56 protein-coding genes (2 of these 56 cut by a window edge) are annotated in these 57,135 nt (G+C 54.6%); 31 read left to right on the top strand and 25 right to left on the bottom strand.

Annotation, left to right across the window (positions count from 1 at the left end; all coding sequences use genetic code 11):
• Positions 1-1,347, top strand: the 3' portion of a protein-coding gene (locus tag BT114_RS02680) for an aminotransferase-like domain-containing protein (RefSeq protein ID WP_084661801.1). It extends 129 nt beyond the left edge of the window; the window shows 1,347 of its 1,476 coding nt (coding positions 130-1,476); its start codon lies off the left edge, out of view; its stop codon occupies positions 1,345-1,347.
• Positions 1,348-1,354: 7 nt separating this feature from the next.
• Here the strand turns inward: BT114_RS02680 and BT114_RS02685 are convergent, their stop codons facing one another.
• The 8 genes from BT114_RS02685 to rsxA form a co-directional block, all read right to left on the bottom strand.
• Entirely contained in the window at positions 1,355-2,056 is a 702-nt protein-coding gene (locus BT114_RS02685) for a DUF3334 family protein (RefSeq protein ID WP_218163438.1), read from the bottom strand.
• A gap of 61 nt (positions 2,057-2,117) precedes the next feature.
• Positions 2,118-2,750: an endonuclease III gene (gene nth, locus BT114_RS02690; protein ID WP_072324743.1), complete on the bottom strand. Its 633-nt coding sequence runs from the start codon at positions 2,748-2,750 to the stop codon at positions 2,118-2,120.
• Between the two features lie 38 nt (positions 2,751-2,788).
• Positions 2,789-3,592 carry an electron transport complex subunit E gene (locus tag BT114_RS02695; RefSeq protein ID WP_084661802.1) on the bottom strand — a complete coding sequence of 268 codons (804 nt, stop codon included), beginning with the start codon at positions 3,590-3,592 and terminating at the stop codon, positions 2,789-2,791.
• Positions 3,589-4,257 (bottom strand): electron transport complex subunit RsxG, encoded by a 669-nt coding sequence (gene rsxG, locus BT114_RS02700; RefSeq protein WP_084661803.1) that lies wholly within the window; start codon positions 4,255-4,257, stop codon positions 3,589-3,591. Before rsxG ends, BT114_RS02695 begins: the two co-directional genes overlap by 4 nt.
• Entirely contained in the window at positions 4,254-5,273 is a 1,020-nt protein-coding gene (locus tag BT114_RS02705) for an RnfABCDGE type electron transport complex subunit D (protein WP_072324744.1), read from the bottom strand. The genes rsxG and BT114_RS02705 overlap by 4 nt, the downstream gene beginning before the upstream one ends.
• Positions 5,273-7,117 carry an electron transport complex subunit RsxC gene (gene rsxC, locus BT114_RS02710; RefSeq protein ID WP_072324745.1) on the bottom strand — a complete coding sequence of 615 codons (1,845 nt, stop codon included), beginning with the start codon at positions 7,115-7,117 and terminating at the stop codon, positions 5,273-5,275. Before rsxC ends, BT114_RS02705 begins: the two co-directional genes overlap by 1 nt.
• A 1-nt stretch (position 7,118) precedes the next feature.
• Positions 7,119-7,742, bottom strand: a complete 624-nt coding sequence (gene rsxB / locus BT114_RS02715) for an electron transport complex subunit RsxB (RefSeq protein ID WP_072324746.1) — start codon at positions 7,740-7,742, stop codon at positions 7,119-7,121.
• Entirely contained in the window at positions 7,739-8,320 is a 582-nt protein-coding gene (gene rsxA, locus BT114_RS02720) for an electron transport complex subunit RsxA (protein ID WP_072324747.1), read from the bottom strand. Before rsxA ends, rsxB begins: the two co-directional genes overlap by 4 nt.
• Positions 8,321-8,551: 231 nt before the next feature.
• On the opposite strand from rsxA, the gene BT114_RS15230 reads away from it, so the two are divergent.
• The 13 genes from BT114_RS15230 (at position 8,552) to cheD (BT114_RS02785) (ending at position 22,150) form a co-directional block, all read left to right on the top strand.
• Positions 8,552-10,285 carry a methyl-accepting chemotaxis protein gene (locus BT114_RS15230; RefSeq protein WP_072324748.1) on the top strand — a complete coding sequence of 578 codons (1,734 nt, stop codon included), beginning with the start codon at positions 8,552-8,554 and terminating at the stop codon, positions 10,283-10,285.
• Complete coding sequence (locus BT114_RS02730; protein ID WP_072324749.1) at positions 10,270-10,806, top strand: DUF3299 domain-containing protein; 537 nt, start codon at positions 10,270-10,272, stop codon at positions 10,804-10,806. Before BT114_RS15230 ends, BT114_RS02730 begins: the two co-directional genes overlap by 16 nt.
• Positions 10,807-10,861: 55 nt before the next feature.
• Positions 10,862-11,227 carry a response regulator gene (locus BT114_RS02735; protein WP_072324750.1) on the top strand — a complete coding sequence of 122 codons (366 nt, stop codon included), beginning with the start codon at positions 10,862-10,864 and terminating at the stop codon, positions 11,225-11,227.
• Between the two features lie 33 nt (positions 11,228-11,260).
• Positions 11,261-13,519 (top strand): chemotaxis protein CheW, encoded by a 2,259-nt coding sequence (locus BT114_RS02740; protein ID WP_072324751.1) that lies wholly within the window; start codon positions 11,261-11,263, stop codon positions 13,517-13,519.
• Positions 13,512-14,009: a chemotaxis protein CheW gene (locus tag BT114_RS02745; protein ID WP_072324894.1), complete on the top strand. Its 498-nt coding sequence runs from the start codon at positions 13,512-13,514 to the stop codon at positions 14,007-14,009. Before BT114_RS02740 ends, BT114_RS02745 begins: the two co-directional genes overlap by 8 nt.
• 15 nt (positions 14,010-14,024) lie before the next feature.
• Positions 14,025-15,785, top strand: coding sequence for a methyl-accepting chemotaxis protein (locus BT114_RS15235; protein WP_072324752.1), 1,761 nt, complete (start codon positions 14,025-14,027; stop codon positions 15,783-15,785).
• A gap of 3 nt (positions 15,786-15,788) precedes the next feature.
• Positions 15,789-16,637 (top strand): CheR family methyltransferase, encoded by an 849-nt coding sequence (locus BT114_RS02755; RefSeq protein WP_072324753.1) that lies wholly within the window; start codon positions 15,789-15,791, stop codon positions 16,635-16,637.
• A gap of 3 nt (positions 16,638-16,640) precedes the next feature.
• On the top strand, positions 16,641-17,273 hold the full coding sequence (cheD, locus tag BT114_RS02760; protein ID WP_072324754.1) for a chemoreceptor glutamine deamidase CheD: 633 nt from the start codon (positions 16,641-16,643) through the stop codon (positions 17,271-17,273).
• Positions 17,273-18,358, top strand: a complete 1,086-nt coding sequence (locus tag BT114_RS02765; protein ID WP_072324755.1) for a protein-glutamate methylesterase/protein-glutamine glutaminase — start codon at positions 17,273-17,275, stop codon at positions 18,356-18,358. The genes cheD (BT114_RS02760) and BT114_RS02765 overlap by 1 nt, the downstream gene beginning before the upstream one ends.
• A 518-nt stretch (positions 18,359-18,876) precedes the next feature.
• Positions 18,877-19,536 carry a methyl-accepting chemotaxis protein gene (locus BT114_RS15325; RefSeq protein ID WP_425434763.1) on the top strand — a complete coding sequence of 220 codons (660 nt, stop codon included), beginning with the start codon at positions 18,877-18,879 and terminating at the stop codon, positions 19,534-19,536.
• A 20-nt stretch (positions 19,537-19,556) separates the two neighbouring features.
• A complete protein-coding gene (locus BT114_RS02775) occupies positions 19,557-19,841 on the top strand; it encodes an STAS domain-containing protein (protein WP_072324757.1) in 285 nt (94 codons plus the stop codon).
• Complete coding sequence (locus tag BT114_RS02780) at positions 19,841-21,535, top strand: ATP-binding SpoIIE family protein phosphatase (RefSeq protein ID WP_177247027.1); 1,695 nt, start codon at positions 19,841-19,843, stop codon at positions 21,533-21,535. The genes BT114_RS02775 and BT114_RS02780 overlap by 1 nt, the downstream gene beginning before the upstream one ends.
• 6 nt (positions 21,536-21,541) lie before the next feature.
• Positions 21,542-22,150 (top strand): chemoreceptor glutamine deamidase CheD, encoded by a 609-nt coding sequence (cheD, locus tag BT114_RS02785; RefSeq protein ID WP_072324759.1) that lies wholly within the window; start codon positions 21,542-21,544, stop codon positions 22,148-22,150.
• Between the two features lie 6 nt (positions 22,151-22,156).
• Here the strand turns inward: cheD (BT114_RS02785) and BT114_RS02790 are convergent, their stop codons facing one another.
• Both BT114_RS02790 and BT114_RS02795 read right to left on the bottom strand, forming a co-directional pair.
• Complete coding sequence (locus BT114_RS02790) at positions 22,157-24,373, bottom strand: PP2C family protein-serine/threonine phosphatase (RefSeq protein ID WP_072324760.1); 2,217 nt, start codon at positions 24,371-24,373, stop codon at positions 22,157-22,159.
• 233 nt (positions 24,374-24,606) lie between these two features.
• Entirely contained in the window at positions 24,607-24,921 is a 315-nt protein-coding gene (locus BT114_RS02795) for an SCP2 sterol-binding domain-containing protein (protein WP_072324761.1), read from the bottom strand.
• 80 nt (positions 24,922-25,001) lie between these two features.
• Here BT114_RS02795 and sohB point away from each other — a divergent pair, with 80 nt between their 5' ends.
• On the top strand, positions 25,002-26,024 hold the full coding sequence (gene sohB / locus BT114_RS02800; RefSeq protein ID WP_218163439.1) for a protease SohB: 1,023 nt from the start codon (positions 25,002-25,004) through the stop codon (positions 26,022-26,024).
• A 13-nt stretch (positions 26,025-26,037) separates the two neighbouring features.
• Here the strand turns inward: sohB and BT114_RS02805 are convergent, their stop codons facing one another.
• Positions 26,038-26,361: an ArsR/SmtB family transcription factor gene (locus BT114_RS02805; RefSeq protein WP_072324762.1), complete on the bottom strand. Its 324-nt coding sequence runs from the start codon at positions 26,359-26,361 to the stop codon at positions 26,038-26,040.
• Positions 26,362-26,682: 321 nt separating this feature from the next.
• Here BT114_RS02805 and BT114_RS02810 point away from each other — a divergent pair, with 321 nt between their 5' ends.
• From BT114_RS02810 to BT114_RS02845, 8 genes are all read left to right on the top strand, one after another.
• Positions 26,683-28,572, top strand: a complete 1,890-nt coding sequence (locus BT114_RS02810) for a propionyl-CoA synthetase (RefSeq protein WP_072324763.1) — start codon at positions 26,683-26,685, stop codon at positions 28,570-28,572.
• Positions 28,573-28,723: 151 nt separating this feature from the next.
• Positions 28,724-29,389, top strand: coding sequence for a 7-cyano-7-deazaguanine/7-aminomethyl-7-deazaguanine transporter (locus BT114_RS02815; RefSeq protein WP_072324764.1), 666 nt, complete (start codon positions 28,724-28,726; stop codon positions 29,387-29,389).
• Between the two features lie 96 nt (positions 29,390-29,485).
• Complete coding sequence (locus BT114_RS02820) at positions 29,486-30,262, top strand: alpha/beta fold hydrolase (RefSeq protein WP_072324765.1); 777 nt, start codon at positions 29,486-29,488, stop codon at positions 30,260-30,262.
• Between the two features lie 28 nt (positions 30,263-30,290).
• On the top strand, positions 30,291-30,962 hold the full coding sequence (locus tag BT114_RS02825; protein ID WP_072324766.1) for a bifunctional 4-hydroxy-2-oxoglutarate aldolase/2-dehydro-3-deoxy-phosphogluconate aldolase: 672 nt from the start codon (positions 30,291-30,293) through the stop codon (positions 30,960-30,962).
• Between the two features lie 16 nt (positions 30,963-30,978).
• Complete coding sequence (locus tag BT114_RS02830) at positions 30,979-31,905, top strand: eIF2B alpha/beta/delta subunit family protein (RefSeq protein ID WP_084661804.1); 927 nt, start codon at positions 30,979-30,981, stop codon at positions 31,903-31,905.
• Between the two features lie 247 nt (positions 31,906-32,152).
• The gene (locus tag BT114_RS02835) at positions 32,153-33,061 is read left to right on the top strand and encodes a MurR/RpiR family transcriptional regulator (protein WP_177247028.1); all 909 of its coding nucleotides are present in this window, start codon (positions 32,153-32,155) and stop codon (positions 33,059-33,061) included.
• On the top strand, positions 33,051-33,857 hold the full coding sequence (locus BT114_RS02840) for an enoyl-CoA hydratase/isomerase family protein (RefSeq protein WP_072324768.1): 807 nt from the start codon (positions 33,051-33,053) through the stop codon (positions 33,855-33,857). Before BT114_RS02835 ends, BT114_RS02840 begins: the two co-directional genes overlap by 11 nt.
• Positions 33,858-33,866: 9 nt before the next feature.
• Positions 33,867-36,083 (top strand): acetate--CoA ligase family protein, encoded by a 2,217-nt coding sequence (locus tag BT114_RS02845; RefSeq protein WP_084661811.1) that lies wholly within the window; start codon positions 33,867-33,869, stop codon positions 36,081-36,083.
• A 21-nt stretch (positions 36,084-36,104) separates the two neighbouring features.
• Here the strand turns inward: BT114_RS02845 and BT114_RS02850 are convergent, their stop codons facing one another.
• On the bottom strand, positions 36,105-36,965 hold the full coding sequence (locus BT114_RS02850; RefSeq protein WP_177247029.1) for a peptidoglycan DD-metalloendopeptidase family protein: 861 nt from the start codon (positions 36,963-36,965) through the stop codon (positions 36,105-36,107).
• Between the two features lie 172 nt (positions 36,966-37,137).
• Between BT114_RS02850 and BT114_RS02855 the strand changes: the two genes are divergently transcribed.
• Together BT114_RS02855 and BT114_RS02860 are read left to right on the top strand one after the other, a co-directional pair.
• Entirely contained in the window at positions 37,138-37,620 is a 483-nt protein-coding gene (locus BT114_RS02855; RefSeq protein WP_072324771.1) for an FKBP-type peptidyl-prolyl cis-trans isomerase, read from the top strand.
• A 124-nt stretch (positions 37,621-37,744) separates the two neighbouring features.
• The gene (locus BT114_RS02860; RefSeq protein ID WP_072324772.1) at positions 37,745-38,203 is read left to right on the top strand and encodes a hypothetical protein; all 459 of its coding nucleotides are present in this window, start codon (positions 37,745-37,747) and stop codon (positions 38,201-38,203) included.
• 63 nt (positions 38,204-38,266) lie between these two features.
• Here the strand turns inward: BT114_RS02860 and mnmH are convergent, their stop codons facing one another.
• From mnmH to BT114_RS02880, 4 genes are read right to left on the bottom strand one after another with little or no spacing between them, the layout of a single operon-like run.
• Entirely contained in the window at positions 38,267-39,376 is a 1,110-nt protein-coding gene (gene mnmH, locus BT114_RS02865) for a tRNA 2-selenouridine(34) synthase MnmH (protein WP_072324773.1), read from the bottom strand.
• Positions 39,377-39,382: 6 nt separating this feature from the next.
• Entirely contained in the window at positions 39,383-40,429 is a 1,047-nt protein-coding gene (selD, locus tag BT114_RS02870; protein WP_072324774.1) for a selenide, water dikinase SelD, read from the bottom strand.
• A 2-nt stretch (positions 40,430-40,431) separates the two neighbouring features.
• Positions 40,432-41,358 (bottom strand): ornithine carbamoyltransferase, encoded by a 927-nt coding sequence (gene argF / locus BT114_RS02875; RefSeq protein WP_072324775.1) that lies wholly within the window; start codon positions 41,356-41,358, stop codon positions 40,432-40,434.
• A complete protein-coding gene (locus BT114_RS02880; protein ID WP_072324776.1) occupies positions 41,355-42,545 on the bottom strand; it encodes an aspartate aminotransferase family protein in 1,191 nt (396 codons plus the stop codon). The genes argF and BT114_RS02880 overlap by 4 nt, the downstream gene beginning before the upstream one ends.
• Positions 42,546-42,747: 202 nt before the next feature.
• On the opposite strand from BT114_RS02880, the gene grxD reads away from it, so the two are divergent.
• Complete coding sequence (grxD, locus tag BT114_RS02885; RefSeq protein WP_072324777.1) at positions 42,748-43,074, top strand: Grx4 family monothiol glutaredoxin; 327 nt, start codon at positions 42,748-42,750, stop codon at positions 43,072-43,074.
• Here grxD and rnt read toward each other — a convergent pair whose 3' ends face one another.
• Positions 43,075-43,710: a ribonuclease T gene (gene rnt / locus BT114_RS02890; protein ID WP_084661815.1), complete on the bottom strand. Its 636-nt coding sequence runs from the start codon at positions 43,708-43,710 to the stop codon at positions 43,075-43,077.
• 178 nt (positions 43,711-43,888) lie between these two features.
• On the opposite strand from rnt, the gene BT114_RS02895 reads away from it, so the two are divergent.
• From BT114_RS02895 to BT114_RS02910, 4 genes are all read left to right on the top strand, one after another.
• Complete coding sequence (locus tag BT114_RS02895) at positions 43,889-44,824, top strand: MotY family protein (RefSeq protein ID WP_177247030.1); 936 nt, start codon at positions 43,889-43,891, stop codon at positions 44,822-44,824.
• Between the two features lie 152 nt (positions 44,825-44,976).
• A complete protein-coding gene (locus BT114_RS02900) occupies positions 44,977-46,197 on the top strand; it encodes an argininosuccinate synthase (RefSeq protein WP_072324780.1) in 1,221 nt (406 codons plus the stop codon).
• A gap of 111 nt (positions 46,198-46,308) precedes the next feature.
• The gene (locus BT114_RS02905) at positions 46,309-46,584 is read left to right on the top strand and encodes an HlyU family transcriptional regulator (protein WP_072324781.1); all 276 of its coding nucleotides are present in this window, start codon (positions 46,309-46,311) and stop codon (positions 46,582-46,584) included.
• A gap of 22 nt (positions 46,585-46,606) precedes the next feature.
• Positions 46,607-47,752: a DUF294 nucleotidyltransferase-like domain-containing protein gene (locus BT114_RS02910; RefSeq protein WP_072324782.1), complete on the top strand. Its 1,146-nt coding sequence runs from the start codon at positions 46,607-46,609 to the stop codon at positions 47,750-47,752.
• A gap of 1 nt (position 47,753) precedes the next feature.
• Here BT114_RS02910 and BT114_RS02915 read toward each other — a convergent pair whose 3' ends face one another.
• The 8 genes from BT114_RS02915 to BT114_RS02950 form a co-directional block, all read right to left on the bottom strand.
• Positions 47,754-48,206, bottom strand: a complete 453-nt coding sequence (locus BT114_RS02915; protein WP_072324783.1) for a copper chaperone PCu(A)C — start codon at positions 48,204-48,206, stop codon at positions 47,754-47,756.
• Positions 48,207-48,228: 22 nt separating this feature from the next.
• On the bottom strand, positions 48,229-48,834 hold the full coding sequence (locus BT114_RS02920) for an SCO family protein (RefSeq protein WP_072324784.1): 606 nt from the start codon (positions 48,832-48,834) through the stop codon (positions 48,229-48,231).
• 55 nt (positions 48,835-48,889) lie between these two features.
• Positions 48,890-49,264, bottom strand: coding sequence for a DUF2946 family protein (locus BT114_RS02925; protein ID WP_072324785.1), 375 nt, complete (start codon positions 49,262-49,264; stop codon positions 48,890-48,892).
• A 97-nt stretch (positions 49,265-49,361) separates the two neighbouring features.
• On the bottom strand, positions 49,362-51,029 hold the full coding sequence (locus tag BT114_RS02930) for a methyl-accepting chemotaxis protein (protein ID WP_072324786.1): 1,668 nt from the start codon (positions 51,027-51,029) through the stop codon (positions 49,362-49,364).
• A gap of 153 nt (positions 51,030-51,182) precedes the next feature.
• The gene (locus tag BT114_RS02935) at positions 51,183-53,936 is read right to left on the bottom strand and encodes an ATP-binding protein (RefSeq protein WP_072324787.1); all 2,754 of its coding nucleotides are present in this window, start codon (positions 53,934-53,936) and stop codon (positions 51,183-51,185) included.
• Positions 53,926-54,123, bottom strand: coding sequence for a hypothetical protein (locus tag BT114_RS02940; RefSeq protein ID WP_072324897.1), 198 nt, complete (start codon positions 54,121-54,123; stop codon positions 53,926-53,928). The genes BT114_RS02935 and BT114_RS02940 overlap by 11 nt, the downstream gene beginning before the upstream one ends.
• Positions 54,124-54,175: 52 nt before the next feature.
• Complete coding sequence (locus tag BT114_RS02945; protein ID WP_072324788.1) at positions 54,176-56,206, bottom strand: 3'-5' exonuclease; 2,031 nt, start codon at positions 56,204-56,206, stop codon at positions 54,176-54,178.
• A gap of 3 nt (positions 56,207-56,209) precedes the next feature.
• Complete coding sequence (locus tag BT114_RS02950; protein WP_072324789.1) at positions 56,210-56,596, bottom strand: response regulator transcription factor; 387 nt, start codon at positions 56,594-56,596, stop codon at positions 56,210-56,212.
• A gap of 117 nt (positions 56,597-56,713) precedes the next feature.
• Between BT114_RS02950 and BT114_RS02955 the strand changes: the two genes are divergently transcribed.
• Positions 56,714-57,135, top strand: the start of a protein-coding gene (locus BT114_RS02955) for a calcium/sodium antiporter (RefSeq protein ID WP_072324790.1). Its footprint extends 529 nt past the window's final position; only the first 422 of its 951 coding nucleotides appear in the window; the start codon lies at positions 56,714-56,716; the stop codon falls past the right edge of the window.

A 57,135-nucleotide genomic window follows, 5' to 3' on the forward strand; every position in this document is an offset into this window, starting at 1 on the left:
GCGTTGGCTGATGCCTTGGCTGCAGCCATTCAGCAGGGTGAGTTGCAGCCGGATACCCGCTTGCCACCTCAGCGACTGCTGGCTGATGCACTGGAAGTCACCACCGGCACCGTGACCCGCGCTTATGCCGAGGCTGAGCGGCGGGGTCTGGTTGAAGCGCGTGTTGGCAGTGGTACCTATGTGCGAGTGGTGCAGGCCGATGATCGCCCGGATTTTTACCACCTGATGGCTGAGGGCGGTGATGGCAGCATTGATCTGTCGCTGAGCCTGATGGTGCCTTGTCCGTTGCGCTTGCAGAGTCTGCATCAGGCCATGCAACAGGTGGCAGCCGATCCGCAGCAACTGGCTGCGGCACTGGCCTATCAGTCGGAACGGGGACAGCCCCGGCAGCTGCAGGTGTTTGCTGACTGGTTGCAACGCCTGGGTGTCAAGGTCAATCCCGAACAGATGATCATTACGGATGGTGGTCAGCATGGCATTTTCCTGAGTCTGCAGGCCTTGCTGGCACCCGGTGAACTGCTGGTGAGTGATGCCCTGACCTATCCGGGTGTGATTGCGGCGGCAAGGGAGTTGCACCTGCGCCATCAGGGTTTGCCGCTGGATGAAGAAGGACTGGATACCCATGCTCTGGAGCGCCTGTGTCAGCAGCAGCGCCCCAGAGCGGTGTACCTGATGCCGGATCAGAACAATCCGACCGGTCGGGTGCTGTCACCGGCACGTCGGCAGCATCTGGCTGAGCTGGCCGAGCGTTATGACTTCTGGATCATTGAAGATGCGGTGCAGTTTCTGCCGCCGGAATTTCGGCTGCAACGGCTGGCTGATCTGGCACCGCAGCGAACGCTTTATCTGTTCAGCAGTTCAAAAATTCTGGCGGGCGGGTTACGGGTTGGTTTGATTGCGGCACCTGCCGGTATTTTGCCACGCCTGATGGCGGCATTAAGGGCGCACTGCTGGATGGCTCCACCCTTGATGGTGGCCCTGACCTGTGCCTGGATTGAATCAGGTGAAACTGATCGTTTATTGCGTTGGCAGTGGCAGGAGGTGCAGGCCCGTCAGCAGTTGCTGGGTGAGGTGTTGGCTGGGCAGGTGTATTCCCGTCATCCGGCTGGTTTTGTGGTGTGGCTGAGCTTACCCGGTGACTGGCGGGCCGGTGAATTTGTTCGGGCGGCGGCGGATGCGGGTGTCAGGGTGTTGGCAGCGGAACCCTTTTGTGTCGGTAATCAGGCCGTGCCCAGGGCTGTGCGTCTGTGTGTCAGTCCACCGGCAGAACGTGAACTGCTGAAAGAGGGGTTGTTGCGACTGAAACATCTGCTGGAGAGCCCGCCGCAAGGGCGGGCTGTGTTCTGAGAGAGGGTTAAATGCCTAGATCCTTCATCAGATCATCATGATCATCCCCCTGGCCACCACCGGAGTTGTCGTTACCGGAGTAAGCGTCGTTGCCGGATTCAGCCAGGATGTCATCGGGATCTTCCAGTTCGGATTCATCAAAGTCGTGCAGCTTGATGAACTCGGTCTTGTCCATCGACAGTTCCAGATAAAAGATGTTGTGCTTTTCGGTGCTGAAGGTGACCCGGCGAGACTGGGGCTGATCCAGTGCAGTGTTGACGGAGATCTGCACCTGCTTGTTGATGGCCATCATCTTCGGCTGGCTTTGGGTGATGGAGGTTTTCAGCTGGTGGCGAACCTTGTTGGTAAAGTCACCAACAATCTGGTTCATGATTTCACCCATCACGTTGCCGACTTCATCAGAGGTGTGAAACTGGGCCAGTTCATTTTCCGGCATGCCCATGCTGAGCAGGTATTTGCGGTAAATTTCCATGGCGGATTCAGCGGTGAAGTTGATGATCACCAGGCCAGAAAAACCACCGTCAAACAGGACAAAACAGCCGATGTCCGGGCGCAGACAGGTTTTATTGATCTTCTGCACCATGGGCGAATAAGTGATCTTGTCATTACCGGCGTTGCCGAGTACTTCACATACGGAATGGCAGAGAATCAGCAGGACTTCTTCGGTGGTGATGGCGCGGGAGCGTTTGGCGGTGGCAATCTGTGTCACGATGGACCTCTTGTATTGGATGTGAATTCCCGTTTTTCTGATGAGGCTTTACAGCTGCATCTTACTCAGTTTTATCCTTGAATTCACATAAATCTTCAATGATGCAGCTCAGGCAACGTGGCTTGCGAGCCACACAAGTGTAGCGGCCATGCAGGATCAGCCAGTGATGGGCGTCCTGCCTGAACTCGCCTGGTACATGGCGAAGCAGTTTCTGTTCCACTTCATCGACGTTTTTACCCGGTGCAATGCCGGTGCGGTTGCTGACCCGGAAAATATGGGTGTCCACGGCAATGGTGGGCTGACCAAAAGCGGTATTCAGGACTACATTGGCGGTTTTGCGACCAACACCGGGCAGGGCTTCCAGTGCCTTGCGGGTGGCAGGTACTTCACCGCCATGCTGTTCCAGCAGGATGCGACAGGTTTTCAGCAGGTTTTCGGCCTTGGTGTTGTAGAGGCCGATGGTCTTGATGTATTCCTTCAGGCCATCCAGGCCCAGATCCAGAATCGCCTGGGGGGTGTTGGCTACCGGAAACAGCCGTGCGGTGGCCTTGTTGACCCCGACATCGGTGGCCTGGGCGGACAGCAGTACGGCAGTGAGCAGCTCAAAGGGGGTGCTCCAGTTGAGTTCAGTGGTTGGCTGGGGGTTGGCTTCCCGCAGTCGACTGAAAATCTGCTGGCGTTTTTCCTTGTTCATGGCGATTCATTCATGGCTGCTGTCATTGGAGCGTTTTTTCAGGCGCTGGGTGTCAGGCGTACACGGCGGCTGGCTTTTTCTGTGGCAACCGGCTGAGGTTTGGCGCGCTGTTTCAGTTGCTGGTCGATCAGGTTTTTCAGCGCAATGATCAATCCCATGCCAAAAAAGGCACCGGGTGGCAGCAGCAGGATCAATACCTGAAAGTCACTGAAGAAGGTGATTTGCCACTGGGCTGCAGCAGGGCCAAACAGCAGTTCCATGCCGCTGAACAGGGTGCCCTGGCCCAGTATTTCCCGGAAGGCTCCCAGCAATACCAGCACAGCTGCAAACCCCAGGCCGACCATTAGTGCATCAACCAGTGCCGGTAACGGCGGATTTTTGGATGCAAAGGCATCGGCCCGGCCGAGAATGGCACAGTTGGTGACAATCAGGGGAATAAAAATTCCGAGTATCTGGTAGAGCTCGTAGGTGAAGGCCTGCATCAGCAGTTCGGCACAGGTCACAAAGGAGGCAATGATCATCACAAAGGCAGGCAGTCGCACGCTGCTGGCCACATGGTTGCGGATGATCGAAACCGACAGGCTGGAGCCCAGTAAAACCAGCAGTGTGGCGGCTGCCAGCCCAAGGGAATTGACCACTGTGCCGGTCACCGCCAGCAGGGGACAGAGCCCCAGCAGCTGAACCAGTGCAGGGTTGTTGTGCCACAGGCCATCGGCCGAAATCTTGCCATAATTCGCCTGCGATACTGCCGAACTGGCTGGCGGAGATGATGCCAGAGCGGGGGCTGTCTGGCTGACAGTCGTCTGGCTGGGGGCCGTTTGGCTGGGAGCAGTTGTGCTCATGGTGTGGGCTCCTCAACGGGCAAGGCAGCTGCGTACTCATTCAGCAGTGCCAACAGTTCGGTATCGTCCTGCAGCCATTCCAGACTGCGCCGCACCGCATGCACCACGGCGCGCGGGGTGATGGTGGCACCGGTGAACTGGTCAAACTCACCGCCATCACGGCGTACGGTCCACCCTGCGATATCCGGGTTATTCAGGCTGCGTCCATTAAAGCTGAAAATCCAGTCGGATTTGGCGGCTTCGATCTTGTCACCCAGGCCGGGTGTTTCTCGGTGCTCAATCACACGCACCCCCTGCACCTGGCCATCCAGGCGCAGTGCCACCAGCAATTCAATGCGGCCGGTGTAACCATCCGGAGCCACCACCGGCAGCAGGACCATGGCCGGTTGTCCATTCTGAAAGGCCACTTGCAGGGCAACCGGGCGGGTATGACCCAATGCTGCCACGGGAGGCAACAACAGTGGCTGCTGCAGGTTCATCCGGTATTGATCCGGTGGGGCCAGCTCATGCAGCAAGCGGGCAGCGGCCAGTTGGCGGTTTTCTTCGATGCGTTCGGCTGTCAGCAGGCGAGTCAGACTGACAGCACCGGCAGTGATCAGGGCAAACAGCACCAGCCCGGTGACACTGCGCAGGATGCTTTGTTTCAAGCTGGGCAGGTCACTCATTTGTGCTGGCCTCCCGATTTCATACCGCTGTGTGCCTTGTCATGACCATAGACTCTGGGGCGGGTGTAATAGTCGATGGCCGGTGCGGCAAAGTTCATCAACAACACTGAAAAGGCCACTCCATCCGGGTAGCTGCCCCAGGTGCGAATGCTGATCACCAGAATGCCCGCGCCCAGGGCAAATACCATTTTGCCTTTCAGGCTGGTGGCACCACTGACTGGGTCAGTGAGAATGAAAAAGGCCGCAAATACCGCCGAACCTGCAGCCAGATGCAACCAGGGTGGAATGTGGTGGCTGGTATCCAATCCCCAGACCAGTGCGCCAAATACCAGCAAGGTCAGCAGGAAGGTCAGTGGCAGTTGCCATTGAATGATGCGTCGTGCAATCAGATACAGTCCACCGAGCAGCCAGGCCAGTGCCACGCTGGTGGTGGCCTGCAGCATGGCCGGTTGCAGACGGTCGGATTGCCAGAATTCATCCGCCATCAACAGGCCCTTGTTGCGCCAGGCGTCCAGTGCGGTGGCTCCGGTCAGGGCATCTGTGCCCGGCAGGGTATGCAGCCAGTGAGTGCCTTCAACCGCCTGGGGCAATGGCCAGATGCTCATTTGCACCGGAAAACTGATCAATAAAAAGGCATAAGCAGCCATGGCCGGGTTAAAGGGATTTTGCCCCAGGCCGCCAAACAGGTGCTTGCCACACAGCAACGCAAACAGGCCACCAATCACCGGTATCCACCAGGGAGCCGTGGCTGGCAGGCAAACACCGAGCAACACCCCGGTGACCAGTGCTGAATAATCCTGGAGCTGAGCCAGTGAGCGGCGGCGCAGGCGACAAACCAGCGCTTCTGCCAGCAGGGCGCTGCTGCAGGTCAGCAGCAGATTGATCAGAATGCCGGGGCCAAAATGCCAGCTCAGCAGCAGGATACCGGGCAGGCAGGCCAGCAGTACCTGCTGCATGATCCAGCGGGTGCTGGTCTGACTGTGGGCATGCGGTGAGGAGAGTTTCAGCAGTGGCATCAGCGGTCAGGCTCCTGTGAAGTGGCTGCGTCAGCCTGCTCTGCATCCTGCAGGCGTTGTTCCGCACGCGCCAGTTGCTGTTGCGCAGCTTCCACTCGCTGCTGTTGTTCCTGAATTTGTTCAGGGGTGGCATCCGGCGTGGTGTGTAGGTTGGCCAGGGTTTTTTCTGCTTTTTTCACCGCCACCGCGGCGGCTGCCCTGGCAATTTTTAATTGTTTCAGCTGCTTGTCATCAAGTGATCCTGAGGCGGCAGCGGCAGTTGGTGGTGCAGAAGCAGTGTTTTCAGCTGCTGGAGCTGGTGTTGCTGTTGTTGTGGCTGCGGCTGTAGCTGGTGCTGGTGTAGGGTTTTCAGCCGTTTCACTGGCAGCACGTTTGGCAGCTGCCATTTTGGCGGCTGCTTCAGCTCTGGCCCGGCGTTTGGTTTCTTTTTCCTGTTCTTCGCGTTCCAGGCGTGCCTTGCGTGCTTCAAAACGCAGTTTGGCCAGATCCGCTTTACGGGCATCAGCACGTTTGCGGATCAACTGGTCCTTGGCGTGGCGATAATACTGCACCAGCGGGATTTCACTGGGGCAAACCCAGGCGCAGGCACCACATTCAATGCAATCCGCCAGCTGTTGTTGTTCAGCCTTGTCAAAAGCACCACCGGCAGCATAAAAATACAGTTGCTGTGGCAGTAACCGGACCGGGCAGGCATCCTCACAGCGCCCGCAGCGGATGCAGGGTTGCTCAGGGCCAGGCAGTGGCAGTTCTTCAGCGGTGGTCAGCAGCAGGCAGTTCATGCCCTTGGTGACGTGGTACTGATCAGAGTCGAGGTTAAACCCCATCATCGGGCCACCCACAATCAGGCGCTCTGCCTGCTCGGGATCGGCTTCAGCCAGTTGCAGCAGTTGGCTGATCGGGGTGCCAAGGCGCACCAGCCAGTTGCCGGGGTTTCTGACCGCCTGCCCGGTAAGGGTCACGACTCTTTCTATCAGTGGCTGGCCGAGTACCACGGCATCCCTCAGGGCAACCAGCGTACCGACGTTCTGGCAGAGGATGCCCAGATCAATGGGTAGTTTGCCACTGGGCACCTCCTGCCCGGTGAGTAGCTGGATCAGCTGTTTTTCACCACCGGAAGGATAACGGGTGGGCAGTACACAGGCTTTTAACCGGCTTTCCAGGGCATGGCCTGCTATTGCCTGCGCGATGGCTTGCAGTGCTTCAGGTTTGTTGTCTTCAATGCCCAGTAACAGCTGTTCGGGTTGCAGCAGTCTTTCCAGCAGTGCAATGCCTTCCAGCAAGGCCTCCGGACGACTGCGCATCAACAGATCATCAGCAGTGATGTAGGGTTCACACTCGGCCGCATTGATGATCAGTGTTCTGATGCCATGTTTACGGGCACCTTCCAGCTTGATCCAGGTCGGGAAGGTGGCACCGCCCAGGCCCACCAGTCCGGCATGTTCCAGTTGGGCAAGCAGTTGCTGGTCACTGGCCTGTTGCCAATCCGGCAGCGTCGGCCAGGGCCAGCGGCTGTCCTGACCATCACTGCGAATCACAATGCTCGGTGCTGTGAGCCCGGAAGGATGTGCCATGGGACGTGGTTCGATGGCAATCACTTCACCACTGATGCTGGCATGAATGCAGGCACCGGTACCGGATTGGCAGCCAGCCAGCAATTGCCCGGTCTGTACCCGGTCACCCACTTGCACGATGGGTTCGGCAATGCGTCCGGCATGCTGCACCAGTGACAACACCACTTCTTCTGGTAAAGGGGCGGTGCGTAGCGGTGCCTGATTGGACAGGTGTTTGTGTTCCGGTGGATGAATGCCACCGTGGAAGGGTCGGCTGATGGTTTGCTGGATCACGTCAAACCGACTCCCTGACAGTGGAAGGATTTGCAGCCATTGGTGTAATGCGGTCTGTGGCGATGATACGGGTTGTTGCTGGTGTGCCTGGCCCGGCAGGTTGTGGCCATTGCCAGTGTTGCAGGTCACTTCTCACCGGCAGCATGTCAATGCAGTCCACCGGGCAGGGTTCCACACACAGGTCGCAGCCGGTGCATTCACTGATGATGACGGTATGCATGAGTTTGGCGGCACCAAGAATGGCATCCACCGGGCAGGCCTGAATGCATTTGGTACAGCCGATGCACTCATCTTCACGAATATAGGCGACCTTCTTTTCACTGGTTACACCGGCTTCGGCATCCAGTGGCAGGGGTTCGCGGCCCAGCAGGTCGGCCAGCGCCTGAATGGTAGTTTCACCGCCGGGTGGGCAGAGATTGATGGCGTCACCAGCAGCGATGGCTTCGGCATAAGGGCGGCAGCCGGGATGGCCACACTGTCCGCACTGGGTCTGGGGCAAGAGCTGGTCAATTTTCTCGACCAGTGGGTCACCCTCAACATGGAAACGGACTTGCGCATAACCCAGCAACAGGCCGATGATCAGGGCCAGCAGGCTGAGGGCAAACAGGGCGCTTAACAGGCTCACAGTTGCACCATGCCGGTAAAGCCCATAAAGGCAAGCGACATCAGGCCCGCAGTGATCATGGCCACTGCAGCACCTTTAAAGGGTAGGGGGACATCGGCCAGTGCCAGGCGTTCGCGCATGGCAGCAAAACAGACCAGCACCAGAGCAAAGCCCAAGCCGGCACCCAGGCCGTAAAGGATGGCTTCAACAAAGGTTTGTTCACGATTGATGGATAGCAGGGCAACACCCAGCACGGCGCAGTTGGTGGTGATCAGCGGCAGGAAAATGCCCAGCACCTGATACAGCAGTGGTGAGGTTTTGTGGACTACCATTTCAGTGAACTGAACCACTGCTGCAATCATGATGATAAAGCTGATGGTGCGCAGGTAATCCAGCTCCAACGGCAATAGCAGGCCGTGATACACCAGATGGCTGAGGGCAGAAGAAAGGGTCAGTACAAAGGTGGTGGCCAGGGCCATGCCCAGCGCAGAATCCAGCTTGTTGGACACGCCCATGAAAGGGCAGAGGCCAAGAAACTGCACCAGTACGAAGTTGTTGACCAGGATGGTGCTGATCAGCAATAGAAAGTATTCAGTCATGGTTCTGCCGGGATGCCTGAAATCAGGGGATTCTATCAAGAGGCGCATTTTAGCCTAGATGGCAGACTGACGCAGACTTGTAACTATAATTTTTAGTGATATGAGCTGCGCAGATGGCGATTTACAACAAATTGCCTATACTGGCGATCAGAATGCACTGCACAAAAGTGTGGAAAATAGGCATAATAGTTTGATTCTAAATATGGAATACAAAGCCTGGGTGGACTGAATATGTTGCTTCGAAAGCTGAAAATCAATCACCGTATCTGGATCATCAATCTGCTGGCGGTGGCCGGAATGCTGGCGATTTTGCTGGTTGCCTTGAATCGCCAGTACAACGACATGGAAAGCCTGAAGCTGCAGGAAATACAGCATCAGGTGGACTCTGCAGAAGGTGTGGTGCGAGCCTATCAGCAGATGGTTGCCAATGGTCTGCTGACGACTCAGGAAGCCCAACGCCAGGCCATTAATATGGTGATGGCCATGGTTTATGGGCAGGATAAGGATTACTTCTTTATTCTGACCCTTGATGGTGTGGTGCTGGCCCATCCCAGTGCGGATGTGCGTAACCGCAACATGTTGCACGTGCAGGATGTTCACGGTGTACCACTGTTCCGGCAAATGATCTCTGGTGCCAGCCGTGATGGTTCGGTTGTAGTGCCTTATCATTGGCCGCGCCCGGGCAGTGATGTTCCCCTGCAGAAAATCTCTTATGCCCGTCTGAATAGCGAGTGGAACTGGATTATTGCCACGGGTGTTTATGTGGATGACATCGATCAGATGTTCAAAAACAGCCTGATGGCCCTGGGTGGTATTGCCGTGGTGATTCTGCTGATCATGCTGCTGGCCGGGTTACTGATCGGGCGTTCCATCATTCGCCCAATCAAGGAAACTGCTGAGGCCATGCGTGAAATCAGCAGTGGTGATGGCGATTTGACGGTACGACTGAATACTCAGGGCAAGGATGAAATCACCGAGCTGACCTCCCACTTCAACGTGTTTGTGACCAAAATTGAAGACCTGGTGGCAGACATCAAGCTGGCAGTCGGTGCCATCAATACTGCAGCACAGGAAATTGCTGCCGGTAACTCTGACTTGTCCCAGCGTACTGAAGAACAAGCCTCCAGCCTGGAAGAAACTGCTTCAAGCCTGGAAGAACTGACTTCTACTGTGCGCCAGAATGCCGATAACGCGCGTCAGGCCAATCAGTTGTCACAGGATGCCAGCCGCATTGCAGCAGAAGGTGGTGGCCGTGCCCGTCAGGTGGTGGCCACCATGGAAGAGATCAGCGAAAGCTCCAACAAGATTGCTGATATCACCACCCTGATCGACAGCATTGCCTTTCAGACCAATATTCTGGCATTGAACGCAGCCGTAGAAGCCGCTCGTGCAGGTGAGCAGGGTCGAGGTTTTGCGGTGGTTGCCGGTGAGGTCCGGGTGCTGGCTCAGCGCTCTGCTGCAGCTGCCAAAGAAATCAAAGAGCTGATTACCGCTTCAGTGGAAACGGTGCGCCAGGGTGGTTCGCTGGTGCGTGAAACCGGTGAAACCATTGAGCAGATTGTGGCTTCCGTTAAACGGGTCACGGACCTGATGGGTGAAATCTCTGCTGCCTCCGATGAGCAGAGCCAGGGCATTGAACAGGTCAACCAGGCCGTCATCCAGATGGATGATGTCACTCAGCAGAATGCTGCATTGGTTGAAGAAGCGGCCGCTGCTGCTGAATCGCTGGAAGAGCAGTCCCAGGCCTTGAGTGAAGCTGTTTCTGTCTTCCGTATCAGTGCTGACAGTGAAACCAGAAAGGTGGCGCCCAGCGGTAGCAGAACGGTTGCTGCCCCTGGCCAGGCTCCGACACGGTCACGCCCTGCTGCACCGGCAGCAAAAGGTACCGCACGTACTGCCGCGCCGGCACGCAAACTGACTCCACCACCCAAGCGTCAGGATGATGATGAGTGGGAAGAGTTCTGAAGCTGATTCCCTGGCTGTTGCTGCTGTTAACCAGTTGGGTTGCAGCAGCACAACCGTTGGAGTGGGATGACCTGCTGCCGGAAGGTTTTGAACTGGATAAGCAGCAGGTGTTTGAAGGGCAGGATATCAGTGGGTTGAGTGATTTCAGTCCGGAAGCCCAGCGTTTGATGGATCGTTTGCAGCAGGTATTGAATGCTGCACCGCCAGTACCGGCGCTGGATGGCCAGCGGGTGAGTTTAAGTGGCTTTATGGTGCCGCTGCAGCGGGAAGGGCGTCAGGTGACTCACTTTTTTCTGGTGCCCTGGTTTGGCAGCTGCATCCACACACCACCACCACCGGCCAATCAGATGGTGCAGGTGGTCATTCGGCAGGATCATCCCTTTAACAGGTTGTTTGGTACGGTCAAGGTACACGGCGTGTTAAAGCTGGATTACACCGAACACCGCCTGGGTACTTCTGCCTATACCTTGATTGCGGACAAGATAGAGTCAACTGAGTTCATCTTTGAAAGACGCTGGTGATAAGCCATGCTAGGCTTGTATCAGCTTTGACTGATTGATTATAGAAGGAAAGGTTATGGCAAAAACAATTCTGACCGTTGATGACTCTGCATCCATTCGCCAGATGGTGTCTTTCACCTTGAAAGGTGCTGGTTACAATGTGGTGGAAGCAGTGGATGGCAAGCAGGGTCTGGACAAGGCTAGGGCTGGACGCTTTGATCTGGTGTTAACGGATCAGAACATGCCGAATATGGATGGCCTGACGCTGATCAAGAGTCTGCGTGCTCTGCCAACCTATGCACGCACTCCAATCCTGGTGTTGACCACTGAAGCGGGTGATGCCATGAAACAACAGGGTAAGGCTGCCGGAGCCACCGGCTGGCTGGTTAAACCCTTTGATCCCCAGAAGCTGATCGACGTGGTCAAAAAAGTCATTGGTTAACCACCTGCTGGTTGAAAGGGAGAGGCCCGGCTCATGAGTGTTGATCTCAGCCAGTTCCACCAGGTGTTCATCGATGAAGCGTATGAACATCTGTCCACCATGGAAAGCCTGCTGCTGGCGCTGGATTTGACCGCGCCCAGTCTGGACGATCTGAATGCCATCTTTCGTGCTGCCCACTCCATCAAGGGTGGTGCAGGTACTTTTGGGTTTACCGACATTGCTGAGTTAACGCATGCACTGGAAACCCTGCTGGATCGGCTGCGCAAAGAAGAGCTGGACCCCACCGATGCCATGATTGAGGCTTTTCTGCAGTGTTGTGACCTGTTGGGCAACATGCTGGATGTTCATCAGAATGGTGGTGAAGTGGATCAACAGCGGCTGGAAAGCATCAGGGGCGAACTGATGCAACTGGCCAGTGGTGAAGCATCAGCTGCTGCGGTTGTTGAAGCGGCTCATCCACCTGCTACCGCAACACCTGTAGAACCGGGTGGGCATAGCTGGCTGATTCATCTGCATCCCGGCAAGGATATTTTTGCTGAGGGCGCTTCATTTGAAGCCATCAATGAAGACCTGAGTGCCCTGGGGCAGCTTGAAGTCCTGCAGCAACCTGAAGCCGGGCATGTCCGTTGGCGGTTATATGCTGATGTAAGCCTGGAGGTGTTGCAGGAAACCTTTGCTTTTGTCTGCCAGGCCGATGAAGTCAGTTTTACGGAAGAAACCAGTATCACGGCCAGTGATGATCAGGGATATGGTTTTTTTGTCGATGAAAGTGAACTGGCTGCTGAGCGTGAAGCTGCAGATGGTTTTGGCTTTTTTATTGATGAAGATGAGTTGCCCTCCCAACAGGCACAGCGCCAGGCTGAACAGGAAGCTGAACAGGGCTTTGGCTTTTTTGTGGATGAAAGTGATTTGCCGGCTGCCCAGCCAGATGCAGCTGAATCAGTAGCCGTTGAACCGGGTAAAGCCACTGGTGCGGCTGCAAACCCGCAAGCCGGAAGTTCACCATCAAGTTCCCAGACAGTTGGAGCCAAGCCTGCCACCACTGCTTCCAGATCACCAGCCAAAGCACCGGCTAAACCTGCTGCCCAGGCTGAAACCTCCATCCGTGTGGGTGTTGAGAAGGTTGATCAACTGATCAATCTGGTCGGAGAGCTGGTCATCACCCGTTCGATGCTGGCGCAATCTGCTGCTGCACTGGATCCCATGGTCTATGAGGCAATCCACAACGGTCTGGCGGCGCTGGAGCGTAATTCCCGCGATCTGCAAGAGTCGGTGATGTCCATTCGCATGCTGCCGATCAACTTTGTGTTTGGTCGTTTCCCGCGTGTGGTGCGTGATCTGGCCAACAAGATGAATAAAAAAGTGGCCCTGAAACTGATTGGTGAAGAAACCGAGCTGGACAAGGGACTGATTGAAAAGCTGGCTGATCCACTGACTCACCTGGTACGCAACTCCATTGATCACGGTATTGAAACACCGGAGCAACGCCTGGCTGCCGGAAAATCCGAGCAGGGCACCATTACCCTCAGTGCCAGTCACCAGGGTGGCAGTATTCTGGTTGAGGTGACGGATGATGGTGCAGGCTTGAATCGTGAGAAGCTGTTGGCCAAAGCCCAGGAAAAAGGCATCCCGCTTAGTGATAACCCCTCTGATCGTGAAGTCTGGCAATTGATTTTTGCGGCCGGTTTTTCCACCGCCAAGGAAGTCACTGATGTATCCGGTCGAGGCGTAGGGATGGATGTGGTGATGCGCAACATCACCGAGATGAAAGGTCAGATCGAAATCGACTCTGCCGAAGGGCGTGGAACCCGTATCGGGCTGCGTCTGCCACTGACTCTGGCCATTCTGGATGGCATGTCACTGCGTGTGGGTGAAGAAGTCTTCATCCTGCCGCTGACCCGCATCATTGAATCCCTGCAGCCGGAGCCAGGCCAGTTGAAAACTGTGTCGGGCAAGGGGCGGGTGGTTCATATTCGTGGTGAATACCTACCCTTATTACCGCTTTATAAAGCCTTTAACCTTGAACCACGTGTCAAGAAGCCTGAAGAAGGCATATTGGTGGTGGTGGAGAGTAATGAAGGCAAGCTGGCCCTGTTTGTTGATGAGCTGATTGCTCAACACCAGGTCGTCATCAAGAGCCTGGAAGCCCACTACCGTAAGGTTCAAGGGGTATCCGGTGCAACGATCATGGGTGATGGACGGGTTGCCTTGATCATCGACATCGAACAGCTGGCAAAATTGAATCAACCTGAAGATGTAATGAATATTTCCGGAGGCCGCGATGATGAGTGAAGTAGCAGAAGAGCATGCGCTGGTAATGGCAGGGCATCAGGAGTTTCTGACCTTCACCCTGGGTGAGGAGGAGTATGCCATTGATATCCTCAAGGTACAGGAAATCCGTGGTTATGATGCGGTGACCCGGATCGCCAATACCCCGGATTACATCAAGGGTGTGATCAATATGCGTGGTGTGATCGTGCCGGTGGTCGATATGCGGTTGAAGTTTCATGTTGGCCAGGCAGTTTATGATCAGTTTACCGTGATGATCATTCTGAACCTCGGTGAACGGGTGGTGGGCATGGTGGTGGATGGTGTATCCGATGTAGTGGCGTTGGCACCGGAGCAGATTCGACCTGCACCGGAGTTTGGTGCAGCGATGGATACCCAGTACATCCAGGGCCTGGCCAGCATCGACAAGCGCATGGCCATCGTAGTGGATATCGAAAAGCTCATGACCAGCAGCGAGATGGGGCTGGTTGATCGTGTGGTTGCGGGCAACTGATCCGAGGGAAACACCATGTTGAAAAAAGTCACCGTTAAAGCACGTTTAATCTTTGTCATTGGTTTTTTGTCCCTGCTGCTGGTGGGTATCGGCTTTATGGGGCTGAACGGCATGTACAATGTGGACAAGCGCCTGCAAAGTGTTTATGAAGATCGCCTGATTCCCTCGCATCAGCTGGCTGAAATTGAATACCTGATGATGCAGAACATCATTCAGTTGCAACTGGCAGGCATGCATGATCCACGTCTGGAGGAGCATGTGCTGCACGACCATCCCATTACCCTGCATACCGATCAGGTGCGAGCCAATATCCAGAAGATCACCGAAATCTGGGATGCTTACATGCAGACCTACCTGACGGACCGTGAAGCCCGGCTGGCAGAAAATTTTGCCCGTCTTCGTACAGAGTTTGTGCAGCAGGGCCTGCTGCCTTCCATCCGTTATTTTGAAGCAGGTGAGTTCATGGATGGCAACATGCACATGGTGCGGGTGACCAATCCAGCCTTTAACCGGGCTTTTGCCGTAGCCAGTGAATTGATGGACCTGCAGGAAGAAGTGGCAGCTCAAGAGTATGCTGATGCAGTGGCTGAGTATCAGCGCACTCGTAATATTGCCATTCTGGCCATTCTTCTGGGTGTAGGTCTGGCGTCGCTGGTGGGCTGGCTGCTGATTCGTGCCATTGTTAATCCGCTGAATCGTGCAGTCGGTTACTTCAACGAAATTTCAGCCGGTAATCTGAATAACCGCATCCAGATCGATAATGACGATGAAATCGGCAAGGTGATGCAGGCTTTGCAAGCCATGCAGGACAAGTTGCGTGAGTTGGTGACAGACATCAAGGCTTCAGTGGATGCCATCAATACGGCCTCACAGGAAATTGCTGCGGGTAATACCGATCTGTCCCAGCGTACCGAAGAACAGGCGTCCAGCCTGGAAGAAACGGCCTCCAGCCTGGAAGAGCTGACCTCCACGGTGAAGCAGAACGCTGATAATGCACGTCAGGCCAACCAGCTGGCTCAGTCTGCCAGTCAAACGGCCTCCGAAGGTGGTGAGCGTTCACGTCAGGTAGTCAGCACCATGGAGCAGATCAGTGAAAGCTCCAACAAGATTGCCGACATCACCACCCTGATTGATGGCATCGCTTTCCAGACCAATATTCTGGCGCTGAATGCTGCCGTGGAAGCTGCACGTGCCGGTGAGCAGGGTCGTGGTTTTGCAGTGGTGGCCGGTGAGGTGCGCTCCCTGGCGCAACGTTCCGCAGCCGCTGCCAAGGAAATCAAAGAGCTGATCACTGAGTCGGTCGAAACTGTCACTCATGGCACCAAGCTGGTTCGTGACACCGGTAATACCATTGAAGAAATTGTCAGTTCCGTGAAGCGGGTCACTGACATTATGGGTGAAATTTCTGCCGCCTCTGATGAACAAAGCCAGGGTATTGAACAGGTGAACCAGGCGGTCATTCAGATGGATGATGTGACTCAGCAGAATGCCGCGCTGGTGGAAGAGGCTGCCGCAGCGGCTGAGTCCTTGCAGGAGCAAGCGCAGGCACTGAGTGAAGCAGTTGCTATTTTCCGCATTGAAGAAAATACCAGTAAACCCCACAAAGCAGCTGCTGCCCTGGCTGCACCGCGTGCTGTTAGCGCCCCGGCTGCCCCAGCCAGAAAACCAGCGGCTAGAACAGCAGCTGCTGCCCGGCCTGCTCCTGCTGCAGCCAAGCGCACCAGCCCGCTGCCACCACCCAAAAAGCAGGATAATGACGAGTGGGAGGAGTTCTGATCTGTGACTGCCAAAGAGCGCGAATTTGATTTCACGGACAGGGACTTCGAGCGGATTCGTGATCTTGCTCATGAGCGGGCCGGTATTTTTCTCAGTCCCAAGAAGCGCGATATGGTTTATAGCCGTATCGCGCGGCGTTTGCGCGCGCTTGGGCTGATGACCTTTGAACAATACCTGCATCATCTGGAAGACAATGACGATGAGGCTCAGGATTTTGTTAATGCCCTGACCACCAATCTGACGTCCTTTTTCCGTGAGTCCCACCATTTTGACCTGCTGGCAGAGCAGATGCTGGCGATTGCGGCAAAACGCCGCGATCCGATCAAAATCTGGTCCAGCGCCTGCTCCACAGGGGAAGAAGCCTACTCGCTGGCGATGACAGCCATTGAAACCTTTGGCAGTTGGACGCCCCCGGTTCGCATTCTGGCCACGGATGTTGACACCAATGTCCTGCAGCAAGCCAAACGTGGCGTTTATGCATCGGATCGGGTGAGCAAGCTGGATGAGCAGCGAGTGAAGAACTTTTTTGTGAAGGGGAAGGGTAGCCATGCGGGCATGGTTAAAATCCGCTCTCAGGTACAGGACCTCATTCACTTCAACTCACTGAACCTGTTGGCCCCTAACTGGCCGGTAAAAGGTCCCTTTGATGCTATTTTCTGTCGTAACGTCATGATTTATTTTGATAAACCGACTCAGTACAAGGTGCTTTCACGCTTTCATCCAATGTTAAGGGAAGATGGACTGCTTTATGCGGGTCATTCCGAAAGTTTTCAGCATGCGGCAGATCTGTTTCGGTTGCGTGGAAAAACAGTTTTTGCACCGACCAGTAAGGCTGAACGGAGCAAGGGTTAAATCGTGTATCAGGAACAGCTTGAGCAAGAGGGGCAGCCCGATGCTGAAGCCTGGGCACCAAGCAGTTATCACGATGCCTACTTTGATCTGGAGGCTGTAAAGGTGTTGCCGGGCGAGTATTACGTGACCCGGCAAGACAAATTGCTTGTAACTGTGTTGGGTAGTTGTGTTGCGGCATGTATTCGTGACAAAGTACAGGGTATCGGCGGCATCAGTCACTTCATGTTGCCTTTTGGTTTTAACGAAGAAGAGCTGATTGACAGTTCAATTCGTTACGGCAGCCACGCCATGGAAGTATTGATCAACCAGTTGCTCAAGCTGGGTGCAGTGCGCGAGCAACTGGAAGCCAAGGTATTTGGTGGTGGCAATGTGCTGGCGGCAGAAGGCAGTCAACTGATTGGTGAACGCAATGCCGAGTTTCTGCTGAGTTATCTGAATGCAGAGCAGATACCGATTGTGAGCCAGAGCTTGTTGGGGCCCTGGCCACAGAAAGTGTATTTTTTTCCTACCAGTGGCAGGGTTCTGGTGAAAAAGCTGAAGCGACTGAACAATACAACCATTTTTGATCGGGAAGCACGCTACTTCGAGAAGTTGCTGAATATCGAAGTGGCCGGAAACGTAGAGTTGTTTGGCTGATGAAAAACCAGAAAATCGGTGTTTTGGTAGTGGATGACTCGGCGCTGATTCGCAAGCTGCTGACTGAGATTATTGATGCCCAGCCGGATATGAAGGTGTTGGCGGTGGCTCCCGATCCACTGGTCGCCCGTGAGCTGATCAAATTACATAACCCGGATGTGTTGACTTTGGATGTTGAAATGCCACGCATGGATGGTCTGGATTTTCTGGAGCGCTTGATGCGCTTGCGGCCGATGCCGGTATTAATGGTGTCTTCGCTGACTGATAAGGGCTCAGAGGTGACACTGAGAGCTCTGGAGCTGGGTGCAGTGGATTACATTGCCAAGCCCAAGGTGGATATTGCCAGTGGCCTGCAGGCTTATGCCGAGCTGATCGCAGAAAAGATTCGTGCCTGTGCCCAGGCCAGGGTTGGTTCCACTGCAGGCAGTCATGCCGCTGATGATGCGCGCAGGCGTGCTCAGGCGGTTAATGCCTCCAGGCAAAAGGCAGGTTACAGCTCGACCGAGAAGATTATTTTTGTGGGTGCATCCACCGGTGGAACGGAAGCGATCAAGGATTTTCTGATTGATCTGCCCGCTGATATGCCGGCCATCATGATCACTCAGCATATGCCGGAAAACTTTACCCGTACCTTTGCTGAGCGCCTGGACAAGCTCTGTGTGCTGAAGGTGCGTGAAGCGGTACATAACGAGCGGGTGCTGCCAGGGCATGTCTACATTGCACCGGGTAATCAACACCTTGAAGTCACTCGCAGTGGCGCCAATTACATGACCCGGTTGCATGAAGGTCCACCCGTTAACCGGCATCGTCCATCAGTGGATGTCTTGTTCCATTCCGCAGCTCAGGTGGCTGGTGCCAATGCCGTGGGTGTGATTCTGACCGGCATGGGCCGTGATGGTGCAGCAGGTTTGCTGGAAATGAAGCGAGCCGGTGCTTATACCCTGGCTCAGGATGAAAAAAGCTGCATTGTTTTTGGCATGCCAAAAGAAGCCATAGCCTTGGGTGCTGCTGATGAAGTGCTGCCGCTGACAGACATGCCTGCCAGGGTGATTGAGCGCCTTGGGCAACGAATCAATCGAGTTTAAGGAATCCACGTGTGATGAACAGAAACCTGTTATGGATCTTGTTGCTGGCTGCTGCAGTGGCATTAAGTTTCTGGTTGCCGGGTTGGTTAACGGCCTTACTGGCGGTGTTAAGCGGTTATGCATTAACACGCCTGGCCGAAAGCACTGAGCGTAAAAAAACCAGGAATTCCCGTAAAACGGCCGAGGTATATGTCGAAGGAATTTCCGAGGTGGATTTGCAACAGGATTACCGCCAGGTTGGAGAAAGCATTTCCGATGTGGTGGGTGAGTCACTGAATGATCTGGAGGCCTTGCGCAGTATGCAGGCCGATGCCTTGAGTACACTCAGTGATGCATTTAATCGTTTAAAAACAGACCTGGATCATCAACAGGATCTGGTGCGCACGCTGTTACATGGTGATCAGCAGGGAGCAACTGCCAGCTCGCAGGCCACTATGGGCAGCTTTGCTGAAGAAACCCTGAAAACCCTGAACAACTTCGTCGAAACCTCGGTACAGACCAGTGCGGACCTGATGGAAATGCTGGAGCGGGTCTCTGAACTGTCGGAAGGGATGCCAGAATTGATGCGGGCGCTCAGTGACATCGACAATATTGCAGATCAAACCAACCTGCTGGCATTAAATGCTGCGATTGAGGCGGCGCGTGCTGGAGATCATGGCCGAGGTTTTGCCGTGGTGGCTGACGAAGTACGTGCCTTGTCGGCGCGCTCTGCAGAGTTCAGTCGTACTATCCAGTATAACCTGAATGCCATGAATCGGCGCATTGAAAAGCTGGTGGCTGATGTCAGCAAGATTGCTTCTCAGGACATGAGTTATGTGCTTCGAGCTAAAAAGGAAGTGGAAAAAGCCATTCAACTGCTGATGGACAAGTCTGCCAGTGACCTGTTGGTGACGGAAGAGCTGGAAACCTTGTCGGTTGATTTGTCGGCAGCCCTTTATGATGCGATGCGTGCCATGCAGTTTGAGGACATGAGCAGTCAGACCATTCAGCACACTGTATCTGAACAGAACCATCTGCTGTTGTTGGTGGATGCACTCAAAGCTGGTGCAGACGACCCCCATGCATTTCATGAAGCCCTGCGTGCCCAGGTGGAAACCTTCCGAAAGGCACGATCCGAGCGCAAGTCCAACCCTGTGTCGAGTGATTCGATGACCAGTGGTGATATTGACCTGTTCTGAACCCTTTTGAGGATTGACTGATGTCTGATGTAACGCTGATTCGTATTCCTGAGCGTTTTGATTTTGCCTGTCATAAAAAATTTAATGAGGATACGGACCAGGCTCTCAAAGCCAGCGGGGCGAGCCTGATCAATCTGGATTTTTCCCAGGTGAACTATCTGGATAGTGCGGCGCTGGGCATGGTGGTTTACCTGCACAAAAAGGCGTCTGCAGTGAACAAGAAAGTGCAGATTTCCAATGCCCATGGTATCGCTTTGGAGATTCTGGAAGTTGCCAATATCAGCAAGATCATACCGGTGAAATGATGCTGGCTCAGGCTGCTGCCGACACCTCACCAGTCCAGGTTCTATTGGTGGCAGAGCCTTCTTTGGCCAGTGAATTGGCTGACATGCTGGCGTCTTTTGATTTCAGGCTGACGTTGCGGCATGAGCCGATCAGTCTGCAGCAGTTGGCTGATCAGAGCCATTTTGATCTGGCAATCATCGATCTGTCATTGGTTGTAGCTTCTTTATCCGGCCCTGCCTGTGATGCTCAGTTGCCAGTGATTCTGTTGGGAACAGAAGCTGAGCAGCAATCGCTTCAGGACAGGTTTACCACGCTGGAACCGGTGATTGAAGATTTTCTACTCAAACCGGTACAAGCCTTAAGTCTACGATTAAAAATCCGTGCCCTGATCAAGGAGGTGCGTCTCAGTCGCCAGTTGGAGCAGCAAAATACCCGGCTGCTGGAGCATATGGCCAATACCCGTGCTGAAGCGGAAATGGCCTCCTACCTTTTTTACAACAACCTGATGGATCAGGTATCCGACAGTATTCGTGGTTATAACCGTTTTCTGAAATCCAGCTCGGATTTTTGTGGTGACCTGACGCTGGCGCGTTATTCTCCTTCTGGCAGCATTTTTATCATGCACGTTGATGCAACCGGTCATGGGTTGTCTGCTACGGTGACACTGATGCCGGTCGTGGATACCTTCCACAGTATGGTGGCGCGAGGTTATGCACTACCAATGATTGTGCGGGAGATGAACCGCAAACTGAGCTACAAGTTGCCACCTGATCGTTTTGTGGCTGCTTCACTGGTTGAAGTGGATCTGCTGCATGAACAAGTCAGTATCTGGAATGGCGGTATGCCACCGGTATTGCTGCTGAATGCCCAGGGGCAAAAACTGGCTGCTTTTCCATCCAGGCATATGGCGCTGGGTATTCTGGATAATGCCAGCTTTGATTCCGGTGTCGAGCGTATTGAGCTGCCTGCCGGTGGTGGGTTGTTCAGTTGCAGTGATGGTTTTATTGATCAATCCAATGCAGCGGGTCAGGCATACGGGGCTGAGCGCTTGTTGCATCAGCTCGCCACAGTGCCACGCGATAGCTTGATGAGTAGCCTGGTGGCCTCATTAAAAGAGTTTTCCGGATTACCAGCCTTTGATGATGATGTATCGCTTTATTATCTGTACTTTCCGGAGTTAAGGCTGTTTCTGGACCAGCAGCATTCACTGGAAAGCAGTCGTCGGCTGCATGAGATTCATCCGTTTAACTGGTCAATGAATCTGTTTGGTCAGCAGATTGCCAGGCAGGAAGTAGCGTCAACCTGTAATGATCTGCTGCAAGGATTGGGCTTTCCCCAATCTTTTTGTCAGCGGGCATTTACGGTGATTTCCGAGCTGTCCAACAATGCCATTGACCATGGTTTGTTAGGCCTTTCATCGGGCCTTAAAACGGTCAGTGATGGTTTTGCCGAGTATTATGTGCAGCGGGACATGCGTTTGCAGACCTTGGCAGAGAAAGATCATTTACGGATTCAGCTGGACTGGAGGGTTCGTGATGGAGCACCGGCCCTTTGTATTGAAGTGCAGCACAGTGGTGAAGGTTTTGATGCAGAAGCAGTGCTGGCCAAGCCTCGTGAGGAGTTGTCTGGTCGAGGCCTGTTACTGATTCGGCGTCTGTCATCTTCGCTGGCCTTTGCAGATGCAGGTCGCCTGGCTCAGGCTATTCTGGAGTAGTGGCATATGGATTTTGAAGTCGACAAGCACTTTTCACTTTCACACTACTATGATCGCCATTTTGATACCCAGGCGGTGAAGGTATTGCCGGGTGAGTATTATGCGACTGACGGTGAAGAAATGATCTGCACCGTGCTGGGTTCCTGTGTTTCTGTCTGCTTGCGCGATAACTACTCGGGAATAGGTGGTTTGAATCATTTTCTGCTGCCGCATGATCGCTCTGGAGAAACGTCGCTGCTGACCGAGTCTGCACGTTATGGCACCTATGCCATGGAGTTGTTGATCAACCATTTGTTAAAGCTGGGCGGGCAACGGCGGCGTTTTGAAGCCAAGGTCTTTGGTGGCGGGCAGGTGATTCGGGATTTTACTTTTGCCAATGTGGGTGAGCGCAATGTCTCGTTTGTGATGAAACACCTGGCCAATGAAGGCATTCCAGTGGTTGCCAGGGATGTGCTGAAAACCTATCCGCGCAAGGTGCATTTTTTTCCCCGCACCGGGCGTGTGATGCTGAAAAAAATCAATAGCCTGCATAACAATACACTGATCGAGCGCGAAAAGTCCTATCTGCGCCAGGTGGACCACAAGCCGGAAACTGGCGAGATCGATCTGTTCTGAGGTTTGTTATCCAAGCTGGACACGGATACGGTGTCCGGCTTCCAGGCACTCAACCTTGTCTGCCAGTGCACACAGGGTTGGCAGTGCCGTTGGGCTGGCCAGTGGGCTGGTTTGTTTGCCGCTATCCGCCACTTCAATCACCAGTGCCGGTGCGCCGGCTTGTTGCAGATCCGCCACCAGACTCAATTTTAGATAATCTGCCGCTGACAAGCGCTGCAGTGCATCCCGCTTGAGTTGGTAATAACGGGTCAAACCGGCTTCTTCTTCCAGTAATTCCTGTTGATCCGGCAGTTCCAGCAGGTTGGTATCCAGCAGTTTCTGGGTGAGTTCATGGATGATGGCAAAAACCCTGCGTCGCAACTGCATGTTGAGTCCAAGGGTCTGCATGAAGTCATGGCAGAGTGCCGGCAGGGCCTGACGCGTTAACTGTTCTCCATAAATCTGCACCTGCCACTGGAAAGGATAAAGCAGATTGCGCTTGAGGTGCTCCAGGGTTGTTTCCTGAACCGGGTGGCGTTGTAACTGGGCAAAATCAATCTGGCAAAGTGATACATCATCAGCCGGATGAGCCTTGCCGCTATGCTGTTCAACTGCTGTGATCAGCTCAGGAATAAAGTTTGCCGGCTCAATTTGGCCGAGTAGTTCCAACATGCGCTCACGGCTGAATAATTGCCCATTTCGATCAGGTTGCTCTGGCAGGCCATCACTGTACATCAGCAGGTGGCCGCTATCCGGCAAGGGAAGGCGCTCTGGTGTGCCATCAAACAGGGTTTCATCCAGAATGCCCAGCGCCATGTGCCGGGAGTTGAAGCTTTTTTGCAGTTGTCCTTGATCATCGAGCTGAAGGGCAGGCGGCATGCCGCCATTCCAGATGCTGACCTCGGAATGGATCGGATCAACTTCAATCAACAAGGCGGCAACAAAACGGTCATCGGGCAGGTCTTTCAGCAGGCGTTTATTCATTTCGCTAAGAATAAATGGCAGTTGATGGCCTTTTTGTACCATGGCCTCAAAGACACTGATGACCGGCATGATGGTGATGGTGGCCGAGAGTCCATGCCCTGTTGCATCGGCAAGCAGAATAAAGGTGCTGCCGGAAGGTGAGCGTTTAACCAGAACAATATCACCGCTGAAATTACCGGAAGAGCGAATCTGCTGATAAATGCCGGGCAAACGATCGGCATTGTTGACCAGCAGATGCCCGTAAAGGACATCAGCAGCCATGGCATTTTCCTGCTCGGCCTGGCTGATGGCTTGTTCCAGCTGATGGGTATAACCACTGATGGCACGAGAAGCCCCCAGCAGGTTCAGCAGAACCGTCAGGATGCTCTGCATGCTCAACTGCAAGGTCGGATCTTGCAAAACCGGGGAATGAATCAGCAGCCCGGTGATGCCCCCAACTCTGGGCTGATCCAGTCGCAGTTGTGCGGTTAATCCCGGTTGCAGGTCAAAGGAGTGTTCGTTGCTGTCATTCAGCAGGTAGTGGCAGAGCCTGGGTGTGGAAACCAGTCGTCCTTCCACCAGGCTGATGGCTTGCTGCTCGGTCTGGTGATCTGGTTGACCCTGCCAGAAGATGTTCATTTCAGGGTGTCCATCGGTTTCAAAAACCACTGCCACCAGATCAAAAGGCAGTGTCTGCTGGATATCCTGAAAAACTTCCTGCACATATTCGTTCCAGTCATGCACCCCTGAGTTCTTGATGATCAGTTTGCTCAGCAGGTCTGCCTTGATTTCCAGTGCGCTTTTATCAACAAGAACCGCCTCGAGCTGACGAGCCAGGCTGTTGACACTGGTGAAGGCCTGATTCAGCTCTGTGAAAACAAAGTTAAGCCCGGCGGCATCAAAACGTTTTAGATCGCGGCTGGACTGAATCAGGCGGACCTGCTCATTAAACTGACCGATAGACTGGTTAATGCGACGGATGGCAAAGTGGGAAAAAACAATCGCAGCCAGCAGAAAAAAGGCTGAAAAGAAAATAAAGGTCAGAATGTAGGTGATGCGTACTTCTGTGGTGATGCTGGGTAATTCAAGTTCAGCAAGCGTGCCGGGTGGCTGGTCACTTAATTGTTCGGCCAGATAACGGGCCTGATCTGCCATCAGGTTTTCATAAAGCAAGGATGAAATGCCGCTGACACCAATGAACACAATCAGCGAGCTGAGAAACACTGCCAGCAGGATAAACCAGTGGAGGGAACGGATTTTCCGGGTGAGGAGTCGAATCAATGCTGGCCTCGGATATTGCTGCCTGTTGCGCGATGTAGACTTATGTATTAGTCATTGCAGAAGGGCATTATCCATGGCGCTGCCGGGCTTGTCCAACGGATCAGGGGCTGAGAGTGGATCTGCGGCAACCGGACGCACTGAATTGCGGTAATAAAGATAAAAAAGGGCAGCTTCGAGGGGGGCTGCCCAAGGGGATCATGCAAGGATTACAGGAGGTGATTCACTGTCGGTGATCAGACTGGGAACAGGGCTGACAGTTTGGTGGCCAGCATCATGTCGCCTTCTGCGCGCAGTTTGCCCGCCATGAAGGCTTGCATGCCGTCTTCTTCGCCGGTCAGCACACCTTTCAGGGTTTCTTTGTTCATGATCAGGGTGACGGATGGATCCTGGTGGTCGCCTTGGGCAATTTCACACTGACCATCCTTGATGGCGACATAGTAGTTGTCACCGTCTTCAATGCTGAACTGAAACACGTCTTCCATGCCTGCTGCGGCACCGGCATTAAACTTGTCCTTCAGCCCTTCAATAATTGCGTTAATATCAGCCATGGTCTTGTCCTCTTGTTCACAGGTCGATGAATCAAGCTTATTTCAAACGTATGTTTTAATCAAGCCCTCTGGAGAAAGTGATGATGGAGCTGTTGGGTGAATATCTGGTGTTCCTGTTAAAAACCCTGACATTGCTGGCTGGACTGGGTTTGCTGGTGGTGATTCTGGTCTCTGTGCAGCGCAGTCGGATGCAGCAGGAGCAGCTGGAGGTTGAGTCTCTGAATGAGCATCATGAGGCCATGCAGGATGCCTTGCAGGAGCAATGGCTGGATGCAAAAGCCTTCAAGCAGATGTTGAAGGCAAAACACAAGAAGGACAAACAACAGCAGCAGGAACGTGCTGAGCGTCCGCGTGTTTTTGTGCTGGATTTCAAGGGAGATCTTGATGCCGGGCGTGCTCCCTTGCTGGGCCGGGAGATCAGTCTGCTGCTGGCACTGTTGCGCCCGCAGGATGAGGTGGTGGTCCGGTTGGAGAGTGCCGGTGGTTTTGTGCACAGTTATGGACATGCCGCAGCCCAGCTGCAGCGGTTGCGTGAGCGGGATATCCGCCTGACGGTTTGTGTCGATCGGGTAGCGGCTTCCGGTGGTTACATGATGGCTTGCACGGCACACACCCTGCTGGCAACGCCTTTTGCAGTCATCGGCTCAATTGGTGTGGTGGCCGAGCTACCCAATTTTCACCGCCTGCTGAAAAGCCATGAGGTGGATTATGAGGTGCTGACAGCCGGTGAATACAAACGCACGCTGACTCTGTTTGGAGAGAACACCGAGGAGGGGCGCAGCAAGTTTTTGCAGGATCTGGAGCAGGCGCACCAGTTGTTCAAGTCCTGGGTACAGGGTTGTCGTCCACAGCTCAATATTGATCAGGTGGCAAAAGGTGAGGTCTGGTACGGTGAGCAGGCGCTGGCGCTGCAGTTGGTTGATCGTTTGTGTACCAGTGAAGCCTATTTGCTGGAGCGCATGCAGGAAGCGGAAGTATTCAAGGTGCAACTGAAGAAACGCGAGCCTCTGGCCGAGCGCATTGCCGGTCAGGCGGCAGCAGTGTTGGAAAAGCGTCTGCTGGCCTGGTGGCCAAAGCTGCAGGCGCCCTTCACACGTCGCTGAAACCTTCGGGTGATCAGGACTTGCAGTACATATTGTGCAAGGTGCTGATCACCTGTTTGGCCTCTTCACCATTTAATGAATAGTAGATGGTTTGAGACTCTCGACGGGTTTTGACCAGGTTATCACGACGCAAGACTGCCAGATGTTGCGATAAGGCTGACTGGCTGAGATCCAGGCAGTTATTCAACTCGCTGACGGACAGTTCACGACCATCCAGATAACAAAGAATCATCAGACGATTCTCATTGGCCATGGCCTTCAGCAGGTTGGTGGCTTGTTTGGCATTGCTGCGCAATTCTTCCAGTGCAGAGGTCTCTGTGCTTGTTGCCGTGCTCATGTTGTTATATCCATTCATTGTTATAGCCAGCGATATATTACCTGTTTTTGTTTTTGTTGACACCTGTGGGTGAATTGAGCCTTCAGCCAGCAGGCTAAGACGCGGATTGTCAGCAATTTTGTTGACAGCCTGCTAAGGGGTTGAGGTTGGTTTTTCTGATTAGTTTCAGGTTTTGCGCCTTTTGTATTAGTTTCAAAGCGGCCTGCATGCTTTAGAGTTGGCTCTGCGAAATATGAAAGTGTCGACACTCACCGCACTGCGGCCAGTCAGACCGATAAATAACAGCAATCAGTCAATCGAGACCCACAGAGGCGCCAAGTGATGAGCTACAAAACAGAATATCAACGTTCGATCAGTCAGCCGGAAGATTTCTGGCGCGAGCAGGCCGAGCACCTGCCCTGGTACAAAAAGCCGACCCGGATTCTCGGTAAGGACGAGCAGGGAGCCTGGCGCTGGTTTCTGGATGGTGAGCTGAACACCAGTTACTGTGCACTGGATTACCATGTTGAAAATGGCCGTGCTGATCAGGTGGCAGTGATTTATGACTCCCCGGTGACCGATACCAAATCCCGTCTGACCTATCGTCAGATGCGTGATCAGGTGGCACTGTTTGCCGGTGGTCTGCGTAAGCTGGGTGTGGAAAAGGGTGATCGTGTTGTTATCTATATGCCCATGGTGCCGGAAGCACTGATTGCCATGTATGCCTGTGCTCGTCTGGGTGCTGTGCATTCAGTGGTGTTTGGTGGTTTTGCGCCGCATGAGCTGGCCGTGCGCATTGATGATGCCCAGCCGAAGGTGATTGTATCGGCCTCCTGCGGCATCGAAGTGAGCAAGGTGATTCCTTACAAGGGGCTGCTGGACGATGCCATCAGCCAGGCAGAACACAAGCCGGATCATTGTGTGATCCTGCAGCGTCCGCAGCAGCCTTGTGAACTGACCAGCAGCCGTGATGTGGACTGGGAAAGCCTGATGAAGTCGGCTGAACCGGCTGATCCGGTTCCGGTCAAGGCCACTGATCCGCTGTACATTCTTTACACCTCCGGCACCACCGGCAAACCCAAGGGTGTCGTGCGTGACAATGGTGGCCATGCAGTGGCACTGAAGTACAGCATGAAAACCGTATACGGTGTGGACCCCGGTGAAGTGTTCATGGCCGCTTCTGATGTTGGCTGGGTTGTGGGCCACTCCTACATCGTTTATGCCCCGCTGCTGGCCGGTTGCACCACCATCGTTTATGAAGGCAAACCGGTGAAAACCCCGGATGCCGGTGCCTTCTGGCGCCTGATTGATGAATACAAAATCAAGGCCTTCTTCACTGCGCCAACCGCTTTCCGTGCGGTGAAGAAAGAAGATCCTGAAGGCAAACTGCTGGCCGAGTACGACATCGGCAGCCTGAAAACCCTGTTCCTGGCCGGTGAGCGTCTGGATCCACCCACCTACCACTGGCTGAACGAAATGCTGCCGGTGCCGGTGATTGATCACTGGTGGCAGACAGAAACCGGCTGGGCCATTGCCGGTAATATGATGGGTCTGGACCCGGCAAAACCCAAGGCAGGCTCTGCAACCTTCCCGACCCCCGGTTTTGATGTGCAGATTCTGGACACCCAGGGTAATCAGGCACCGGCTGAAGAAGAGGGCAGTGTCTGCATCAAGCTGCCGATGCCGCCGGGCTGTCTGACCACTGTGTGGGGTGATCACAAGCGTTACAACTCCTCCTACATGGATGCCTTCCCTGGTTATTACCTGACCGGTGACGGCGGCAAATTTGATGAAGAGGGTTATCTGTTCATCATGGGGCGTACCGATGACGTCATCAACGTGGCAGGTCACCGCCTGTCCACCGGTGAAATGGAAGAGATTGTTGCTTCCCACCCGGGCGTTGCCGAGTGTGCGGTGATTGGTGTGGCTGACGAGCTGAAAGGTCAGTTGCCGGTTGGTCTGGTCATCACCAAAGACGGCTGGAAGGGTGAACCCGCTGAACTGGAAGCAGAGCTGGCTGCACTGGTGCGTAAGGAAATCGGTGCCATTGCCTGTTACCGCCAGACGCTGGTGGTGGATCGTCTGCCGAAAACACGTTCCGGCAAGATCCTGCGCAAGATCCTGCGCAGCATTGCGGATGGCAAGGAGTATCAGGTGCCATCCACCATTGATGATCCAGCCAGCCTGGTTGAAATCGAGCAGGTGATGAAAGGGCAGGGCCTGGTCAAGTAATGACTGGCTTGCCAATCTGGTGAAGTCATTAAAAAAAGCCCCGACAGCCATGGCTGCCGGGGCTTTTTATTCAGCAACTGCTCGATTATAATCCGCGCTCCCATTCATACAGGGTTCCCTCGCCCCCTGCTAAAAAAAAAGGATACAACCCATGTTGTCTCTCTCTGCTGCGCAATTCCGTAAAGCCTTGATCTGGTTATCACTGATTCACATTGTGATCATTGCCGCCAGCAATTACCTGGTTCAGTTTCCCTTCGAGTTTTTCGGGCTTCATAACACCTGGGGTGCTTTCACCTTTCCCTTCATCTTTCTGGCCACTGATCTGACCGTTCGTATTTTCGGCAAGCAACTGGCGCGTCGCATCATTTTTTCGGTGATGTTCCCGGCACTGCTGTTGTCTTACCTGATCTCGGTGATTTTTGCTGATGGGCGCTTTTCCGGTCTGGAAGGTCTGGGTGAGTTCAACCTGTTTGTTGCCCGCATTGCCCTGGCCAGTTTCATGGCCTACATGCTGGGTCAACTGCTGGATATCCGGGTTTTTGATCGCCTGCGTGAAGTGAAGGCCTGGTGGGTGGCTCCTGCCGCTTCAACCCTGCTGGGTAATGCGCTGGATACCCTGGTGTTCTTCTCGGCTGCCTTTTATGCCAGTCCGGATGCCTTTATGGCTGCTCACTGGCCGGAGATTGCACTGGTGGATTATGGCTTCAAGCTGACCATCAGCCTGTTGTTCTTCCTGCCTGCTTATGGTTTGGTGCTGGCCTGGTTGCAGCAGCGTCTGCTACGTAGCTCCGGCAGTTGGAAAGGACAGCAGATCTAATCACCGATCAGGCGCTATCACGGCTTTTTCATTGGCTTTCCCTGACCGATTGTTGGCATAATTCCGGAAACTTTTTCAGTTTCGAGGAGTGATGGCATGGCAATTCTGGCGCATCAGCGCAATGGTCAGGGTGAGCCGCTGGTGGTGATGCACGGCCTGTTCGGCAGTGCTGATAACTGGCGTGGTCTGGCTCGTCGCTGGAGTGATGAGTATGGTGTCTGGAGTCTTGACCTGCGAAACCACGGTCGCAGTTTTCATTGTGAAGGCATGAATTACACCAGCCAGGCAGAAGACCTGCTCTACTGGCTGGACAATGAAAACCTGGAGCGTGTTCATCTGCTGGGGCATTCCATGGGTGGCAAACTGGCCATGGAGTTCGCCCTGCGTTATCCCTCTCGGGTGGCAAAACTGATTGTGGCTGATATTGCCCCGGTCCGTTATGAACACACCCATGCTGCCATCATTCAAGGCTTGAAAGCTCTCAAAGCTCAGGAACCCTGGCATGAGCGGCGTGAAGCCGACCATCTGCTGGCGGAGTATGTGAAGGATGTACAGACACGCCTGTTCCTGCTGACCAATCTGGTTCGCACCGATGAAGGCCTGTGTTTGCGGGTTGCCATTGAAGAAATTGCCCGTGATTACCAGGCCATTATTGATGCACCACCAGCCATGACTGAAAACCGGGTGTTTGAAGGTGCTACACTGGCTATCAGGGGTGGACGGTCAGACTATGTGACTGAGGGCCACCTGCCGGAATTTCGTCGTGCTTTTCCGCAGTTGCAACTGGAAACCCTGGATGCCGGACACTGGTTGCACGCCGAGCAGGCTGATGCCTTTTCAGAAGCGGTTTTGCGGTTTCTGAAGCAGGCTTGATGCCGCATTCACTGCAAGGAGGTGTTGCATGTCCCATGTTTCTCCCTTTGATTGGTCATCATTGCTGAAAGAGCAGCCGCTGGTTCCTGTATGGGCGTCAGTGGTTCCAGAAGCAGCTGCACAGGTGGCACAAACCCTGCTGAAGGCAGGTTATGGTGTGCTGGAAGTGACCCTGCGGGAAGAGGGTGCCTGGTGGGTGCTGGAAACCCTGCGTGCCACTGAACTGACTCTGGTGGCAGGCAGTCTGCGCCATCCTGAACAATTAAAACGCCTGCAGGAGTGTGGTATTTCCATGGCCGTAACGCCCGGCTGGTGCCCGGAATTGTGTGAGGCCGCCAAACAGCTGGGCATACGTTTGTTGCCGGGGGTGAGTACACCCGGTGAAGCCATGCAGGCCAGCCTGATGGGCTACCGTCAGGTCAAACTCTTCCCGGCCATGGCGCTGGGTGGCCCTGCTTATCTGCGGGCCATGCGTGCCCCTTTGCCGGAGCTGGAGTTTGTACCGACTGGTGGCATAGATGAATCCAGTATGGCGCAGTGGTTTGCTCTGCCCGGTGTGGTGGCGCTGGGGGGGAGCTGGATGTTGCCAAAAGAGTTGGTGGTGCGGGAGGACTGGAGCATTCTGGAGCACATCGCCAGTCGTTCGCTGGCTGCCGCACGGGAACTGCGTCAGCAGCGGGATGCAGCGCTGAATCACTGAGTGGAGTGAATGGATCGTGTACGGTCGTGATAACGAAGAGTTCAAGGCCCGCCGCCTGCGAGCGGTTAAGGCTGATCTGAACAGTGGTGCTTCAGTGCTGGCACGCAAGGCGCTGGAAGACATCATGGATTATGCTGATGCTTGTGAAGTCGCAGATGTTGCTGAATTGCAGGTGGAAATCACGGATCTGGCCGATCGCCTGAGTGGGGCGCGTCCCAGTATGGTGGTGGTTTCCAACGTATTAAAACATTTTGTCGCCACCCTGCCGGACTTGCCTGATGATTTAAAAAAGGCCAGAGGGCGTGCAGCAGTTCATGCCGAGGAAGTGATCGAACAGGTTCAGCAGGCTCAGGCCAGGGCAGTCGAGTTTTGCATGAATGAGCTGACCGACGGCATGACCATCATGACTCACAGTGTCAGCTCCAGTGTGATGCAGTTATTCACCGCCTGCCAGCGCAGCGGCAAACAGATCAATGCCATCATCACCGAATCCCGTCCGGGAATGGAGGGGCGCAATCTGGCCCGTTACCTGAACAAGCTGGGCGTGCAGACCCAGTTCATCACTGAAGCTCAGATGGCTCATTTTGTGGTGCAGGCTGACAAGGTGATTGTCGGTGCTGACAGCCTGTTGCGGGATGGTTCGCTGGTCAACAAAACCGGCACCCGCCTGCTGGCGCTGGCTGCAAAAGATGCCGGTATTCCTTTCTGGGTGCTGGCGGAAAGCTTCAAACACTCGCTGGTGTTGCCGGAGGATGTGGTGCTGGAAGAAATGCCTGAAGAAGAGCTGCAACTGGAATCCATGCCTAATGTGCAGCTGCATAACATCTATTTTGACCTGATCCCCGCTCGCCTGATCACTGCCTGGGCGGATGAACAGGGGGTGCGGGTGATCTTCCGTTCGCTGGCTGAGGGTGCTGCTTCGCTGCCTGCTGCCGACGGCTGATTTGCTTTTTCCTTCCTTGATGCAAAACCTTGCAATCCGGGTTTTGCTCTTTTCTTTTTTATACCGTTAGCTTGATGGTTTTTGTTTCCCTTTGAGTCGGTTGACAGTGCCCGAGGGCACTGTTTTTCCTGCATCTCGGCAATTATTTGCGCAATAAATTGCATTTTGTTTTTTTGATGCAAAAAACTTTGCATTTATTGTCTTTGCTCTTAAACTTAAGTCCAAGATGCAAACAGGAGAAGCAACCTTGGCCCCCCGAACCCTCGAAGAACTCAAGCGCAGACTGCAGAAGCTGAATGCCCCCGGCAGTGATTTAAAGCTGGGCAAGCGTGCACTGGCAGCACTGACGCGGATGATGGATAACCCGGAAGTGGTGGCCGTGACCAGTATTTCTGCACTGGCCAGTGAGGCGGGAGTGAATGCTTCTACCTTGAGCCGTCTGGTACGCAAGCTGGGTTTTGAGAATTTTGCCGAGTTCCAACTGGTGTTTCGCAAGCACCTGGCCAGAACCAGCAAAACCAGTTTTTACAGTGATCTGGCCGGTCAACTGGTGGATACCGAGCAGGATGAGGATCAGCGGCCACCACCCTCGCTGGCGCTGATGACCCAGGTGGCAGAAGAGGAAACTGCCAATATTGCCCAGATGTTAAAAAGCCTGGATTTGCAAGCACTGGAGCAGACGGTGGAGTTGCTGGCTTCTGCGCCCAGAGTGAGGGTGTACGGATTACGTCAGGCTTACACCATGGCCAATCTGCTGGCTTATGCCATGGGGCTGTTGCGTTCGGATGTCAGCCTGCTGGGCAACCCTCATCATGGTGTGGCCCATGGCCTGACTGAGTTGACAGAACAGGATGTGCTGGTGGTGATCGGTGCATCACCCTATACCCGCGGAACGGTGGCTGCTGCCCGTATTGCAGCCAATCATGGCATGAAGGTGGTGGCCATCACTGATTCGCACGGTTCACCGCTGGCTGCAGAGGCCAGTGTGACTTTTGTGGCTCCGACCAGCAGCACCTGGTACAGCAACTCCATGGCGGCGTTTTTAGTGTTCATTGAGGGGTTGATGGCAATGCTGGCCGGTCGTCTGGGGCGTCGTGGTCTGGCCAGCCTGAAGCGTCACGAACAGTTGATTGATGAGGTGAACCATGAGCTCTGATGTTGATCTGCAGCCGGTGTTGAGTGAATTGAAAGACGGTGTGCTGTGGATCACCCTGAACCGTCCGCAGCGACTCAATGCGGTCAGCAAACCCTTGTATGATCGCCTGTGTGAGCTGCTGGATGAAGCTGAAAGATCTGCTGAAGTGCGGGTGGTGGTGCTGACCGGTGCCGGGCGGGCCTTCTGTGTTGGTGCAGACATGAAAGCCCACGGCGAAGGAACACGAACGGCTTTTGAGCGGCGTGAATACCTGCGTGGTGAGCAGGAGGTCTGTCGGCGGCTGTTTGAGTTGTCACGTCCGGTGGTGGCGGCAGTGAATGGTTATGCGCTGGGTGCTGGTGCTGAAATGGCTCTGGCTGCTGATTTTCTGTTGATGAAAGCGGATGCCCAGTGGGGGTTGCCGGAAACCGGCATTGGTGCCTTCATCGGTGGTGGTGTGTCCTGGTTGTTGCCAGCCCGTGTTGGATTGGGCAAAGCGCGGGAGCTGGTGATGCTGGGTGAGCGTCTGGATGGGCGTCAGGCACTGGCCATGGGGTTGGCACACCGTTGCCTGGATGCAGCTGACACTGCAGATTTTCAGCAGCAGGTGCAGGCTTTTGCCTTGCAACTGGCGAGCAAGGCGCCCTTGTCCATGGCACTGGCCAAGCAGCATTTAAATCGTGCTGCCCAGCGTGGTTTTGAAGATGCTCTGGTTGCAGAGCTGGAAGGCATGATGTTTTGCAGTACCACCCGCGATTGGCAGGAAGGTGTGGATGCCTTTGCCGAAAAGCGCCAACCTGTGTTCACTGGTCAGTGAGGTTTTGTGATGAGTCTTTTATCCAGTCTGTATCCCGGAGCCCTGATGGTGGTGGGCGCCTCTGCTGATCCGACCAAGCGGGGTTTTCAGTCCGTTCGTGCTTTGCTGCGCGATGGTTTTCAGGGAGCCATTTATCCGATCAATCCAAAACTGACCGAATTGCAGGGGCTGGTGTGTTACCCGGATATTCAATCAGTACCCGGGCAGCCTGAATTGGCACTGATCTGTACACCAGCCATCAGTCTGCCGGATGTATTGCAGCAATGTGGTCTGAAAGGGGTGCAGACGGCCATTGTGCTGGCCAGTGGTTTTGCTGAATCCGGATCGGAAGGCGAGGCTTTGCAGCAACAGAGCCTGGCCGTGGCACAGCGTTACGGTGTGCGCCTGATCGGTCCCAACACCTCGGGTGTATTCAACACCCACGCTCGCATGAATCTGGTCGGTTTTTCCGATCTGCATGCCGGCCCGCTGGGGATTTTGTCCCAGTCCGGCAACATGGCACTGTCACTGGTCACCGAAGGAAGCCAGCAGTTGCATTCCGGATTCAGCAGTTACATCGGGGTTGGTAATGCTGCAGATCTGGGATTTCACGATTACCTGGATTATTTTGCAGCGGATCAGGGCACCGGAGCACTGGTGGCTTATCTGGAGGGCCTGACAGACGGACGGGCTTTTCTGCAGGCGGCACGTCGCTTCACGGCCAGAAAACCGCTGGTGTTATACAAATCCGGTAAGTCTGAATCAGGCCAGAAAGCCGCGCGTTCTCATACCGGGGCGCTGGCGGGCAGTTACCAGGTGGCACGCGGTGTGATGCGTCAGGCCGGGGTGGTGCTGGTGGAACAACCGGATCACCTGTTGCCGGTGGCTGAAGCCCTGGCGACCCAGCCTTTGCCTCAGGGGCGGCGCATTGCCATTCTGGCGGATGGGGGTGGGCATGCCACCATTGCAGCCGATGCGCTGGATGCTCTGGGTTTAACCCTGGCTGAATTGTCGCCCACCACGCAGGATGGCCTGAAGGCCTTGTTGCCCAGAGGGGCGGCTGTGAGCAATCCGGTGGATGTGGCAGGTGGCACCGATAGTGATCCTTTGAATTTTGCCCGCTGTGCCGAATTGTTGTTGCAGGACCCAGGTGTTGATCAGTTATTGCTGGTGGGACTGTTTGGTGGTTATGCACTGCGGTTTGATGTCAGTCTGGCTGATGCAGAAAGGTTGACTGCAGTGCAACTGGCGGAGCTGGCTCGTATGGCTTCTAAACCCTTGTTGGTGCATAGCCTGTATGCCTTGAGCAGGCCAAAGCCACTGCAACAGCTGGTAGAGCAAGGTATTCCGGTGTATGCCGGTATTGACGCCGCTGTAGCCGCGTTGAAAGCCCTGGCCGATTATGCCGCTTATCGTCAGCGGGGTGAGCAGGATGACCTGCTGACCGGTCAGGGTGAAGCCAGTCTGCGCGCAGCCCGACTGTTGACGGGGGTCAGACAACAAGGGCGCACAGCCTTGCTGGAGCCGGAAGCCAGACAGTTGTTGGGAACCTTTGAAGTGCCCCTGCCGGAAGCCTGCTGGTTGCAAACTCCGGATGAACTGCAGCAACTGGATGGGCAATGGCTGGAGCAACCACTGGCCATGAAGGTGGTATCCCGTGATGTATTGCACAAGTCGGATGCCGGAGGAGTGAAGCTGAACCTGCTGGGCCTGGCAGCCTTGCAGCGGGGTTGGCAACAGATTGAGCAGCAGGTGCTGAGCCACCAGCCGGAAGCACGCCTGGAAGGCATGTTGCTGGCTCCCATGGCGTCAGCACCGGGCACCGAGGTGATTATCGGGGTGACCCATGACTCTCAGTATGGTCACCTGTTGATGTTCGGATTGGGTGGTATTTTTGTGGAAGTGCTGAAAGATGTGGTGTTCAGGGCCTTGCCACTGAGTCGTGCTGATGCCTGGGACATGCTGGCGGGCATTCAGTCAGCCCGTGTGCTGGAAGGAGTGAGGGGACAGCCGCCGGTTGATAAACAGGCACTGGTTGAACTGCTGCTGAAAGTATCGGCTTTGGTGGTGGCGCACCCGGAAATCGAGGAGCTGGATCTCAACCCGGTACGCTGCCACCGTGAAGGTTATACCCTGCTGGATGCCCGGGTGCTGTTGGCAACAGCTGCATCAGGTGCGATGAGTGCAGCAGGTGCGGAGGCGACTGGTATGGCCGAATTGGCCGACGGGGTTCAGCGGCTGCACTGAGTGGTTTTTTCCGTTCAGGTCTTATCCGCGTGCCCAGGGAAGGGCAGGCAGGTAGTTTTCCGGTGGCACCGGCTGGCCATTTTCGCGCAGTTCAAAATAAATGCCTGGCTTTTCTATCTGACGCTGACTGCCGGCTGCACAGACCGGGTGGCGTCCGGACAGGCGTGAACCCTGATCCACAAACAAGGCGTGGCAGTAGGCATACACCGACTGACGGCCTTGTCCATGTTCAATAATCACCACCCGACCGAAGCCACGCATTTCCCCGGCAAACACCACGCGGCCGGGTGCAATCGGGAATACCTCCTGGCGGGCTCTGGTTTCCAGTGCCAGTCCCTGGTGCATGCCCCAGCGTTGCCAGGAAAAGTTGATCCGTACCTGCGGGTTATCAACGGGCCAGCGGTAGTTGAGGGTATCCCGGCCGTTGACCGGAATCACCACGCGCTGGCCGATGCGCAGTCGATCCGGGTCAATGCCGGGGTTGGCCTGAATCAGGCTGATCAGCGAGATATGGAAGTGTTGAGCCAGAACACTGAGCGTATCACCGGACTGGATGCGGTAATAATAGGGACCGTTGGCCAGCACATCACTGTTGCGCTCAGGAATCCGTAAGCGCTGTCCGGTAGCGGGTGGGTTCTGTTGAGTGCGTGGGTTGTAACGACGCAACTCGGCTTCACCTATGCCGTGTCGGCGTGCAATGTCAGCAAAACTGCTGCGGCCATCGGTTTGAAAAAAGGCCTGATGCCCGGCAGGGCGGGGCTCATCCAGTGGTGAGCGACTCGCACAGGCACTTAGCAACAAGACCGGCAACAAGACCAGCAGCAAGATCAGCCAACGACTGCAGACAAGCCGATTACAGGCGTCAGGAAGGGTTAGGTGCACGAACTCACCCGCTGTGCGTTTGATAAACAGCCAGTCTAAACCTTGCTGGCCCGGTTTTGAACCTGGAATCATCCGGAAAGGCTTTGGACGAATAAAATAACCGCCATATTTGTGTATTTTGTGCATCAGTGGCTAAAATGGTAGTTCAATTCATCAGATACAGGGTAAGCCTATGCAAGTTGCAGCCAATAAAGTTGTTGGAATCCATTACACACTCACCAACAACGAAGGCCAGGTGCTGGATTCTTCCCAGGGCGGCAACCCGCTGTATTACCTGCACGGCCACAGCAACATCATTCCCGGTCTGGAAAAGCAGTTGGAAGGTTGCACCACGGGTGATGCCTTTGAAGTCACTGTTGAACCATCAGAAGGTTATGGTGAGCGTGATGACAACCTGGTTCAGCAGGTTCAGCGTGAAGCCTTCCAGGGTGTTGACAGCATTGAGCCGGGCATGCAGTTCCAGACTCAGGGTCCGGGTGGCACCATGGTGGTGACAGTGGTTGATGCCAACGACCAGGTGGTGACCATTGATGCCAATCATCCGCTGGCGGGTGTGGCGCTGAACTTCAAAGGCAGCGTCGAGTCTGTACGTGATGCCAGTGACGAGGAAGTGCAGCACGGTCATGCTCATGAAGGTGACATGCACCACCACTGATTTTTTTGCTCAGTGATCGGGGCCGCAATACACAGGTATTGTGGCCTTTTTTTGGCCTGAAGATTGAACTCTTGCGGCCGATTGACTAGTCTAAGGGGTAGTCCTTCATCGAGGTGATGTCATCATGATCGAATCCAGCGTTAACAATCAGGCTTCAGTGGCTCTGCGTCAGGCTCAGGGTCAGGACATGCGCAGTCTGCAGAACCAGCGTGAGGTCAGTGAGTCAGCCGTGGAGGAGCAAGCATCCAGTCGTCCAATGGCGGCCAGTGGTGTAGAGTCATCGGATTCAACCGCCGCAGCAGTTTCCACTCAGCCTTCAGATGTTGTCACTCGTCTGGGTGAAACCACTGAACAGGTTCCTCTGTATGAAGCTGCCCGTCCAGCAGGCACCATCATTCGTCCGGCGATCGAAGTGGCCCAGAATGCAGTGGCTGCACAGCAGGTTCCTTCTGAGCAGCAGATCAATGAACAGGTGGCGCAGGCACGTCAGAATGAAGATCAGGCTGCCAGTGAGCTGCGTGAGCCTGCCACACCGGCTCGTGGACGTGATCCAAGCCCGGATGATGTGCAAAATCTGGTCTGAGGCTGATCGCCATAAAAAACCCGCCAGGTGCGGGTTTTTTGTTGTGACTTTTTCAGTGCCTGGCTAGCGGCTTCTCAGGTGTGACAGGTAATCCCGGATGGCTTTGCCATCACCGGTAAAGCAGATCTGGTCAGCTTTTTGCCGGTACTGGTGTTGATACATGGGGTCGTAGTATTCCTGCAGCAACTGCTGAATCCAGGCACGATGGTCATCAAGACTGGCCGTGAAGTCATCATGCGCCAGAGCCTGCTGCATCTTTTTCAACAGTTGCCGGTAACGCAGACCACCAAGGCGTTTGCTGATACGAGACAGGCTGTCCAGCAGGTGTTCAGCAAAGGCATGTTGTCCTTCTGCATCACCCAATAACTGAATGAACTCACCTCGCAGGTCAATCACATAGTCTTTTAGTACGCGCTCCAGGCGTTCATCTGCAGGAGCCTCCAGCCAGATGACTGGAGCGGCTTTCATGCGGTCTCGCAGGCAAGGCGGTAGCGCACAACGGCCAATGGTCTGATTTTCATCTTCTACCACCAGTTGTCGCCAGTTTTGCTGTTGCTTGTGCAGCAGGTCCACTGCCAGGCGGCTTTCAAAGCCGATCTGGGTGGGCTGGCGGGTGGCATGGCGACCAAATCCCGAGCCACGGTGATTGGCATGGGCTTCCAGATCCACGGCATTGGGCAATTCGGCCAGTAATTCTGTTTTACCACAACCGGTCATGCCACCCATCACCAGCAGGTCATGATTGTAAATGGCCGTTTCGGTGGTTTGGATCAGGAACTGGCGCATCGCCTTGTAGCCACCCTGGATACGTGGGTAATCCACTCCGGCTTCATGTAGCCACTGCTGCACAATCTGCGAGCGTAGGCCACCACGAAAACAGAACAGATAACCATCAGGATGACGGCGGGTAAAGTCGAGCCAGGAAGCTACCCGTTGCGCCTTGATGTCACCTGAGACCAGTTGATGGCCCAGAGTGATGGCGGCCTGCTGGCCCTGTTGTTTATAACAGGTACCCACGGCTGCACGTTCATCATCCAGCATCAGGGGAAGGTTGGTGGCGGTGGGAAAACTGCCATGCTGAAATTCAACCGGTGCGCGGGTATCCATCAATGCCACACCGGACAGGAAAATTTTCTGGTAGTCGGTTTCCTGCAGTGCTGAATGGCTGGTCATGGCTGCTCAGTGTTCATTGATCTCAACAGCATACTGACCGGCTGGATGCAGCTGACCAATGGCGTGAAGTTTCAGTCCCTCGGCAGCAGCCAGCTGCAAAAAATCTGCTTCGCCTTCAGGGCGTACTGCCACCAGCAAACCACCACTGGTCTGAGGATCACACAGCAGCTGGCGCTGAGTGTCTGTCAGTGCTCCGAGACGGTGGCCGTAGCTGTCAAAATTGCGTTGGGTGCCACCGGGAATACAGCCTTCAGTCAGATAGTACTCTGCTGCCGCAAGGCGGGGGATGGCATCAAAGTTCAATTGTGCTGTCAGCCCGCTGCCATCAGCCATCTCGACCAGGTGGCCCATCAGACCAAAACCGGTGACATCGGTCATGGCGGTGACTTCCGGCAGGTTTGCAAATACAGCACCGATACGATTCAGTTCACACATCAGGGCTGTGGCAATGCCACGATCCTGCTCGCGCAGTTTGCCCTGCTTTTCCGCTGTGGTCAGAATGCCTATGCCGAGTGGCTTGGTGAGAAACAGCCGGTCACCTTCACGAGCAGTGTTATTGCATTTAAGCTGTTTTTTCTGTACCAGGCCAGTGACCGCCAGACCAAAAATGGGTTCTGGCGCATCAATGGAGTGACCGCCGGCCAGTGGAATCCCTGCTGCTTCACATACACTGCGAGCACCACGCACGACATCTCCGGCCAGTTCCGGTGGCAGCAGTTTGATGGGCCAGCCAAGTAAAGCAATGGCCATCAGCGGGGTGGCTCCCATCGCATAGATGTCACTGATGGCATTGGTTGCCGCAATGCGGCCAAAGTCATAAGCATCATCCACAATGGGCATGAAAAAGTCAGTGGTGGAGACCACGCCCTGTTCTTCATTCAATGCAAAAACGGCGGCATCATCTCGAGAGGCATTGCCTACCCAGAGGCGGGCATCCTGCTGACTCTGACCGGCGGCGGCCAGAATGCTGTCCAGAACAGCTGGTGCAATTTTGCAACCGCAACCAGCACCATGACTGTACTGGGTGAGTCGAATGGCAGATGTTTCTGACATGGTTAAAGTGATGTCTGAGCTGGTGAGCCAACAATCAGGAACTCCAGCAGGGCTTTCTGGGCATGCAGGCGGTTGCCTGCTTCCTGCCAGACCACTGAACGGTGATCATCGAGCATGTCTTCACTGACTTCTTCACCCCGGTGGGCAGGCAGGCAATGCATGAACAGGGCATCTTTGGTCGCATGATCCATCAGTTTCGGTGAAACCTGGTAAGGCGCAAAGTCACGCTTGCGGCGAGCCTGTTCTTCTTCCTGACCCATCGAGGCCCAGACATCAGTGACCACCAGTTGTACACCTGCCACTGCTTCGGCTGGATCACGTATCAGGGTGATGCGATCTGCATAATCATCCATCAGTTGCTGTTTGGGTTCATAACCCTCCGGACAACAGATGCGTAAATGGAAGTCAAACTGGCGGGCGGCCTGGATGTAGGAGTTGCACATATTGTTGCCGTCACCAATCCAGGTGACGGTTTTGCCTTGCATGCTGCCACGACATTCTACAAAGGTTTGCACATCTGCCAGCAGCTGGCAGGGGTGGAAATCATCGGTCAGGGCATTGATCACAGGAATGGTGGAGTAATGAGCCAGGGTTTCCAGATCCTGGTGGGAGTAAGTGCGCACCATCACCGCATCAACCATCTCGGATAACACGCGGGCAGTGTCTTCCAGCGGTTCGCCGCGACCGAGCTGACTGTCACGCGGTGACAGGAAAATGGAGCCGCCACCCAGCTGGATCATGCCCGCTTCAAAGGACACCCGGGTACGGGTGGATGACTTTTCAAAAATCATCGCCAGCACCCGGTTTTTTAATGGTTCATCAATCAATCCGGCCTTGTGTCGACGTTTCAACTCAATGGCACGGTGAATCAACCGCTCCAGTTCCTGAGGTGAAAGGTCGGTCAGGGTCAGAAAGTGCCTTACACTCATGATGGACTCCGAGTCGCCAGCCAGTTTTTGATCAGTTGGCTGAGTTGTTCAACCAACTGATCGGCTTCCTGGTCTGTAAAGGTCAGTGGCGGCAGCAGGCGAACCACCTGGCCAGCAGTGACGTTGATCAGCAGACCGGCATCCAGTGCCTGCTGCACCAGCTCGCCACAGGGTTGATCCAGCTCGATGCCGATCATCAGGCCACGACCACGAATATCCAGTACGCCTGCCAGGCCGGTGAGTTGTTGGTTCAGGCCGGACATGATGCGCTCACCCAGTTGTTGTGCACGCTGGCAGAGGCCTTCTTTTTCCAGGGTTTCCAGAACGGCCAGTACCACCGCACAGCCCAGCGGTGTACCACCATAGGTGGAGCCATGGTGGCCGGGCTGGAAGAGTTCGGCAGCAGCACCCTGAGCCATGACCGCGCCAATCGGGAAGCCGTTACCCAAGCCTTTGGCAGTGGTGACCACATCCGGTTTCCAGTCAAAACGCTGGAAGGCATAGTAGGTGCCGGTACGGCCATTGCCGGTCTGAACCTCGTCCAGCATCAACAGCAGTCCGTACTGGTCACACAGCTGCCGCAGACCATTCATGACTTCATCAGATGCCGCGCGAAGGCCGCCTTCACCTTGTACCGGTTCAACCAGAATGGCAGCAACATCCTGACGTCTTTCCAAAATATTGCGTACTGCATCCAGATCATTGTAGGCGCAGCGGATAAACCCGGTAACCAGCGGCTCAAAACCAGCTTGTACCTTGCGATTGCCGGTAGCGGTCAGGGTCGCCAGGGTGCGGCCATGAAAGGCGTTTTCCATCACCAGTACATGGGGTACTTCAATGCCCTTCTTGTGGCCATGGAGGCGAGCCAGCTTGATGGCGCCTTCATTGGCTTCGGCACCGGAGTTGCAGAAAAAGATCTTTTCCATGCCAGACAGTTCGGCCAGTTTCTGGCCTGCGGCTTCCTGCAGTGGGATGCGATAAAGATTGGAGGTATGCACCAGACGGGCAGCCTGTTCACTGATGGCTCGGGTGACGGCAGGGTGGGCATGGCCCAGGCCGCATACGGCAATGCCGCACAGCGCATCAAGATAATGCTTGCCTTCGGTATCGGTCAGCCTGGAGCCCTTGCCTTCTGCAAAGGCGATGGGTAGGCGGCCATAAGTGTGCATCAGGGCGGTTTCAGCCATGGTGCAAGTTTCCTCCTGGTCAAACGGGGCGGGCCCGAAAAAAACATTCAGTCTAAGCACTTGCCCGGTGGCTGGCAAGAAGCCCTGAAATTTTTAACCCTTTGCTTGTTATTGCGATGCTTCGACCGCTAAAATTGACTAAGTTGCTCAGGTTTTTTAAAAGCCTTTTTCTATTTAACCCCTGTCAAGAAGGTGAAATCGAATGTCAAATACTCTGGATACCATCAAGGAGCAGATTTCCAGCAATCCGGTACTCCTTTACATGAAAGGCACCCCTCAGATGCCGCAGTGCGGTTTTTCTGCTCAGGCTGTTCAGGCGCTGATGTCCTGCGGCCAGAAGTTTGCATTTGTTAATATTCTGGAACACCCGGACATTCGTGCTGAGTTGCCAAAGTTTGCCAACTGGCCAACCTTTCCTCAGTTGTGGCTGAAGGGTGAGCTAGTGGGTGGCTGTGACATCATCCTGGATCTACAGCAGCAGGGTGAACTGCAAGCCATGGTTCAGGATGCAGCAGGCTCTCAGGCCTGATCAATCCTGCTCCGGCATGGTCCGGAGCGCCAGTTCCCAGCCGCCGAGTTCGTGCCAGGTGTTAACCACCGCACAAAAGAGCTCGGCGGTTTTTTCTGTGTCGTAACTGGCTGAATGGGCTTCACGGTTGTCAAAGGGAATGCCTGCTGCCTTGCAGGCACGGGCCAGTACCGTTTGACCAAAAGCCAGAGCCGCCAAGGTGGCGGTATCAAAGCTGGAAAAGGGGTGGAAAGGATTGCGCTTGATACCACATCGCTCCACCGCCGCATTGATGAATGCCAGATCAAAGCTGGCGTTATGCCCGACCAGTATGGCACGGGTGCAGCTATGTGCCTTGATGGCCTTGCGTACGGTTTTAAAAATTTCTCCCAGCGCATCCTGTTCAGGCATGGCAATGCTTTGACGAAAGGCAGAGTTCAGGTCGATTTTGGTGAAATCCAGTGCGGCCTGCTCAATATTGGCTCCTTCAAAAGGGATGAGGTGCCTTGAAATACTGTGATCTGGCAGGATCATACCGTTTTCATCCATGGTCAGGGTGGTTGCTGAAACCTCCAGTAATGCATCGGTGGCAGCATTAAAGCCGGCTGTTTCCACATCCACCACTACGGGCAGGTAACCGCGAAAGCGGCGGGACATGGGGTGTTTAACACTCGGCTGACTATTCACGCAAAGCTCCTGACCGGCGTGGATGAAAAAGGCTATAATCGGCCGGATAGCTTAACATAAGCCTGTCTGATTGCGTCTGTTTTGCTAAAGTTTGCTGGCTGGAGGCCGATAGCCTCACTCAGAACCGGATTTTATGAAGGATTACAGCGTGTCCGACCTTGCTCACTCAACACGGCCAAACCGTTTTACTGCAAGGCTTTTAAGAAGCCCACTGGCGGCTTTGTCTTTGGCAATGCTTGTTGTTGCACCAGCAGTACATGCCAGCAGTTGGCAGGCTGGCTACGAAGAAGGGCGTTGGCAGGCCAGTGCTCCCTCCCAGTTGAATTGTGAGTTAAGTCATACCATTCCGCATTTTGGTGAAGCACGTTTCATTCACCGTGCGGGTGAGTCAGTGCGTATGGAGTTGCAGCCTTTCCGTCACGCTTTCCGCCCCGGTCAGGTGCAGATGGTTGCCATGGCACCTCAATGGATGCCGGGTGCTACGCCGCATCACCTTGGCAGTTACCGCATTGAAACCACTGATCGCCCACTGCGCATTGATACACCGCAGACCGAGCTGATTCTGGAGAGTCTGCGCCAGGGTTTGATGCCTTCGATGCTGCAAGAGGATCAGGATCCTCGTATTGAGCGGCGTCGAGCGAGCATTACCCCGATTCACTTTCATACGGCTTTCCGTGATTTTCAGTTGTGTCAGGCACAGTTGTTGCCGGTTAACTTTGATCAGATTCGTGACATCAAGATCACCTTCCGACTGGGTGGTACGGGCCTGACCCAGCAAGACAAAGACCAGTTGGATCTGCTGGTGCGTTATATCTACGCTGATCCGGAAGTGGTTGTGGTGATGGTGGATGGTCACTCCGACTCGCTGGGCACACGTCGTGATAACCGTCAGATTTCTTTTGAGCGTGCCAAGTCGGTCACTGACTATCTGATTGCCCGTGGCATGCCTGAAGACATGATTGTGTCCAACTACCATGGTCAGCGCTTCCCGATTGCAGATAACCGCACGGCTGAAGGCAGGGCGCTGAACCGCCGGGTTGATATCAAGCTGGAACGTGAGCTGGAAATCAAACCGCTTTTCTGATGCCTGCCATGAAAACCTGCTGATACTCCCCGCTGACGCCTGTCCGCTGTTGCGTTATAATTCCCCTGATTCCACAGATGGGCTGCTCCGGCAGCCCTTTTGCAGTTCATCATTTCTGTCTGCCGTAGTGGTGGGCGGTTCAAGGAGTAATCATGTCTGATGTGAAAAAGGTCGTGCTGGCCTATTCGGGTGGTCTGGATACCTCGATTATCCTGAAGTGGCTGGAAGATACCTATGGTTGTGAAGTGGTGACCTTCACTGCTGACCTGGGGCAGGGTGAAGAGCTGGAGCCGGCACGTGCCAAGGCTGAAAAAATGGGCGTGAAGGAAATTTACATCGAAGACCTGCGCGAAGAATTTGTACGCGACTATGTTTTCCCGATGTTCCGTGCCAACACTATCTATGAAGGTGAGTACTTGCTGGGTACTTCCATTGCCCGGCCGCTGATTGCCAAGCGTCTGGTGGAGATTGCCAATCAGACCGGCGCCGATGCCATTTCCCACGGTGCCACCGGGAAGGGTAACGACCAGGTGCGTTTTGAGCTGGGTGCTTATGCCCTGAAACCGGGTGTGAAGGTGATTGCTCCCTGGCGTGAATGGGATCTGCTGTCTCGTGAAAAACTCATGGCTTATGCCAAAGAGCACGATATCCCGGTTGATTTTGCCAAGCAGGGCAAGAAGTCACCTTATTCCATGGATGCCAACCTGCTGCATATCTCCTACGAAGGTGGCATTCTGGAAGATCCCTGGGCCGAGCCGGAAGAAGACATGTGGCGCTGGAGTGTCAGCCCGGAAGCAGCACCGGACACCCCCACCTACATTGATCTGACCTATGAAAAGGGTGACATTGTTGCCATCGATGGCGAGCGCTTGAAGCCTCATGAAGTGCTGGAAAAACTGAACAAGCTGGGTGGTGCCAATGGTATCGGTCGTCTGGATATCGTGGAAAACCGCTATGTGGGCATGAAGTCTCGTGGTGCTTATGAAACACCCGGTGGCACCATCATGCTGAAAGCCCACCGTGCCATTGAATCCATCACCCTGGATCGTGAAGTGGCTCACCTGAAAGATGAGCTGATGCCACGTTATGCCGAGATGATTTATAACGGCTACTGGTGGAGCCCGGAGCGCAAACTCCTGCAAACCATCATTGATGAGTCGCAGGAAGTGGTGAACGGCAAGGTGCGTGTCAAACTCTACAAGGGCAATGTGATTCCGGTGGGTCGCGAGTCTGCCGACACCCTGTTTGATGAAAACATCGCCACTTTTGAAGATGATGCCGGTGCCTACAACCAGAAAGATGCTGAAGGCTTCATCAAGCTGAATGCCCTGCGCCTGCGCATTGCTGCCAACAAAGGCCGCAAACTGGGTTGATGCTTGCCCGGAGATGACTGAAACCCTGCTTCGGCAGGGTTTTTTTATTGGGTTTTCAGGCAACTGCGCACTAGAATAAAAACATCAACGTAAATTTCAAGGCGGGTTTGTATGGGGTTTTTGAGTCGGCTTTTTGGTGGTGGTGTGGCACAGGAAGTGATCCCGGAGCTTTATCAGGGGTACCAGATTTTTCCGGAGGCCAAAGCTGAAGGTGGGCACTTTCGAGTGTCAGGTCGTATTTGTTTGCCTCGTGAAGGTGATGAGCTTTTAACCCATCGTTTTGAGCGCTCAGACCTGCTGGGCAGTGCTGAAGAAGCCAATGCCCTGATGCTGCAAAAAGCGCAGCGCATGATTGATGAACAGGGGCAGGGCATTTTCCGCCGTTAAATGTTGAATACAGGGAGGTCTGATGCAGTTCCTATCGCGATCTTCGCCCTGGCGGCAACTCTTTCAGGACCCTGCAGCCATTGCCAATCCGCAGTGTATGGTGTTGCCTGCCTTGCAGGAGGTGTTTGCTGATTTCCCCCAACAGTTGCAGGCGGATTTGATCAAGCCCTGGCAGCAGCGCCTGGTGCGCTGCCTGCAGCAATTGGATTTGCCGGCTTGGCGGATCAGTCAGTTGATCAGCGACCATAATGACTGGTTGTATCGTCAGGCACTGGACTTGAGTCTGGCTGAAATGCGCAGTCATGGCTGGGGTGAGCCCCCCGTCAGCTTTTGTGTATTGCAGCTGGGTTCGGCTGCGCGTCATGAAAGCCTGCTCCGGCCTGATCAGGATAATGCCATGATTCTGGCAGATTATCCGGATGCCCGGCATCAGGAGGTTGACACCTGGTTTCAGCATCTGGGAGAAGGTTTTACCCATCGCCTCGATGAGTCAGGCATTCCACTCTGTAAGGGGCATGTCATGGCGCGTTGGCCGCTGTGGCGCAAACGGCTGGCTGAGTGGAAGGAGCAGATGCGTATCTGGACTGCCGGACGTATTGTGAAGCGGGTGCAGTTATCAAACATTCTGCTGGATTTTCGCCCGGTTTATGGTGAGTTTGCTCTGGCAGATGATTTTCGCCAGGACGTATTGGCGCTGATGCCTCGGGCACAGGGTTTTCTGCATGAAATGGCCGAATTGTTGAATGAAATTCCAGTGGCGCTGGATGCTTTTGATCGTCTGGTGAGTGATGGTGAAGATGCTCCCCATGCCCATGCGCTGAACCTGAAACGTTATGGCTTGTTACCGCTTCAATCAGCCGTGCGCCTGCTTTGCCTGTTACAGGGCGGCATACCGCAAGTGGCGACCCGTGACCGACTGTTGGCATTGGTTGCCACAGGCCAGCTGACGACTGCTGATGCCAGGGATCTCACCTGTGTGCTGGAGTCTCTCCAGTCATCATTGCTGCAGGCGCAGATGGCCAGTCTGGGGAGTGGCAGGCAGGCCGATGGCTGGATTGATCTGGAATTATTGAGTGAGCGAGAAAAAGTGCAATTAAAAGCGGATCTGAAGTTGATCCGGAATTTTGTACGCCGGGTGCGTAAACAGCTCCCGGCGTTGTCATCATGATTTAATGACGGTGCTGGTGCTGCATTTGCATGTGACGAACCGGCAGGTTCAGTTCAATCAGGCTGCCATCATCCAGCGTCAAGGTAATGTCAACCCGATCATCAGCAGTCAGGGGTTGTTTCAGGCCAATCAGCATCAGGTGCAGTCCGCCGGGTTTCAGGTGGGTCTGGCCACCGGCAGGAACCTCAATGCGATCCACGCGACGCATCTGCATGACCCCATCCACTTCCGTGTGGGTGTGCAGCTCCATAACCCTTGATGCCGGGCTGCTGACATCCACCAGTGCCAGATCCTTGTTGCCGTTGTTTTTCAGCAGCATAAAAGCGGCTGTCACTTCTGAAGTGGGGGGGACTGCCCGCACATAGGCCTGTTCAATCAAAAGGTCTGCAGCAGTCAGATTAAAGCTGAACAGGCTGATCGTCAGTAGCAGCAGGGCAGTGTATTTGTTTTTCATATTGGTGACTCCGGAATAAGGTTTAAAGATTGTTTTGCAGGGCCTGGCTCAGGGTTGCTGTCAACTGATTGCCGCTGATGGTATGTGGCAGTGTTGCGAGCAGGCGACCCTCATGAGTGACCAGATAGAAGTCGGAAGTATGATCCACGGTGTAACCCATGGCTGAATCCACTTCGGTATAACGGTAAAAGGCACCATAGGCACGGGCCAGTTCCTGTAAGGTTGATTCATCACCGGTCAGGCCAAGGATGCCGGCTTCAAAAAAATCAACGTAAGCAGCCAGCCGCTCAGGGGTGTCACGTTGCGGATCCACCGAGATAAAAATGGGCTGGATGTTAGCGCGCAGTTCTTCTGGCAGATTCTGCAGGGCACGAGCCATAAACATCATCGAAGCCGGGCAAATGTCCGGGCACCAGGTGTAACCGAAGTACACCAGAGCCAGTTGCCCTTCAAAATCACTCAGTGAGACTTCACCATCCCTGCTTTGCAGGGTGAAGGGTGCACCAGCAGGCTTGGATGCAAGGCCTGAGGTTGTGCTGGCCTTGTCGAGACCGGTTTGAATCTGGAAAAAGGCCAGCAGCAAAAGCAGCGCGCCACCTGCCAATAGCAGGGTGCGATTGATTTTCATGATCGAAAAACTCCTATCTGATCAGTTACAGCAAAGGATTCAGCTATTTGAACTGTCAGGCAGTAGCAGGAGGTGCGCGAGGTGCAGGAGGTAGGCTGGTGAACCTGGGAATATCAGGTGTTGTGAACCCGATTGGAAAAGTGGGGGTGGCAATAATTGGCGTGTTTACATCAAGGTTTGTTGTAAACAATGGATTGCCAAAACTGCAGGCTGGGCAGTGGCCGACTGGTTGTGCGGAGTCTACGGGGTTGCCATCTGCATCAAACAGTAGCTTCTGGCTGCCAGCACTTTGCCAGCTGCAGATTTCCACATAACCATTTTCATGCACCACCAGTGGTGGCATCGTAAACGGCAGCAGCACCCTCTGGCTGATCACGCCAAAGGCAAGTAGTAACAGCAGGGTATTCAGGATAGGGTGCTTACGTGCCATGCCAGATGTATCCGCTTAGAGTACTGGTAGCTTAGCAGAGTTTACCTGCACCGGCGAGGGTGCAGGCAGGGGCGTGGCAGGTATCAAATGCCGCAGATCAGATTTTGAAGTGTGCAGCGGTCTTTTGCAGTTCATGGGCCAGGCGAGCAATGCTACGACTGCTGTCTGCCGTTTGTTCTGAGGCGTCAGCCGTTTGATCGGCAGCTTCATTAATCCGGGTCAGATTAAGGTTCATCTCTTCAGCAACAGCACTTTGCTCTTCTGCAGCGCTGGCAATCTGGATGTTCATCTCGTTCATGTTGGAGATCAACTGGGTGATGTTGGACAGTGCCTTGCTGGCCTCATCGGCCTTGTCTACACCTTCGTGAGCACGATCCAGACTACGAGCCATGACACGGGAAGCATTGCCTGCTGCCTGTTGCAGATGAGCAATCATGGTGTTGATCTGGGTAGTGGAATCCTGGGTGCGACTGGCCAGGGTGCGAACTTCATCGGCCACTACAGCAAAACCACGACCTTGTTCACCGGCGCGTGCTGCTTCAATGGCAGCATTCAGTGCCAGCAGGTTGGTCTGTTCCGCAATGTCACGGATCACATCCACAACACTGCCAATCTTGTTGGCATCCTGAACAAGTTCCTGAATCACCCGTGCGGCATCTTCAACTTCCGCTGCCAGCTGATTCATGCTGCTGACACTTTCTGCCACCACATGACTGCCACGCTGGGCTTCGTCATCAGCATGATTGGCGCTTTCAGCAGCATTTTCAGCATGTTGGGCCACTTCGTGCACGGTGGCATTCATTTCGTTCATGGCTGTGGCAACCATGTCGGTTTCCTGTTTCTGTTGCTGCACGCTGTTACGTGCCTGTTCAGCAATAACCGAGCCCTTTTCTGATAACGCCCCCAGCTCGTGGCTACTTTGTAGCAGGCTGCCTACTGTGGTGCGTAACTGGTTACGGGCATTACGGAATTGCTGCAGGATAATGCCCAGTTCACCGCTGGCATCTTTAGGGTTGCCGGCAACACGCAGATCACCTTCGGACATCCGTGCGGCAAGTGAGGACAGGGCGTTAATGCCCTGGTTGATGGAGCGGATGACGTAGATTGCAAAAAACAGGGATAACAGGATGCCCAGTGCACCAGCCAGAACCAGTGACAGGGTCAGGCTTTGTGCCCGCTGCTGCATCAGTTCGTAGGCTTCTTCGGCACCTTCCAGCAGGCGGCTGCTCATGGCTGCCTGTGCTTGAGCGGAAGCAGTGAATAAGGGATTCACATACAGCAGAATCTGGGCATTGGCATTGTAATATTCACCAGCGGTCAACAGGTCCAGGGTGGGGTTGATGCCATCCTTGATGTATTCACGAAAGCGCACTTCCAGTTCATCGGCCAGGCGGGCAGCCAGTGGACCACGAGGTTTGGTGCGAAAGGAAGCCCACAAGCGCTCCACTTCACGCACATTGCTGCGAACCCGGTCCGTGTGCATGCTGGTGGGGTGGTCGTGGTCATTTGCAAAGGGGCTGGTGGGGTCGTGCTGAATGGCCAGCAACAGGTGGGCACGGGACTCCTCCAGCAGTGCTCCGATACGTTCTACCTCATAAAGTGGCACCATACGGTTGTGATAGTTCTCACTGTACTGTGCTTGTTTGTAGGCAAAACCACTCCAGGCAAAACTGATGATGGCTATGACCACCAGAACAAACATGACCACCAGAAGCCGTAACAGGTTACGGATTGAGCTTAATCCTCGTGCATTTGCAACTGACATCTTCCAACCCCTGTAATTATTAAATGTTCCTGAAACACACCGGTTTGCAACTGTCTGGTATCATCCGGTTTTCCAGCAGTTGAATGGGCACGGCACGTTATTTTGCACTTGCTCAGGGCATTATCTCAGGGATACAGAAAATTAACAATCAGGTTACATTTGTGTTTCGTGAGGTGCTTGCAGCTTCGGTAACTCAATCACCAGGCGTGCACCGCTCAGGAAGTGAGGCCCTTCAACCCATAAGCGCCCCCCCAGATGAGCAATGATACCGCGACTGATGGGTAACCCGAGCCCGGTGCCACGGGGGCGACCGCTGGGTGTCTGTCCTTGTTGCTGAATCTGGTGGAATTTTTCAAAAACCTTTTCACGCTCCTCTTCGGCGATGCCGTTGCCATTGTCTTCGACCGCCAGTTGCCAGTTTTTGCCATGAGCCTCCAGCTGCATCAATACTTCCCCCCGGGTTGAATCAGCAAATTTGCTGGCATTGTCCAGCAGGTTGATGATGACCTGTTGCAAACGGTCGGGATCAGCCATCACCCAGGCTTCCTGATCGGGTAACCGCAGCTTCAAGGTGACCTGGCGTTCCTCATAAAGCTGGGTGATGGCATCAGTGGAGTCACGCGCCAGTTGGGAGAGGTTAACAACCTGTGGATTCAGGCGCATGCGTCCGGATTCGAGTCTGGCCAGATCCAGGATTTCTTCAATCAGCCGTGACAGGCGTTCACTTTCCTTGACAATCACCCCCAGAAAGTGATTTTTCTGCTCCACCATAATGTCCGGGCTATCACGCAGGATTTCTGCAAAAGCCCGTATTGAGGTCAGTGGTGTGCGTAATTCGTGGCTGACCATGGCCACAAACTCATCTTTCAGGCGATCCAGCTCACGCAGACGTTCATTGGCGGCACGCAGTTCTTCACCGATACGAGCCAGTTCTGCTGACTTCTGTTCCAGGCGGCGGTTGTATTCCAGGGTCTGGGTGGTGGTGTCCAGAATACTGAGCACCGCCTCCAGGTCCAGGGCTTCACCGCGCACGACTGAGTTAATGAGTACCCGTGCAGAGGCGCTGCCCAATGCACCGGTGAGGGCTTGTTCGGCCTGGGTGATCAGGCCGGGTGGAGCAATGGATTCATCCCGTGCATTACTGGATTGTCGGCCATCATGGCGCTCAAAAACCCGGTGGGTGGCTGCCTGCCCCAGGTAGCGGTTGAGTAGTTGATAGAGTTCACCACGGGTGGTCTGACCCAGCCACAAGGGAGTCTGCATTACATCGGGTCGCAAGGCTTCAGTAAACAGTGCGGCCTGAGTCTGCTCCAGTCGACTCTGGCGAGTGAACAGGGAAACTCCGGCCAGAAGACCAACATTAACCAGCATGCTCCAGAACAGCGCGTGGGTGTAGATGTCCCAGCCTTCCAACCCGAACAGGGCATAGGGTTTCAGCCAGGCAACACCCCAGGGACCGGCTTCAATCAACCCCGGTGCCAGCCAGCCGGACTGTACAAAGCCTGGTAGCAGCAGGGTGTAGGCCCAGACCAGAAAACCACCGATTAATCCGGCTGCAGCACCTTTGCCGTTGGCACCTCGCCAATACAGTCCCAGTAACAGTGCCGGAGCAAACTGGGCGGCAGCAGCAAAGGATACCAGTCCGATGGTGACCAGGCTGTAGGAGTCACCGATCAGGGCGTGGTAAAGATAACCCAGCAGCAGGATCAGAATGATGGCCACCCGGCGGATTCCCAGCAGCCAGCCACTGAGGTTGCGGCCTGGATCCAGGTGTAACCAGTTCCAGCGCAGCAGTAGTGGCATGACCAGGTGGTTGCTGACCATGGTGGAGAGTGCAATGGTTTCGACGATCACCATGCCAGTGGCTGCAGAGAGGCCACCGATGAAGACAATTAATGGCAGTAACTCCAGTCCGGCTGCCAGGGGGAGTGTCAGTACAAAGCTGTCCGGCTCCTGGGCGGCAGGCCCGAGCAATAAGCCAGCCAGCGCCACCGGGATCACAAACAGGTTGATGGCCACCAGGTAAAGTGGAAAGGTCCAACTGGCGCGCTTGATGTGACGTTCATCGACATTTTCCACCACCAGCACCTGAAACTGTCGCGGCAGGGTGATGAAGGCCAGGGTGGCCAGCACCAGTGTGCCAACCCAGCCCAGTGCCTGGCCAGGTACAGCGCTGAGCCCAAGGCTGCCCACCAGGTCCGGTCTTGCTGCCGCCTGACTGAACAGGTCCAGTGGTCCTTGATACAGCCAGAACACCACAAAAAAGCCCAGTATCAGAAAAGCCATCAGTTTGATGATGGATTCAAAGGCAATGGCAGCCACCATGCCTTCATGGCGTTCACTGGCATCCAGGTGTCGAGTACCAAACAGGATAATGAAAATAGCCAGCACCAATGCCACCCACAGGGATTTATCCAGCCAGAAGGTCTCCTGGGCCAGAGTCTGGATGGGTGGAGTCGGATAACCTGTCAGCACGGCGTGGCTGAAGGTGATGGCTTTCAGTTGCAGGGCGATGTAGGGCATGATGCCGATCACTGCAATCAGTGTCACCAGTACACCCAGACGAACGCTCTTGCCATAGCGGGCACTGATGAAATCTGCAATGGAAGTGATTTTCTGGGCACGGGCGATACGGACCATCTTGCGGATCATGAACCAGCCCAGCAGCATGGCCAGTGTTGGACCCAGATAAATCAACAGGAAACTGGGACCGGTTTCAGCGGCTCGGCCCACACTGCCATAAAAAGTCCAGGCGGTGCAGTAAACTGCAATTGACAGGGTGTAAACCAGGGGGGAGTTGATGATTGAGCGCCCTTGCTCAGAGCGTTTGTCACCCCAGGCGGCAATCAAAAACAGGATGGCCAGATAACCGAAAGCAAAGGCCAGTGAGACCAGTTCAGTTCTCATGGTCCCGCTCCAGAATCCAGGCTGCGAGAGCAATGATGCCCAGCCAGGCAATAAAAATGTAGAAAGGAAGAATCGACAGGCCGGAATGACCAGGACGATCAAACAGCAGCAGAATGGGTGGCAGAAATAACAGCAGAGCCAGTAGCGTCAGGCCAATCAGGCGTGAACCTGTGGTTGAAGCTTTCATGCTGCCTCCTTTCCGGTCTGCATCCGGACCTGGGGTCAGATCAGTGGGTTGTTCATTTTTTGCCACGGTTTTCGACTTCAGCCTGCAACATCAATGCATCATTCAAGGTGTGGATGCCTCGTGCTTCTAATCTGGGCAAGAGCGCCAACAGCAACTCTGCCGTGACCCGTGCATCCCCTAAAGCAGTATGGCGTGTTCCCGGTGGAAAGGTGAGCTGGAATCTTTCTGCCAGTTCATCCAGGCCATGCCCTTCTTGTTGCGGGTCTACACCACGTGATAACAGCAGGGTGTCCAGGATGGGCATGTCAAAACTCAGACCACTGCCTTCCAGTGTGACGGCCAGCAGGTCAAAGGATGCATTGTGTGCCACCAGCACCCCATTACCAACAAACTCACGAAAACGCGGCAGAACCACACTGGCGGGAGGGCTTTTTTCCACATCAGCGTCTGTCAGGCCATGAATGCGGGTGCTGGCTGGCGGAATGGCGCGACCGGGATTGACCTTCTGATCAAATACCTCCTGAGCCAGGAGGCGACCATTGATGATGCGGCAGCCGCCAATACTGATGATGCGATCACCATCACGAAGATTAAGGCCAGTGGTTTCGGTATCAAATACCACCATTTCCAGCTGATTAAGGGGCAGTGCACGTAATTCAATACTGGGTGGTGGCAGATCAGCAATGCTGAAATCATGAAACTCCGGGCGTGCACCGACCTGCGGCAAGGGTGGGTAGACCCGCCTGGCTGCAGGTAAAGGCATGCGCAGCCTGGCATGCAGGTCATCAGCATCAGTAAGGCTCCACCAGTCGCTGGAATGGCGGCGCAAAATATCGCCCAGGCGAGGTGACAGTGCTTCATCGGCAATGGGCATATCATTCCACTGCTGCAGTTGTCGCAGGCTCAAGGGTTCACCCTGCCAGATCAGATCCAGGTAGACCCGGTTGTTACCCAGTTGAATTTCGGCTTCAAAATCTTGCAGGCCGGTATGTTGGTTGAGCAAGAGCAGCAGGCGTTGCAGCAGTGCCAGCAGGCCGGGGCTGTCAGCACGCAACCAGAGAGGAATGCCGATGGGGGTGAGGGTGAGCCCCTGTTCTTCCAGGCCGGGCTTGAGTGCTTGCCAGATATCATTCGACCAGGTGTCACTCAGTTGCCCCTGATCCAGCTGCAGGGTTTCCAGTAGTTGTGCCAGTTCACCGATCAGGTTGCTGAGCGCCTGGCTGTCTTCATGCATGGCCGTTTGCAGGCGTTGATCCAGTTCCGGCGTGGTACCGCCACTGCTGAGGATTTCACCGGCAGTTGCCAGATTGGCGGCATGTCCTCGCAGCGCAGGTAGCAGGCTGGCCATGGGTTTACGCCAGCGCTGATCGGATTTCTGGCGTTCAGTGGCATCTTCCAGTGTCAGTAATGCTTCGCCCTGACTGGCCAGCACACGACGCAGGTCACAGAGATACCAGCGTCCCTGATGAGGTAGCAATAATTGCCGGGCACTGCCATCACGGGGTAAATGGCGCAAGGCGTCTTTCAAGCTTGGGGCAGGCAATAATTCTTCCAGACGACGACCGAGTCCCAGTGCCGGATTGTCCGCAAAGAGTTCTTCGGCGGCCGGATTAAAAAGCAACAGGCGTTGATGGCGATCACAGAGTAACAGTGGGACTTTGAGTACTTGCAGCAGGGCTTCCAGTTCCTGGCGGATGCGTGCAGCATCTTTGGCTCCTTGCATGCGTGCTTCACCCAGCAGGGCGCGATCCTGGCGCCAACCCTGGCGTAATCGCTGTAAATCGGGTTGCAGAGACTCCAGCCAACCCTCCGGCGGGTAATCATCCAGAGCATCCGGGTTACTGACCAGGCGTGCCAGTTGTACCTGCAGGTGGCGTAGAGGTTTAAAAAGGCTGCCTTCCAGCAGCACGCCCAGCAGCAGCAATAACATGCCGGAGGAAAGTGAGGCGGCCCAGATGACCAGGCGGGTCGCTGCATCGGGCTTTATCTGTGCATCCAGCCAGAGTGCACAGAAGATCCCGGCAAACAGCAGAATACCGGTTGCCAGCATCCAGATTCCCAGCAGCTTCTGTCGCTGTGGCATGCATCACTCTCCTTGTGACTGCTGTTGTTCCTGCAACAGGTTTTTGACCTTTTCGACCAGTTCCCGCGTGGAAAAGGGTTTGGTGATGTAATCATCAGCACCCAGCGCCATACCCTTTTCGCGCTCAACCTCGCGGCCGTGTGCAGTTAGCATCACAATCGGTAGTTTGCTGTAACGGGCTTCAGCCCTCAGCGCTTCCAGCACTTCAAAACCGCTGATGCCCGGCAGACTGATATCCAGCAGAATAAGATCCGGGGGTACAGCATGGACTTTTTGCAGTGCCGTTTCCCCATCTGCCGCAGTATCCACCTGAAACCCTGCCTGCTGCATCAGGAACTCCAGTGACAGTACGATGTTCGGCTCGTCATCAACCACCAGAACCCGGGGCATGGTGCATCTCCTGTAATTTTGGTTTTGTTTTCCTGAGTCTAGTGGTTACTGCAGTTCCTGCAACCAGACCAAGGGTGTAAGATACCGATTTTTCAGGATAACCCGGAGATTTTTAACTTGTTATTGCATCTGTTGGCGGTGGCAGTGGGGTTGATATTACTGGTCTGGAGTGCTGACCGTTTTGTGGTGGGTGCCTGTGTCACTGCTGAGCGTATCGGTGTACCGGTGCTGGTGATTGGCATGCTGTTAATGGGGTTTGGTACCTCCGCCCCGGAAATGCTGGTGTCTCTGCAAGCTTCACTGGATGACAACCCCGGGTTAGCCGTCGGTAATGCGCTGGGCTCCAATATTACCAATATTGCTTTGATTCTGGGTTTAACAGCCTTGTTACGCCCGGTGGTGGTTGGCTCTACCCTGATTAAGCGTGAGCTACCCATTTTGCTGTTGATCACCTTGTTAGCCAGCGCACTGCTTTTTAATCTGCAGCTGGTGTTCTGGAAAGGTCTGGTGCTTTTGCTGGCGCTGGTAGCGTTTATTGG

This window comes from Marinospirillum alkaliphilum DSM 21637 (assembly GCF_900119735.1).
GTDB lineage: Bacteria > Pseudomonadota > Gammaproteobacteria > Pseudomonadales > Halomonadaceae > Marinospirillum > Marinospirillum alkaliphilum.

Excerpts from the sequence above, each read along its gene's own strand:
- nth (WP_072324743.1), bottom strand. The coding sequence starts at position 2,750 with ATGAACAAGGAAAAACGCCAGCAGATTTTCAGTCGACTGCGGGAAGCC.
- BT114_RS02695 (WP_084661802.1), bottom strand. The coding sequence starts at position 3,592 with ATGAGCACAACTGCTCCCAGCCAAACGGCCCCCAGCCAGACGACTGTC.
- rsxG (WP_084661803.1), bottom strand. The coding sequence starts at position 4,257 with ATGAGTGACCTGCCCAGCTTGAAACAAAGCATCCTGCGCAGTGTCACC.
- BT114_RS02705 (WP_072324744.1), bottom strand. The coding sequence starts at position 5,273 with ATGCCACTGCTGAAACTCTCCTCACCGCATGCCCACAGTCAGACCAGC.
- rsxA (WP_072324747.1), bottom strand. The coding sequence starts at position 8,320 with ATGACTGAATACTTTCTATTGCTGATCAGCACCATCCTGGTCAACAAC.
- BT114_RS15230 (WP_072324748.1), top strand. The coding sequence starts at position 8,552 with ATGTTGCTTCGAAAGCTGAAAATCAATCACCGTATCTGGATCATCAAT.
- BT114_RS02735 (WP_072324750.1), top strand. The coding sequence starts at position 10,862 with ATGGCAAAAACAATTCTGACCGTTGATGACTCTGCATCCATTCGCCAG.
- BT114_RS02740 (WP_072324751.1), top strand. The coding sequence starts at position 11,261 with ATGAGTGTTGATCTCAGCCAGTTCCACCAGGTGTTCATCGATGAAGCG.
- BT114_RS02745 (WP_072324894.1), top strand. The coding sequence starts at position 13,512 with ATGAGTGAAGTAGCAGAAGAGCATGCGCTGGTAATGGCAGGGCATCAG.
- BT114_RS15235 (WP_072324752.1), top strand. The coding sequence starts at position 14,025 with ATGTTGAAAAAAGTCACCGTTAAAGCACGTTTAATCTTTGTCATTGGT.
- BT114_RS02765 (WP_072324755.1), top strand. The coding sequence starts at position 17,273 with ATGAAAAACCAGAAAATCGGTGTTTTGGTAGTGGATGACTCGGCGCTG.
- BT114_RS15325 (WP_425434763.1), top strand. The coding sequence starts at position 18,877 with ATGCTGGAGCGGGTCTCTGAACTGTCGGAAGGGATGCCAGAATTGATG.
- BT114_RS02775 (WP_072324757.1), top strand. The coding sequence starts at position 19,557 with ATGTCTGATGTAACGCTGATTCGTATTCCTGAGCGTTTTGATTTTGCC.
- BT114_RS02780 (WP_177247027.1), top strand. The coding sequence starts at position 19,841 with ATGCTGGCTCAGGCTGCTGCCGACACCTCACCAGTCCAGGTTCTATTG.
- cheD (WP_072324759.1), top strand. The coding sequence starts at position 21,542 with ATGGATTTTGAAGTCGACAAGCACTTTTCACTTTCACACTACTATGAT.
- BT114_RS02795 (WP_072324761.1), bottom strand. The coding sequence starts at position 24,921 with ATGGCTGATATTAACGCAATTATTGAAGGGCTGAAGGACAAGTTTAAT.
- sohB (WP_218163439.1), top strand. The coding sequence starts at position 25,002 with ATGATGGAGCTGTTGGGTGAATATCTGGTGTTCCTGTTAAAAACCCTG.
- BT114_RS02805 (WP_072324762.1), bottom strand. The coding sequence starts at position 26,361 with ATGAGCACGGCAACAAGCACAGAGACCTCTGCACTGGAAGAATTGCGC.
- BT114_RS02810 (WP_072324763.1), top strand. The coding sequence starts at position 26,683 with ATGAGCTACAAAACAGAATATCAACGTTCGATCAGTCAGCCGGAAGAT.
- BT114_RS02815 (WP_072324764.1), top strand. The coding sequence starts at position 28,724 with ATGTTGTCTCTCTCTGCTGCGCAATTCCGTAAAGCCTTGATCTGGTTA.
- BT114_RS02820 (WP_072324765.1), top strand. The coding sequence starts at position 29,486 with ATGGCAATTCTGGCGCATCAGCGCAATGGTCAGGGTGAGCCGCTGGTG.
- BT114_RS02825 (WP_072324766.1), top strand. The coding sequence starts at position 30,291 with ATGTCCCATGTTTCTCCCTTTGATTGGTCATCATTGCTGAAAGAGCAG.
- BT114_RS02840 (WP_072324768.1), top strand. The coding sequence starts at position 33,051 with ATGAGCTCTGATGTTGATCTGCAGCCGGTGTTGAGTGAATTGAAAGAC.
- BT114_RS02845 (WP_084661811.1), top strand. The coding sequence starts at position 33,867 with ATGAGTCTTTTATCCAGTCTGTATCCCGGAGCCCTGATGGTGGTGGGC.
- BT114_RS02855 (WP_072324771.1), top strand. The coding sequence starts at position 37,138 with ATGCAAGTTGCAGCCAATAAAGTTGTTGGAATCCATTACACACTCACC.
- BT114_RS02860 (WP_072324772.1), top strand. The coding sequence starts at position 37,745 with ATGATCGAATCCAGCGTTAACAATCAGGCTTCAGTGGCTCTGCGTCAG.
- mnmH (WP_072324773.1), bottom strand. The coding sequence starts at position 39,376 with ATGACCAGCCATTCAGCACTGCAGGAAACCGACTACCAGAAAATTTTC.
- selD (WP_072324774.1), bottom strand. The coding sequence starts at position 40,429 with ATGTCAGAAACATCTGCCATTCGACTCACCCAGTACAGTCATGGTGCT.
- argF (WP_072324775.1), bottom strand. The coding sequence starts at position 41,358 with ATGAGTGTAAGGCACTTTCTGACCCTGACCGACCTTTCACCTCAGGAA.
- BT114_RS02880 (WP_072324776.1), bottom strand. The coding sequence starts at position 42,545 with ATGGCTGAAACCGCCCTGATGCACACTTATGGCCGCCTACCCATCGCC.
- grxD (WP_072324777.1), top strand. The coding sequence starts at position 42,748 with ATGTCAAATACTCTGGATACCATCAAGGAGCAGATTTCCAGCAATCCG.
- rnt (WP_084661815.1), bottom strand. The coding sequence starts at position 43,710 with ATGTCCCGCCGCTTTCGCGGTTACCTGCCCGTAGTGGTGGATGTGGAA.
- BT114_RS02900 (WP_072324780.1), top strand. The coding sequence starts at position 44,977 with ATGTCTGATGTGAAAAAGGTCGTGCTGGCCTATTCGGGTGGTCTGGAT.
- BT114_RS02905 (WP_072324781.1), top strand. The coding sequence starts at position 46,309 with ATGGGGTTTTTGAGTCGGCTTTTTGGTGGTGGTGTGGCACAGGAAGTG.
- BT114_RS02910 (WP_072324782.1), top strand. The coding sequence starts at position 46,607 with ATGCAGTTCCTATCGCGATCTTCGCCCTGGCGGCAACTCTTTCAGGAC.
- BT114_RS02915 (WP_072324783.1), bottom strand. The coding sequence starts at position 48,206 with ATGAAAAACAAATACACTGCCCTGCTGCTACTGACGATCAGCCTGTTC.
- BT114_RS02920 (WP_072324784.1), bottom strand. The coding sequence starts at position 48,834 with ATGAAAATCAATCGCACCCTGCTATTGGCAGGTGGCGCGCTGCTTTTG.
- BT114_RS02925 (WP_072324785.1), bottom strand. The coding sequence starts at position 49,264 with ATGGCACGTAAGCACCCTATCCTGAATACCCTGCTGTTACTACTTGCC.
- BT114_RS02930 (WP_072324786.1), bottom strand. The coding sequence starts at position 51,029 with ATGTCAGTTGCAAATGCACGAGGATTAAGCTCAATCCGTAACCTGTTA.
- BT114_RS02935 (WP_072324787.1), bottom strand. The coding sequence starts at position 53,936 with ATGAGAACTGAACTGGTCTCACTGGCCTTTGCTTTCGGTTATCTGGCC.
- BT114_RS02940 (WP_072324897.1), bottom strand. The coding sequence starts at position 54,123 with ATGAAAGCTTCAACCACAGGTTCACGCCTGATTGGCCTGACGCTACTG.
- BT114_RS02945 (WP_072324788.1), bottom strand. The coding sequence starts at position 56,206 with ATGCCACAGCGACAGAAGCTGCTGGGAATCTGGATGCTGGCAACCGGT.
- BT114_RS02950 (WP_072324789.1), bottom strand. The coding sequence starts at position 56,596 with ATGCCCCGGGTTCTGGTGGTTGATGACGAGCCGAACATCGTACTGTCA.